This window comes from Streptomyces sp. NPDC052910, from assembly GCF_055585605.1.
On the sequence record NZ_JBVJJR010000004.1, the window covers coordinates 546,251 to 597,585 of the forward strand.

At 71.9% G+C, this 51,335-nt stretch carries 40 protein-coding genes and 3 pseudogenes (1 of these 43 cut by a window edge); 21 read left to right on the forward strand and 22 right to left on the reverse strand.

What is annotated here, in order from left to right; translation table 11 throughout:
- The 4 genes from ACZ6X9_RS18810 to ACZ6X9_RS18825 all read right to left on the reverse strand — a co-directional run.
- Nucleotides 1-22, reverse strand: the start of a protein-coding gene (locus ACZ6X9_RS18810) for an IS701 family transposase (RefSeq protein WP_469779197.1). 1,223 nt of this gene lie to the left of the window's left edge; the window shows 22 of its 1,245 coding nt (coding positions 1-22); it begins with the start codon at nucleotides 20-22; the stop codon falls past the left edge of the window.
- A gap of 523 nt (nucleotides 23-545) precedes the next feature.
- Nucleotides 546-2,069: an MFS transporter gene (locus tag ACZ6X9_RS18815; protein ID WP_469779092.1), complete on the reverse strand. Its 1,524-nt coding sequence runs from the start codon at nucleotides 2,067-2,069 to the stop codon at nucleotides 546-548.
- Nucleotides 2,070-2,128: 59 nt separating this feature from the next.
- On the reverse strand, nucleotides 2,129-2,935 hold the full coding sequence (locus tag ACZ6X9_RS18820) for a thioesterase II family protein (protein WP_469779093.1): 807 nt from the start codon (nucleotides 2,933-2,935) through the stop codon (nucleotides 2,129-2,131).
- Entirely contained in the window at nucleotides 2,932-10,416 is a 7,485-nt protein-coding gene (locus ACZ6X9_RS18825; protein WP_469779094.1) for an SDR family NAD(P)-dependent oxidoreductase, read from the reverse strand. Before ACZ6X9_RS18825 ends, ACZ6X9_RS18820 begins: the two co-directional genes overlap by 4 nt.
- A 1,657-nt stretch (nucleotides 10,417-12,073) precedes the next feature.
- On the opposite strand from ACZ6X9_RS18825, the gene ACZ6X9_RS18830 reads away from it, so the two are divergent.
- Nucleotides 12,074-12,664, forward strand: coding sequence for a hypothetical protein (locus ACZ6X9_RS18830; protein ID WP_469779095.1), 591 nt, complete (start codon nucleotides 12,074-12,076; stop codon nucleotides 12,662-12,664).
- Nucleotides 12,665-12,742: 78 nt separating this feature from the next.
- On the opposite strand, the gene ACZ6X9_RS18835 is transcribed toward ACZ6X9_RS18830, so the two are convergent.
- A complete protein-coding gene (locus ACZ6X9_RS18835; protein ID WP_469779096.1) occupies nucleotides 12,743-12,994 on the reverse strand; it encodes a hypothetical protein in 252 nt (83 codons plus the stop codon).
- Nucleotides 12,995-13,426: 432 nt separating this feature from the next.
- Here ACZ6X9_RS18835 and ACZ6X9_RS18840 point away from each other — a divergent pair, with 432 nt between their 5' ends.
- Nucleotides 13,427-13,819, forward strand: a complete 393-nt coding sequence (locus tag ACZ6X9_RS18840; RefSeq protein ID WP_469779097.1) for a hypothetical protein — start codon at nucleotides 13,427-13,429, stop codon at nucleotides 13,817-13,819.
- A gap of 433 nt (nucleotides 13,820-14,252) precedes the next feature.
- Here the strand turns inward: ACZ6X9_RS18840 and ACZ6X9_RS18845 are convergent.
- Nucleotides 14,253-14,919, reverse strand: a pseudogene (locus tag ACZ6X9_RS18845) (IS5/IS1182 family transposase).
- Nucleotides 14,920-15,142: 223 nt separating this feature from the next.
- Here ACZ6X9_RS18845 and ACZ6X9_RS18850 point away from each other — a divergent pair.
- The 4 genes and pseudogenes from ACZ6X9_RS18850 to ACZ6X9_RS18865 form a co-directional block, all read left to right on the forward strand.
- Nucleotides 15,143-15,322 (forward strand): annotated as a pseudogene (locus tag ACZ6X9_RS18850) (SPDY domain-containing protein); the annotation flags it as partial.
- Nucleotides 15,319-15,522 carry a DUF397 domain-containing protein gene (locus tag ACZ6X9_RS18855; protein ID WP_469779098.1) on the forward strand — a complete coding sequence of 68 codons (204 nt, stop codon included), beginning with the start codon at nucleotides 15,319-15,321 and terminating at the stop codon, nucleotides 15,520-15,522. The pseudogene ACZ6X9_RS18850 and the gene ACZ6X9_RS18855, both read left to right, overlap by 4 nt.
- A 1,062-nt stretch (nucleotides 15,523-16,584) precedes the next feature.
- On the forward strand, nucleotides 16,585-16,782 hold the full coding sequence (locus tag ACZ6X9_RS18860) for a helix-turn-helix transcriptional regulator (protein ID WP_469779099.1): 198 nt from the start codon (nucleotides 16,585-16,587) through the stop codon (nucleotides 16,780-16,782).
- Nucleotides 16,779-18,167, forward strand: coding sequence for a tyrosine-type recombinase/integrase (locus tag ACZ6X9_RS18865; RefSeq protein WP_469779100.1), 1,389 nt, complete (start codon nucleotides 16,779-16,781; stop codon nucleotides 18,165-18,167). The genes ACZ6X9_RS18860 and ACZ6X9_RS18865 overlap by 4 nt, the downstream gene beginning before the upstream one ends.
- Nucleotides 18,168-18,328: 161 nt before the next feature.
- Here the strand turns inward: ACZ6X9_RS18865 and exaC are convergent, their stop codons facing one another.
- Nucleotides 18,329-19,852, reverse strand: coding sequence for an acetaldehyde dehydrogenase ExaC (exaC, locus tag ACZ6X9_RS18870; RefSeq protein WP_469779101.1), 1,524 nt, complete (start codon nucleotides 19,850-19,852; stop codon nucleotides 18,329-18,331).
- Between the two features lie 209 nt (nucleotides 19,853-20,061).
- On the opposite strand from exaC, the gene ACZ6X9_RS18875 reads away from it, so the two are divergent.
- Nucleotides 20,062-20,442 carry a holin gene (locus ACZ6X9_RS18875; protein WP_469779102.1) on the forward strand — a complete coding sequence of 127 codons (381 nt, stop codon included), beginning with the start codon at nucleotides 20,062-20,064 and terminating at the stop codon, nucleotides 20,440-20,442.
- Between the two features lie 420 nt (nucleotides 20,443-20,862).
- Nucleotides 20,863-21,714, forward strand: a complete 852-nt coding sequence (locus tag ACZ6X9_RS18880) for a hypothetical protein (protein ID WP_469779103.1) — start codon at nucleotides 20,863-20,865, stop codon at nucleotides 21,712-21,714.
- Between the two features lie 288 nt (nucleotides 21,715-22,002).
- Here the strand turns inward: ACZ6X9_RS18880 and ACZ6X9_RS18885 are convergent, their stop codons facing one another.
- Nucleotides 22,003-22,179 carry a zf-HC2 domain-containing protein gene (locus tag ACZ6X9_RS18885; protein WP_469779104.1) on the reverse strand — a complete coding sequence of 59 codons (177 nt, stop codon included), beginning with the start codon at nucleotides 22,177-22,179 and terminating at the stop codon, nucleotides 22,003-22,005.
- Between the two features lie 61 nt (nucleotides 22,180-22,240).
- On the opposite strand from ACZ6X9_RS18885, the gene ACZ6X9_RS18890 reads away from it, so the two are divergent.
- Together ACZ6X9_RS18890 and ACZ6X9_RS18895 are read left to right on the forward strand one after the other, a co-directional pair.
- A complete protein-coding gene (locus tag ACZ6X9_RS18890) occupies nucleotides 22,241-22,837 on the forward strand; it encodes a sigma-70 family RNA polymerase sigma factor (RefSeq protein ID WP_469779105.1) in 597 nt (198 codons plus the stop codon).
- Between the two features lie 401 nt (nucleotides 22,838-23,238).
- Nucleotides 23,239-23,625 (forward strand): VOC family protein, encoded by a 387-nt coding sequence (locus ACZ6X9_RS18895; protein ID WP_469779106.1) that lies wholly within the window; start codon nucleotides 23,239-23,241, stop codon nucleotides 23,623-23,625.
- An 818-nt stretch (nucleotides 23,626-24,443) separates the two neighbouring features.
- Here the strand turns inward: ACZ6X9_RS18895 and ACZ6X9_RS18900 are convergent.
- From ACZ6X9_RS18900 to ACZ6X9_RS18910, 3 genes are read right to left on the reverse strand one after another with little or no spacing between them, the layout of a single operon-like run.
- Complete coding sequence (locus ACZ6X9_RS18900) at nucleotides 24,444-24,938, reverse strand: copper chaperone PCu(A)C (protein WP_469779107.1); 495 nt, start codon at nucleotides 24,936-24,938, stop codon at nucleotides 24,444-24,446.
- Nucleotides 24,935-27,232: a heavy metal translocating P-type ATPase gene (locus ACZ6X9_RS18905; protein ID WP_469779108.1), complete on the reverse strand. Its 2,298-nt coding sequence runs from the start codon at nucleotides 27,230-27,232 to the stop codon at nucleotides 24,935-24,937. Before ACZ6X9_RS18905 ends, ACZ6X9_RS18900 begins: the two co-directional genes overlap by 4 nt.
- Entirely contained in the window at nucleotides 27,232-27,465 is a 234-nt protein-coding gene (locus ACZ6X9_RS18910; RefSeq protein WP_469779109.1) for a hypothetical protein, read from the reverse strand. The genes ACZ6X9_RS18905 and ACZ6X9_RS18910 overlap by 1 nt, the downstream gene beginning before the upstream one ends.
- 339 nt (nucleotides 27,466-27,804) lie before the next feature.
- Between ACZ6X9_RS18910 and ACZ6X9_RS18915 the strand changes: the two genes are divergently transcribed.
- A complete protein-coding gene (locus tag ACZ6X9_RS18915; RefSeq protein ID WP_469779110.1) occupies nucleotides 27,805-29,076 on the forward strand; it encodes a cytochrome P450 family protein in 1,272 nt (423 codons plus the stop codon).
- Nucleotides 29,073-29,993 carry an L-tyrosine/L-tryptophan isonitrile synthase family protein gene (locus tag ACZ6X9_RS18920; protein ID WP_469779111.1) on the forward strand — a complete coding sequence of 307 codons (921 nt, stop codon included), beginning with the start codon at nucleotides 29,073-29,075 and terminating at the stop codon, nucleotides 29,991-29,993. The genes ACZ6X9_RS18915 and ACZ6X9_RS18920 overlap by 4 nt, the downstream gene beginning before the upstream one ends.
- A gap of 144 nt (nucleotides 29,994-30,137) precedes the next feature.
- On the opposite strand, the gene ACZ6X9_RS18925 is transcribed toward ACZ6X9_RS18920, so the two are convergent.
- The 3 genes from ACZ6X9_RS18925 to ACZ6X9_RS18935 are packed head-to-tail and all read right to left on the reverse strand — an operon-like array spanning nucleotide 30,138 to nucleotide 33,099.
- Nucleotides 30,138-30,953 carry an ABC transporter ATP-binding protein gene (locus tag ACZ6X9_RS18925; RefSeq protein ID WP_469779112.1) on the reverse strand — a complete coding sequence of 272 codons (816 nt, stop codon included), beginning with the start codon at nucleotides 30,951-30,953 and terminating at the stop codon, nucleotides 30,138-30,140.
- Between the two features lie 7 nt (nucleotides 30,954-30,960).
- The gene (locus tag ACZ6X9_RS18930; RefSeq protein WP_469779113.1) at nucleotides 30,961-32,025 is read right to left on the reverse strand and encodes a FecCD family ABC transporter permease; all 1,065 of its coding nucleotides are present in this window, start codon (nucleotides 32,023-32,025) and stop codon (nucleotides 30,961-30,963) included.
- On the reverse strand, nucleotides 32,026-33,099 hold the full coding sequence (locus ACZ6X9_RS18935; RefSeq protein ID WP_469779114.1) for an ABC transporter substrate-binding protein: 1,074 nt from the start codon (nucleotides 33,097-33,099) through the stop codon (nucleotides 32,026-32,028).
- A gap of 281 nt (nucleotides 33,100-33,380) precedes the next feature.
- Between ACZ6X9_RS18935 and ACZ6X9_RS18940 the strand changes: the two genes are divergently transcribed.
- On the forward strand, nucleotides 33,381-34,133 hold the full coding sequence (locus tag ACZ6X9_RS18940) for a PIG-L deacetylase family protein (protein WP_469779115.1): 753 nt from the start codon (nucleotides 33,381-33,383) through the stop codon (nucleotides 34,131-34,133).
- Nucleotides 34,134-34,146: 13 nt separating this feature from the next.
- On the opposite strand, the gene ACZ6X9_RS18945 is transcribed toward ACZ6X9_RS18940, so the two are convergent.
- The 5 genes and pseudogenes from ACZ6X9_RS18945 to ACZ6X9_RS18965 all read right to left on the reverse strand — a co-directional run bounded on the left by ACZ6X9_RS18945 (nucleotide 34,147) and on the right by ACZ6X9_RS18965 (nucleotide 37,817).
- A complete protein-coding gene (locus ACZ6X9_RS18945; RefSeq protein ID WP_469779198.1) occupies nucleotides 34,147-34,596 on the reverse strand; it encodes a PTS sugar transporter subunit IIA domain-containing protein in 450 nt (149 codons plus the stop codon).
- 129 nt (nucleotides 34,597-34,725) lie between these two features.
- Nucleotides 34,726-35,355 (reverse strand): annotated as a pseudogene (gene dhaL, locus ACZ6X9_RS18950) (dihydroxyacetone kinase subunit DhaL); the annotation flags it as partial.
- Nucleotides 35,356-35,427: 72 nt separating this feature from the next.
- On the reverse strand, nucleotides 35,428-36,000 hold the full coding sequence (locus ACZ6X9_RS18955; protein ID WP_469779116.1) for a dihydrofolate reductase family protein: 573 nt from the start codon (nucleotides 35,998-36,000) through the stop codon (nucleotides 35,428-35,430).
- A gap of 195 nt (nucleotides 36,001-36,195) precedes the next feature.
- Nucleotides 36,196-37,173, reverse strand: coding sequence for a DUF6114 domain-containing protein (locus ACZ6X9_RS18960; RefSeq protein ID WP_469779117.1), 978 nt, complete (start codon nucleotides 37,171-37,173; stop codon nucleotides 36,196-36,198).
- 29 nt (nucleotides 37,174-37,202) lie between these two features.
- On the reverse strand, nucleotides 37,203-37,817 hold the full coding sequence (locus ACZ6X9_RS18965; protein WP_469779118.1) for a DUF6230 family protein: 615 nt from the start codon (nucleotides 37,815-37,817) through the stop codon (nucleotides 37,203-37,205).
- 89 nt (nucleotides 37,818-37,906) lie between these two features.
- On the opposite strand from ACZ6X9_RS18965, the gene ACZ6X9_RS18970 reads away from it, so the two are divergent.
- Nucleotides 37,907-38,536: a TetR/AcrR family transcriptional regulator gene (locus ACZ6X9_RS18970; RefSeq protein WP_469779119.1), complete on the forward strand. Its 630-nt coding sequence runs from the start codon at nucleotides 37,907-37,909 to the stop codon at nucleotides 38,534-38,536.
- Nucleotides 38,537-38,840: 304 nt separating this feature from the next.
- The gene (locus ACZ6X9_RS18975; RefSeq protein WP_469779120.1) at nucleotides 38,841-40,013 is read left to right on the forward strand and encodes an acyl-CoA dehydrogenase family protein; all 1,173 of its coding nucleotides are present in this window, start codon (nucleotides 38,841-38,843) and stop codon (nucleotides 40,011-40,013) included.
- Nucleotides 40,014-40,212: 199 nt separating this feature from the next.
- Here the strand turns inward: ACZ6X9_RS18975 and ACZ6X9_RS18980 are convergent, their stop codons facing one another.
- Nucleotides 40,213-40,596, reverse strand: a complete 384-nt coding sequence (locus ACZ6X9_RS18980; RefSeq protein ID WP_469779121.1) for a hypothetical protein — start codon at nucleotides 40,594-40,596, stop codon at nucleotides 40,213-40,215.
- 198 nt (nucleotides 40,597-40,794) lie between these two features.
- Between ACZ6X9_RS18980 and ACZ6X9_RS18985 the strand changes: the two genes are divergently transcribed.
- The 5 genes from ACZ6X9_RS18985 (at nucleotide 40,795) to fxsA (ending at nucleotide 46,796) form a co-directional block, all read left to right on the forward strand.
- Nucleotides 40,795-41,238 (forward strand): Lrp/AsnC family transcriptional regulator, encoded by a 444-nt coding sequence (locus ACZ6X9_RS18985; RefSeq protein WP_004948875.1) that lies wholly within the window; start codon nucleotides 40,795-40,797, stop codon nucleotides 41,236-41,238.
- A gap of 247 nt (nucleotides 41,239-41,485) precedes the next feature.
- Nucleotides 41,486-43,099, forward strand: coding sequence for an amidohydrolase (locus ACZ6X9_RS18990; RefSeq protein WP_469779122.1), 1,614 nt, complete (start codon nucleotides 41,486-41,488; stop codon nucleotides 43,097-43,099).
- A 525-nt stretch (nucleotides 43,100-43,624) separates the two neighbouring features.
- Complete coding sequence (gene lnt / locus ACZ6X9_RS18995) at nucleotides 43,625-45,340, forward strand: apolipoprotein N-acyltransferase (protein WP_469779123.1); 1,716 nt, start codon at nucleotides 43,625-43,627, stop codon at nucleotides 45,338-45,340.
- Nucleotides 45,337-46,098: a polyprenol monophosphomannose synthase gene (locus ACZ6X9_RS19000; protein ID WP_469779124.1), complete on the forward strand. Its 762-nt coding sequence runs from the start codon at nucleotides 45,337-45,339 to the stop codon at nucleotides 46,096-46,098. Before lnt ends, ACZ6X9_RS19000 begins: the two co-directional genes overlap by 4 nt.
- A gap of 179 nt (nucleotides 46,099-46,277) precedes the next feature.
- Nucleotides 46,278-46,796, forward strand: a complete 519-nt coding sequence (gene fxsA / locus ACZ6X9_RS19005) for an FxsA family membrane protein (RefSeq protein WP_469779125.1) — start codon at nucleotides 46,278-46,280, stop codon at nucleotides 46,794-46,796.
- 91 nt (nucleotides 46,797-46,887) lie between these two features.
- Here the strand turns inward: fxsA and ACZ6X9_RS19010 are convergent, their stop codons facing one another.
- Together ACZ6X9_RS19010 and yczE are read right to left on the reverse strand one after the other, a co-directional pair.
- A complete protein-coding gene (locus ACZ6X9_RS19010; RefSeq protein WP_004948858.1) occupies nucleotides 46,888-47,262 on the reverse strand; it encodes an RNA polymerase-binding protein RbpA in 375 nt (124 codons plus the stop codon).
- A 220-nt stretch (nucleotides 47,263-47,482) separates the two neighbouring features.
- Nucleotides 47,483-48,241, reverse strand: a complete 759-nt coding sequence (gene yczE, locus ACZ6X9_RS19015; protein ID WP_469779126.1) for a membrane protein YczE — start codon at nucleotides 48,239-48,241, stop codon at nucleotides 47,483-47,485.
- A gap of 121 nt (nucleotides 48,242-48,362) precedes the next feature.
- On the opposite strand from yczE, the gene ACZ6X9_RS19020 reads away from it, so the two are divergent.
- A complete protein-coding gene (locus ACZ6X9_RS19020; protein WP_469779127.1) occupies nucleotides 48,363-49,877 on the forward strand; it encodes an SCO1417 family PLP biosynthesis transcription factor in 1,515 nt (504 codons plus the stop codon).
- The last annotated feature ends 1,458 nt before the right edge of the window (nucleotides 49,878-51,335 follow it).

Sequence of the window (51,335 nt, forward strand, 5' to 3'; positions counted from 1 at the left end):
CGGCCTCATCCACCCCCACCATGCCCTGGACAACGAAACCGGCCAGCTCAGGCAACGATTTCTAACTGGAGTACTAGCGGCGGACAGGGCCCACCGGCGTTCATGAACCGGACAAGAGCGCGCCCGGCCTTCCAGCCAGGCTGGATGACGCCGAAGTCCTGGCACCCTTGGGCACGGCAACCGTGTGCAGGTCGCGGGGAACGAGTCGACAGCATCCTCAGCCGTTGGGCGTGTGTAGAAGTCCCCGGTGACGGTCTAGCGATACGGGTGGTCGCGGCGACGATTATGTCGCGACTGGGAAGTCTTTCCCGAACTAGCATTCGGTGTTCGTCGCCCTGTGCAGCACCCTTGCTGGCGCGACCCCGCCGCGGTCGGCGGCATTGGCGCCAGGCCCAGCCGACGCTGTCCGGTGTAGGTACGGTCGGCGAAGACGTGGACGACCTGGGTGTGAGCCACCGCAAGCGTCGGAGCAGTACGCGGGCAGCGCTTAGGAGGTACAGCTCTCTGCTCGGCAGGCGATCTAGCACCCGATCGCTGTGATGCCGCTACCTCGCCGACGGTGTTGTCCCGCTGCCCCCAGCCGGTGCGGAGCAGGTGGGCTGCCCTCGGGGGTGCGCTCGGTTCCGTAGGCCGTAGGCGGTGGCGGCCGCGGTGAGGAGGATGACGAGGGCAGCCGTTGTGGCGGTGTGGTTCATACCGGCGACGAAGGCTTCGCGCGTAAGTTGCCGTGCGTGTGCGCGTTGAGGAGGTGTCAGGTGGGCGATGGCACTGTCGGCGGAGAGGAACCCATGGGCCGTGGTGTCACCGAGTTCCGTGGGGAGGTGCGTTCGGGCGAGGCCGGTGCGGAGATGGTCAATGAAGACGCTGGTCAGCAAGGAACCCTGGACGGCGACGCCGAGGGCGGAGCCCACTTGGCGGGTGGCGTCGTTGATCGCTGATCCCAGTGCGGCCCGGTCTGCCGGAACGGCGTCCATGACGGTGGCGGTGGCGGTTGCGGCGGTGAGGCCGGTGCCGCAGCCTGCGATGACCTGGTAGACGGCCAGGTGACCGTAGCCGGAGGAGGGACTGGTGTCGGCCAGGACGGCGAAGGCTGCGGCGACCAGGGCGAGGCCGGTCAGGATGGTGATCTTCTCACCGTAACGGGCGCACACGGGCAGGGAGCAGGCTGCTCCACCTGCCAGGGCGGCGGGTAGCGGAAGCATGCGTAGTCCGGCTTGCCATGAGCTGTAGCCGAGGATGCCCTGGAGGTAGAGAGTGTTGATGAAAATGGCGCCGAAGAGGGCGAAGGACAGCAGGGCCAGCGTGGTGGCACCGGTGACCAGGCGGGGCCGGCGCAGGAGTGCAGGGGGCAGCATCGGGGCGCGGGCGCGGAGCTGTCGGATGATGAAACCAGCCAGCAGGGCGGCGGCAGTGGTGTAGGCCGCGAGCACGAGCGGGCTCGTCCAGCCTCGGCCGGGGCTTTCGATGATGGCCCATACCAGGGTGAGCAGGGCTCCGGCAGACAACAGGGCGCCGAGGATGTCGACGGGACGGCCGGGGGCGGATGGTGCGGGGGAGGGAACCAGCCACAGGGCCGTGAGGATGGCGATGGCGGCGACGGGCACGTTGAGGAGGAATACAGCCTGCCAGGAGTAGTCCTCGACGAGCCAGCCACCGATGAGCGGTCCGGTGAGGCCCCCGAGGCTTCCGGTGGCGGCCCACAGGGCGATGGCCTGGCGACGCTGTGCCGGTTCGGGGAACAGTCCGGTGACCAGTGCCAGGGTGGCGGGCATCAGCAGGGCAGCGCCGGCGCCCATGCCAGCGCGTGCGGCGATGAGGACGGCCGGGATGCCGGTGGCGGCCCCGGCCAAGGAGGCGACAGCGCACGTGGCGAGGCCGGCAATGAAGGCACGGCGGTGGCCGAGACGGTCGGTGACACCTCCGACGGCGAGTACGGTGCCGCCGAGGAGCAGGGCGTAGGCGTCGAGGATCCACTGGAGTTGAGCCGTGGTGGCGTTGAGGTCGCGTTGGAGAGCGGGCACGGCCACGGTGAGGACGGTGAAGTCCAGGCCGAGGAGGAACAGCCCCAAGCAGACGACGGTAGCTGCTGCCCAACGGTGAGCATCGGACAGGCGATCCGTGGGAGGTGTCACGGGGATGTCTGGTGCAGGACTGCGCGCAGGTCGGTGGCCAGGTGGCCAATGAACGCACGCGGGTCTTCTGTGAGATGCATATGGCCTCCGGGTAGGAAGCGGGGAGTGGCCGGGGTACAGACGAGGTCATTCCACGCGAGGAGGAGGTTTGGGGGAACAAGGGTGTCATTACGGCCACCGTAGAGGGCCAGGGGTATGGGCAGGGGTGGTTCGGGGTGATGACGGTGGTGGAGTGAGAGCAGACAGTCGGCCAGCACGGGCGCCAGGAGCCGGTCCAGAGCGTCCGGGTTTTCGGTGAGGACTTCCGTTGGGATGCCGAACTGGGCAAGAAATTGTTCCAGCGTCGTCTTGCGGCGCAGGAGCAGCGGGTGGACGGTGGCCGCAGAGGAACCGAGGTGTGGGGCTGACACCGACGACAAGGCGATCAGGACCGGCGGCCGGCGGCCGGTGCGCTGCAGACGGCGTGCCGTTTCCCAGGCCAGCAGACCACCCACGCTGTGCCCGAACAGGGCTAACGGCCGACGGTCGCCACTCTGGTGGAGCAGATCGGACACGACAGCACCGATACGGCCTGGGTCGGTCCAGGACGGGTGACCGGACGTTGGCCCGCGCCCTGGGAGCTGCACCGCACACAGCTCGATCTCCGGTGGCAGGTGTGCGCTCCAGGGCAGGTAGAAGCTCGCGCTGTGGCCGCCCGGCGCGAAGCAGTACAGACGAAGATCGGCATCCGGCCGGGGATCGAGAACGAACACCCGTGGGGCGATTGCCAGGCTGTCGGCCGGGGACGACGGAGTGCCGGTCATGGAGCGGTGTCCGGGCTGTTCTGGTGCCTTCCCATGCGATTGAGGATGATGGTGGTCAGTGAGGTGAGGGTCGTCGCCCCGGAGAGTTCCACGGAGGAGATTTCGCAGCCGACGCGCTGGTGTAGCCGGAGGGCGAGTTCTGCGGCCATCAGGGAGTCGAGCCCCATCCGGTCCAGCCGACGGCCGGGGTCGATGCGGTCGGGTTCGGTCTGCAGGACCTGGGCCAGCAGATGGGTGAGCGCTTCGCGCACCAATGTGTCGGCTTCTTCGCGGGTGGCCTGGGACAGTGCCTGCCGTAGTTCGGCGGGCACTGGCGTGCCGGCGGTATCCGGCAGGAGCCCCGCCGTACGGGGCGCGGTCATGACGGGCACGAATTTGTAGCGGAGGCCGAGGTCAAAGATACCCGCCGCGACGACGTCCGCGTGGGGAAGGGTCAGTAGCTCGTCCAGCATGGTCAGTGCTTCCCGGGAGCTGATCGCCGTGTGTCCACGCGCGGTCATGCTCTTGATGAGACCGTTGCGGTGGGCGTACCCGGTGTCACCGATAACACCCCACTGTACGGCGAGGCCGGGCAGTCCAGCACTGCGTCGTTGCCGCACCATGGCTTCCATCGCGAGGTTGGCAGCCGCGTAGGGGGCCTGACGCACGCTTCCGAACAAGGCCGCCGCCGAGCTGTAGACGACGAAGAAGTCCAGGTCGCGGCCGCGAGTGAAGGCATCGAGCACGTGTCCGGCCGTCACCTTGGGGGTGAGGACGGCGTGTAGGACATCGTCGTCGCATTCCGGGAGCGGGGCATTGTGCAGGACCATGGCCGAGTGGATGACACCGGCCAGTCGCCGGCCACTCGCGTCGAGGGACTGGAAGACGGTGCGCATGGAGGCTTCGTCGGCGGCGTCCACGGCGTGCACGCTGACCTGGGTGCCGTGTTGTCCGAGGTTCTCGAGAAGAGCTGGTGCCCCTGGCGTGTCGTGACCGCGGCGGCCGAGCAGGGTGAGGTGGCGAGCGCCGCGGGCGGCCAGGTGCCGGGCGGTGGCCGCGCCCAGCCCGCTCAACCCACCGCTGATCAGATAGGTGGCGTGCGGGTCCGGCGCGGATGGGGTGCACGGTGGGGGCAGGGGGGGCGGCGTGTCGAAGGTGATTACGATCTTGCCGGTGTGGCGGGAGTGCTGGAGCTGGGTGAACGCCTCGGTGATGCGGTCGGCGGGGTAGATGCGGTGGGGCAGTGGGCGATACCGGCCGGAACGCACCGCGTCCCGGACCGCACCGAGGTGATCGGCGTGGATCCGTTCGGGATCCTTGGTGAGGTCGACGGCGAAGAAGGACACGCTCTTGGTGAGGGCCGCCGTGGGCAGGGCGTTGTCGGCCAGGAAGTCCCGCTTGCCCAGCTCCACGAACCGTCCGTGGAAGGCGAGTACGTCCATGCTGCGCACCAGGGCCTCGCCGGCAAGCGAGTTGAGGACGACGTCGACGCCTCGTCCGGCGGTCAGGTCCATCACCTGCTCGGCGAAGTCAAGGCTTCGTGAGTCGAGGACATGCTCGACGCCGAGCAGGTGCAGCAGGTCCCGTTTGAGCGGCGTGCCCGCGGTAGCGATGACGCGGGCGCCCACGGTGTGGGCGTACTGCAGCGCGGCCAGCCCCACTCCGCCGGCGGCTCCGTGAATCAAGATGGTCTCGCCCGGACCGAGACGGGCCAAGTGCTCGAGGCTGTAGTGGACGGTCAGGGACGCTACCGGCAGTGTGGCGGCTTCGGTGATGCTCATGTCGTCAGGCAACGGCGTCAGGCCGGCCGCCTGGGCGAGTACCTGGGAAGCCAGTGCCCCGCCAGGAACAAGGGCAGTCACTCGGTCGCCTACGGCCACATTCCGCACCTCGGGGCCGACAGCAAGGACGGTGCCGGCGCACTCCAGCCCCAAAGGCGGCCGGTGCGGATCCGGGATGGGGGTCAGTCCGCTGGCGGTGGCGATGTCGTAAAAGTTCAGCCCGGCAGCGCCCACGTCGATGACTACCTCGCCCGGCCCCGGAGCCAAGGTGCCGGTGTGCTGCCAGGACAGCCGATACTGAAGTCCTGGATCGTCCAGCCGCAGCGTGTAGGGGCGGCCAGCGTGATGGGTGCTGGGAGCCGACGTAAGGTGACGGGTCCTGGTGACGAACCGGCCACCGGGCGTGAGCAGGACTTCGTCGTCCTGCGGCCGCTGCAGCAGTTCCTCGGCGAGATGCCCGGCCAGAGCGTGGGCCGCCGACGCGCCGTCGACCGGGGGGAGGGTGATTTTGCGGATGGTCAGTGCGGGCTGCTCATTTGCCAGGGTTCGCAGCGCACCCCACACAGCCGCTTCGGGGCCGGCTGCGGGGGACGGCTGTGGCTGCGTGTCGTGGGCGTTGGCGAGCAGCCATACCGTGTGCTGACCTGTGCGCGCGGAGGCGTGGTGCGCTGCGGCCAAGGCCCGGACCACCGCCACCTGAGCGATGGCTTGTCCGGTGATCTCAACCGAGCTGGGCGGGCGCGTGGCCGGTGGGTGTGGCAGCAGCACGATGTCGGTGGGGCTGGTTTCGTCTTCCAGAACGCGGCGCCACCAGTGCGTGTCGTCGCTGGACGGTGCCGTGGTTACGGCTGTGGCTCCATAGTGGTCGCACAGCACGGTGCGCGTTTCCTCGAATACTGCTGTGAGGGGTCCCGTGCCACTGCTGCCGATGACCAGCCACCGCCGGGACGGGGTGTCTTCCTGCTTCTCAGGGGGATAGGGGGGACGGTCGATGCCGCAGGGACGGGGTGTTCGGGCTGTGAGGATGACCGAGGAATCGTCCGGGTGGTCCGGCTGGGCCACCATGACAGTGTCGTGGAACCCGCAACGCCCCAGCAGTCGGGACCACTGTTCCCGGGGCAGCAGCGGTCCGTCGGGGCGTAGTTCCCGGTCGGCTTGGTCCCAGAAACTCGGCAGCAAGCCGAAGACGAGTGCCAAGTCCTGCTGGTTGTGGGCTTCCAGAGCCAGCAGGTGGCCCTGGTCGGTGAGCAGGGTGGCAAGTCGGTTGAGCGTGGCCGTGACGTCGCGGGTGGCGTGCAGCACGTTGGCGGCGACGACGATGTCGAATGAGGCGGGCGTGAAACCCTGCGCAAGCGGGTCGGTGTCCAGGTCCAGGCGCTGGAAGCTGAGGAAGTCGAAGGCGGAGAAGCGGTCCTGTGCCTGGGGGAAGAAGACGGGGGAGACGTCGGTGTAGGTGTAGTGAGTCTGCGGGGGGAGATGCGGCAGCAACGAGGCGGTGAGTCCGCCGGTTCCCGCACCGACCTCTAGGATGCGCAGGGGCCGGTCCCGCGGCCAGTCATTGATCGCCTGGCGCAGCAGTTGCTGCGCGACCGCGTTGACGTACTGCGAGTCCAGGGAGGTGTCGTACGCCCGGGATGCCAGGGCGTCGGTGTCGCTGAACAGAAGTTCCAGCGGATCCTTGTCGCCGCGCAGTACGTCGGCGAGGTGATGCCCGCAGACACCGTACAGGTGGGCGAGAACGGCCGAGCCGGGGAAGTCGCGCAGGAGCGCCTGGAACATCTGCCGGGGGCGCGGGACAGCGGCATGGCGCCAGCGACCAGGGGCAGTCCGTTCCACAACCCCCGCCTGGGTTGCACCCTCCAGCAGGGTAGTCAACAGCCAGCGATAGTCCGTGCTCGCCCCGGCGGCGTACAGGTCCTCCAGACTGAAGGACGTCAACCCGGGGCACAGGGTACGCGCCGCGGCGGCAGTGGAGTGGGCGATGACTTCTCGTCCCCGCAGACGCGGCGACTCCGGCCGTTCGGTCAGGCGATGGCCCTGCGGCAGGCTGCACAAGATGTCGGTGCAGGCCGCAAGCACCGAGCTCGGGCCAGGCAGGACCGACGGCAACGTACGGGTGCCGGGCAACGGTGCTGCTCGTACGACGTCGCTCAGGAAAGAGGGGCGCGACCGGTGGCCGGTCTCGTACCGGCGAGCCCGGCAGCCGAGCAATTCGAGCACCACCTCGCCCGCCTCGTCCGTCACGGTCACGTCCCATAGGGCCTCCTGCTCGGTCAGCGACCGAGCGCGGGCGTGCATCCATCCGTCGGTGGGCAGCCGGTGCCAGGAGCGGACGGTTTCGATGCCCGATGGGAGCATCAGCGTCGGCTCGCCCATCGACCGTGCCAACGAGATGAGGAGCTGCAGGGCGCCGTCGAGCACCGCCGGGTGAGCGAGGCAACCGTCCTGCGCGGCGCGGGCGGTGTAGGAGGCCAGTACCTCGCCGCGTCCCAGGTACTGGTGGCGCACCGTACGGAAAGCCGGTCCGTACGGGAGCCCGAGAGCCGCGCAGGCCTCGTAATGTTCCGTAGCACTGCGCTGTTCGGGCATCCGAGCGCGCAGACTGTCCAGACCGAGGCCGGCGGGCCGGCCGCGCTCCAGGCGGCGGATGCGGCCCCGGGCGTGCTCGATCCACGGCTCTGGCTCACCACCGGCCCGGCTGGAGACAGTGATCCGACCGGCCTCGCCGACGGCCGTCTGCACCAGCAGGTCCATGGCAGGGTCGTCGAACGGCACGGTCAAGGCCCGGTGCACGGACAGCCGGGTCACCTCCACGGGTGCGCCGAACAGCTCATGTCCGGCTGCCAGAGCCATCTCGACGAAAGCGGCAGCGGGCCACACCACGGCCGGCCCGACCTTGTGATCGGCCAGCCACTCCAGCCGGTGCTTCTCGACTTCCTGCTGCCACAGCGGGTCTGCCGTCGCCAGACGGGCCCCCAGCAGCGGATGCCGATCACGACCGGCTTCGAGCCACCAGTCGGGCCCCCCGTGGAAGTGCCGCTCGCGCTGCCATGCATACGAGGGCAGGTCCACTACCCGTCCGGGCTCGGAGAAGTGGACGCTCCAGTCCGTGCACGCGCCGGCCGCCAGCAGATGTGCCTCAGCCGCGTCCAAGGCGCCGGTCCCCGCCATCGCGCGGCTCATGGTGGACACCACCGCGACTCCCTCACCAGCCGTCGCGCGGCGCAGGTAGGCGGACAGCACCGGATGTGGACCGATCTCGACCAGTACGTCACAGCCCAATTCGTCGGGTGAAGCCAGCACGCCGACTGCGTCGGCGAACCGCACCGGTCGACGAACGTTGCCCCACCAGTGCTCCGCATCAAGCGCCTTGGGCGAGACGATCATCCCGGTTACCGTGGAGACCAGTGGCACCCTGCCCTCCGCCGGCATGAGTCCGGCCAGGGCCTCCTTCAGCGGCTGCTCGCACTCGTCCATGGCCGGGCCGTGGAAGGCATAGTCCACGCCGAGGTCGCGGAAGAACACCCCCCTACCCACCAGGTCTTCGCCCACCTGACGCAGCGACTCCGTATCACCCGCCAGCGTCACATCCCGCGCCCCGTTGACGGCGGCGATCACTACTTGGCCGACCAACCCCCTCTGCTCCAACAACTTCCCCGCCTCGTCAGGGCTCAGTCCGATCGCTGCCATCCGGCCCGCCCCAGCGGTCGGCGCCTGCACATGCCCGCGAGCGGCGATTACCCTGCATGCCGCCGCCCGGTCCAGGGCCCCCGCGGCGTAGGCGGCTGCCACCTCTCCCACACTGTGGCCGCACACCGCCGCCGGGCGGATGCCACGCGCCTCCAGCGCCGCTACCAGTCCGGCCTGCACCGTGAACAGCAGCGGATGCGCCACCCGTGTCGACTCCCGCTCCGGCCCACTGACCGGGTTCACGAGCTCCTCCACCACCGAGAAGCCCGTCAGCGGTGCCAGTTCCGCGTCCAAGGCCGTCACCTCGGCCCTGAAGGCCGCATCCTCAGCGAAGAGCTCGCGGCCCATGCCCTTCCAGGAGGCACCACTGCCGCAGAACACGAAACCTACCCGGCCCCGGGCCACGGCCCGGGCCTGCGCGCCACCGGACACCGCCTCGCCCCGGGCGAAGGCCCGCAACAGTTCCGCCGCCTGCCCCCCACCGTCGGCGAGCAGCGCGAACCGCTCTTCATACCGTGCCCGGCGCCGACAGGCCGTGTAGGCCACGTCGTACCAGGCGTCAGGGCCGGCACCATCGCTCAGACCGGCGGCTTCCAGGTGAGCGGCCCACTGCTCCGCCGCTTCCGCCAGTGCCGTGCGGTGACGGGCACTGATGATCAATGGCAGACGCCGCGTCCCGAGACCAGAAGCCCCTGTGATGGGTGCTCCCGTGGCCGCGTGGCTTCGGCCCGGGACGGCCGCAAGGGCCACGTGGGCATTGGCACCTCCGAACCCGAAGCTGTTCACCCCCACCACACCGCGCTCCACCTCGCGCAACGGGCGCGCGCTCAGGACCGGTTCCAGCCCCAGCCCGGCGAAGTCGATCGCCTCGTTCACCGGCTCGCCGTGCAGCGTCCTGGGGATCCGGCCCTCACGCAGCACCAGCAACGCCTTGAACAGACCGGGCATGCCGGACGCCGCTTCCAGGTGTCCCAGGTTCGACTTCACGGACCCCACCGGCAGCGGCTGACCGCCCTTACGGCGCCGGCCCAGCGCCTCGCCCAGGGCCTGGCACTCCGCAGGATCTCCCGCCTGGGTACCCGTTCCATGAGCTTCGACGTACAGCACGTCGTCGGGGTCGATGTCGGCGTTGTCGTAGACCTGTCGTAGCAGGGCGGCCTGAGCGCGCGGGTTGGGCAGCGCGATGCCCTGGGTACGGCCGTCGGTGTTCACAGCACTCGCGAGGATCACTCCGTGCACTCGGTCCCCGGCAGCCAGCGCCTCTTGCAGCGGCTTCAGCAGTACCACCCCAGCTCCCTCGGCACGGACAAAGCCGTCCGCTGCCGCGGCGAACGGGCGGCACCGGCCAGTGGGCGAAAGCATCGCCGCCGTCGAGAACCCCGCGAACCCGCCAGGGTTAAGCAGCACGTTCACTCCGCCGGCCACCGCCAGGGAGCTCCGCCCGGAGCGCAGAACCTCGCACGCCTGGTGCACAGCGTTCAAGGCCGAGGAACATGCGGTGTCCACCGCGAACGACGGCCCATGCAAATCGAAGGCATAGGAAACCCGGTTGGCGGCGTTACAGCCGGCCGCACCGCTCATCGTGTAGGCGTTGACCGAGCGGCGCCGCTGCTGCTGAAGGTCGGCAAAGTCGTGCGAGGACACCCCGATCACCACGGCCGTGTCCCCGCCGGCCAGGCGACCCGGGTCGATCCCCGCGTCGTCGAAGGCCTCCACCACGCATTCCAAAACCAATCGCTGCTGTGGATCCACGCGCGCGGCCTCCCGCGGCGCCATGCCGAAGAACTCGGCATCGAAGCCGGTCACGTCTTCGAGGAATCCTCCGGCCGCCGTGTATGACCGTCCCGGCCGAGGTTCCCCGGCCGTGCAGAAGCGGCGGGCATCGAACCGGTCTGCCGGAACCTCACCCACCACGTCCCGACCGTCGACCAGAACTGCCCACAGGTCTGCCAATGAGTTGATGCCTCCGGGCATCCGCAGCCCCGCCCCTACTACCGCGATCACATCGCGCGTGCCGTCCTCCGCCGCCACGGCCCGGGTCCTGTCCCCAGCCACTCCGCTCGCGCCTGACAACGAACCCATGCCCACCCCGCCATCCGATGAAGGATCCCACCCCTGCACATAAGGTCATGTCCACCTCACCTCGCGCCAAAATGCCCCACCGGCACAATCACTCGATATCGGGACATGGCGAATAAATTTTCTAGTCGCCCACTGCCTCCATGCCGAGCAGACACGAAGGCGGAACACGCCCTTGGGACACTCGACAGATGCACTTGTTGGGAATGGTGCGGGAGCGCGGAGGGTTCGCACGCCGGACGTGGTGGAATCGGACAGGAACATGCCGAACTCTGCCTTGGTTGCCACGCCGTCTGGCCACGATGGCTCGCCCGGCCCGACAGTCCCACGAGCACCGGCTTTGTGCACCTGCAAGGATCCGCGACAGTGCCCTGGTGACCAGAGCACGAATAAGCTCGACCTAGGGACGAACGTCCGGTGATCGGGCCCTCTTACTGCTCGACGCCGGCCGCGGTGGGAGCCCAGTTTCTCGGGAAGTGCAACTCCCTTCGCGCCAGTGCTCGTTCCAGTGAAGACGCTTACGCAGTGACCCCGTAGCGCTGTAAGCCCGTCCTCTGTCCAGGTATCGGCGCACTCCGGCCAAAGCGGTGCCCCCACCAGCGAGTCAGCCTTGTGGATGATCAAAGCACCCTCGGGGTCGCGGGCTGCTCGACCACGGATCCCTGCGGGTAAGCACGAACCTTTTCCGCCCCGCAGGGCTCGGTCCAGCAGGTGCTTCAGGCCCGCCGGTGCGTTGTGGCCAGCACACGCGGGCGGCTACCAGCCGTTCTTCCGGCGGAGAGGACCGAGCAGCCTGTGCGCGTAGTCCAGCCTGCGCTGCTGCAGAGGCGGAAGGAGGGCCGCAGAAACGGTCCCGGCACCCCCGTAGTCCTCATCAAGGAAGAGACCAGCCAAAATAGCGAACTCCGGCTGGAGTGCTAGAGCCGGCCCTGACAGCCAGAACATACGAGGGTCCCGTGCATGACAAAGTGGTCCTGCGGGAGGGGCCCGTGCTCACAAGCGGCTGGATGGCACGGGCCCAGCCCTACACCAGGAGAATTACCAGCCGGACCAGTGGTCGGTCAAACAAGCTGATGGGCCCCGGTCGGAGCGCGCCGTTGCCGGTGAACATGCACTGTTTGCCTGCGCTAATGACGTCGCAAACAAACGAACGGCCGTCCTAGCGTTGAGGATTACCGCTCTTCTGGGCGACGCCACGCTCGTGATCGGCGTGATCGCCCACCCGACTGCCCATCACCTGCAAGCGAACGAACCATAGTCGTCACCCCGAGGCCGGTTGACGAACCCTATGGGTGGGCCGCTACATGCCCTTGACGCTGGTCTGGTAAATGGGGTGCCGAGGACAGTGCGGGCGGCGGACGCACGCTCTGCGCTGTCGGCTGGGGTCCCGTTCTTCCCGCCAAGTCGCGGGTTCGGTGGACACCGCTTGTAGTGGGCCGGACACGCATGCCAGGGAAGGCTCGACGGCACACCTCTCACCACACCCGGACATATGATCCGGCGATCCCCTTTTCGGATGCCATTGTCGAGATGAGTGTTTCCTGGAGAAATATGAGCGCAAGATATCAGCGTTGCACACTACGTCCTTCGCTCGATGAAAGGTGGGCAATTGCTTTCCCAATCCATCGGCCGGCTCCGGCTGGTTGCTGTCGCCGTGGCCGTTTGCGGTGTGGCTGCCATCGGTTCACTGGCCCACGCTGCGGAAGACACCGAGACAAAAAAGCGTAACGACCTCGGAGGTGTCTCCTTCAGCGACATCACTCCTCTCGATTCCGACGAGAAGCAGGATTTCGCCCTCCGTGTACTCGAGGGCTACTGCAAGACAGAAAAGCCGATCGACAACGACGCATGGGACAAGGTGGCCGCCCGGTCCGTTTACGAGGACCGCTCGGAAAACGGGGTTTACTACGAGGTGCAGAAGTACCTCAGCAACAAAGCGGCCCAGGGGCAATACGGCGACGAAGTGAAAGGCAAGTACGAGAAGAACCCCAAGGAGGGTGTGCGGCTGGCCAAGTGCACCAATCCGGATGCACGGAGCGACAATCGAAAAGCTGAACAGAAGTACCAGGAGGAGTACGCGAAGCGCGTCAAGGACGTCTACACCCAAGGGAACGGAGAAGAGCACATTCTCAAGTTCGAGACGAAGAAGCTCCAGGACCTGGCCGCCGTGCTGAAGAAGGCCGGCATCGAGGTGAGCTGAGTGCGGCTGCGGCCCCCGTGAAAGTCCACGGGGGCCGCAGCCGTTTGTCGCTGCAAAAAGTCTTGCAGTCCCGGTTTTCTACTCGTCCGGGGACTTGGGTGCGATCGTCTTGGCGACCGACTCGTAAAGGCAATTCACCACTCCGCTCGGGACAAGCCCCTTGACGGTATTGGTCGCTCCCTTGACGGGGTTGTCGCTGGGCGCGGGCGTCGTACCCGCGCACAGCGGCTTGTCGTCTGCCGCTGCGGTGCCGACAGAGCCGGTTGCCATGCCCACGGTCAGAACACCGCACGTCGCGAGCATAGCCAGGGAACGCCTGAAGTTCACCATCTCATCAGCTTCTTTCCGATTTGCAGCCGGTCGCTATCCCGGCAGCATGCGGTTAGGAAAGTCCCATACGGAACTCCGAAAAACTTACTTAACCCATTCGCGGCCCGCAAGGGGGGAGTGCCCCCTCGTTCGTGTGACTTCACGCCATGGCGGTAATACGAGGAACACACGAACGGGTGGTTTGTATCTCGAACTGTGACCGTCATACCGTCGAACTGTCAAAGTGGCGGTTCCGGCACCACTGGCTGTCGTCACGGGAGAACAATGTCTTTCCTGAGAAACGCCGCTGGACCAGCGGCACTCCTGGCAGCCTGCCTCACTCTGGCAGGTACCTATGGCGCTCACGCCGATGACGGCGACGGGCTCATCTACCCTCTGCGGCACGGGGAGTACCTCGTCGCGAGCGGCGTCTCGGTATACCCCATCGCCGACTTGACCGACGCACGCACCCTTCGGGTCTCGGGGCGTTACGCCTGTGGCGACGCGGGGGACAACGCGACGATCTCCGTCTCGGTTCGCCAGGAACACCGCAACGACCCCAGCTACCCCTACACCCGGTCCGCCACCAAAAAGGTCACCGTCAAGTGCCCCGCCGTAGGCAGCACTTGGAAAGCCGACGTCCAGCTCAGCGACAAGAACGCCCAGTGGTACCGCGTTCCGTCCATGCGCACCCTCGTGCGCGTCAGGTTCCAGCAGGACAACACACCCCCCCTGCTCCCGCCCCTGCCCCGGCACGAGCACGAACTGCGCATCGTCAAGCCGGTGAAGCCGATCGTGCAGCCTCAAAGCGGCGGCAACGAAACCAGCGACACGAACATCACCTGACCGTCCACGGCGACTTGCCGACTCGACTGCGCGAAAAGGAGCTCCACATGCGCCACTTCGCTCGACGCCTGCATCTGGCAGGTATCGCTGTTGTAGCGGCTGCTTTTCTCTCTCCCACCGCCGCAAGCGCTGCACCAGCACCTCTTCAGGGCCACCACGCCACCTACGCGGCGCCCGTACCGGGACCGTGCCGGGACAACCTGTACCCGGGCGGTTGGGACCTCTACGGCTCATACGGCTACGGCAACGGCTACCCGTGGGCCGTTACATACGGCTCGTGCCACACTCGTCTCATGGACTGCGGCTGCCGACCGCCCGTGCGCACCCTCTGATCTGCCGGTGCCTGGTCTGACAGGACATCCAGTCAGACCAGGCCCATTCGCTTCGTCCCTCGCCTTGCCCGAGCGTGCAGTGGAATCCTTTGGCGTTGCCGTTACAGAGCGAGGACGGACGCGGCGGTGGACGACATGCGATTCGGGCCGCACCGGGACGGTTGGAAGACGCGCCAGGATTTCAGGCGGTCACGCCCAGTTCCACTGGCGCTCGGGATGCGGAGTGTGGTTCACCGTGCGCCGGGTCGGCGACAGGTCGGTGGAGGGAGGGCGCCGCAGGGGTGTCGTCACCCACGAACCGCCCCCCCCGGGGGGGCAGGGGCGGTGATCAGGTCATGCACGCGTTCAAGCAGTGTGGGTTAAATGCACCGCAGACGTCCGGCCGGCCCAATCACGACCTGGACGTTCACTCCATGTCGGCGGCGCTTGCGGAAGTAGTCGGACCGGTTGCCACCCGCTCGGTCGCATTCCGCCAGGGTGCCGTCGAGCATCACGTGGTCGAGGCCAGCTTCATGCAGCGCAAGCAGGGTCCTGGGTGCCCGGTCGGCGAGCAGGACGACGACGGCTGCGCGGTGCGGTGGCCGTGGAGACGCTGTGGCCAGCGGCGATCTGCGCGAAGGCGTCGTGACGGCGCCGATGGACCAGACTGACCAGGGCACGCTGGTGCAGCGCGAACTCGCAGCGGTAGCCACCTTCGCGGGTGACAGCAGCGGTCGCCCCGTGGATGACAACAAGCTTGGGCACCCACTTGACCACGGCACGCGGCAGGGCGAGAGCGGCAAGATAGTCCTCATCCCACTCGCCGTGGCGGAGATCCGGCGACTCCTGAACACTCTCCTGCTCCGCCCCCGAGCCGACCACGACTGCGTAACCGACGCACTGAAGTGGTCAGCCTGGAGAAGACACCGCCAAGCCGCCGCCAGCCAGTGCCACTACCAGTAACGCAGCTCAGGGCACGAACCGCTGCTGGAGTGTCGGCAGCAAGGACGGCCGCTTCTACCTCGGCTGGTTCCCCGCTGGCCGACCCGAAAGCGACGGCGAGGGCTGGAGGCTGTCCGTCACCGGGACTGCGCAGATGCCCGGCCACCACGTCTCCTTCGACACCGGAGACCCCGTCGAGGTCGTCGCCGCCACCGGGGCCTGCATCCTGGCCACGTCCCGTCTGTCGTGAGGGCTACCGCGCCAGGCAACGGAGCATGCGTCGAAGCTGCCACGGTCGCCGGTAGCATCGCTGTTCGGGACTCCACGCTCCCCGATGGCCCCGTTCTGCGAATCCGCCCCAATGAGTGGCTCTCCTTCCTCGGCTGCACCGCCGGGGAAGGGAACCCCCCAAATGATCAGCAAATACCTGCTGGTAGCAGTGAGAAATGACCGGTCCGAACGAGACACAGTCGCTCGGACCGGTCTTCGACCATTAACCCTGCCCCGTAGCGGCAACGGACAACCTGCCGTTCGCGCCGCAGTGGAGACATCGCCAGGCCCTGTCACCGGAGGGCCGGCACCGGCCGGGGTGGCGGGTTCCGCCCGGCCGGGGTCGGTGCCGCACCGGGCTGCGGGTCTGACCGGGCCCAGCTTGTAGGTGATCCGCCGCGCGCTGGCCGTGGTGCCGCGCTGGGAGTCCTCCGGCACCTCCCACGCCAGGCGTCTCGCTCGACTGCCCGTCGGCTGACGAGCCTGCCTTCGGCGCGCGAGGACCGCTCAGAGAGGGGCACGGAGATTCGGGTGACTCGTGGCTCGCGTCGGCGAGGTGCGGGTCGCGGTGGCGGACAGGGCCCGCGATGCCGGGCGTCAGCCGTGGCACGAACTCCGGTGCTCCGGCAAAGCTATTTCACCGAGTGATTTATATAGGACGCGTAATGTCGTGTCCCTCGATCACTGCCGAAAAGTCTTCGCGGAACATCCTCGGGAGGCGGGTTCGCTCACGGCAGAGGAGAAAGGGCTCCCGCAGGACTGGAACATCGACCTGGCTCATGTCAACGTACAACGCCACCGGAAAACCAGACACGGTGGCACCGGTATGTTGCCGCGCCAAGTCCACGCCAGGAGGAGTTCCGCTGTCCAGAGGAGAGAAGCAAGTCGCGTGCCTGACCACCCGGTCTCTGTCCGCGAGCGTTACATAGCCGACGATCCCCGGTTGGGGAAATCGGGACTCCTCCGGACCATTGATGTTGTTCGCGTGTGGCTGTGCTTGGCGGTGGAGTCGCGCGGACAGCAGGCCGAGCCGCCACAGCCGCTAAGGAGGTCAAAGGGCGGCGGTCTGCGCTGATAGTCGATGGTGGTGGTTCCCTCTTCCGGCGAAGCCTGGCGGGCGTCTTCCGTGCCTTCGCCTCCGCGGCATGCAAGCCATGGGCCGAAGGTCGCAAGAGATCTGCCTGACCGGCATTCGGCTGCCTCCCATGTCCTGCGACAGCTCCAACCGAAAGATGAAAGTCAATGGCGCGTCCGCCTGCCCTGAAACTTGCAGAAGTGCTTGCGGAAATCCGCATGAGTCCGTCCGCGTTCTACCGGCTACGCGCCCGTGGGTTGGCGCCACGCATGGTCAAGCTGCCGAACGGTGAACTGCGATGCCGCAGAAGTGACCTGGACGCCTGGTGGGATATGTGCGAGAAAGATTCTGACGCTTGGCGATGAGTTACAACGTCCGCTTCTGGGACATACGCGAGCGCCTTGATCGACGCAAGCCGTACATGGTCCGGTGGACGGTTAATGGGCGTGAAAAATCCGAATCATTCATAACCTTCGGGCTCGCCGACAGCAGACGATCAAAGCTTATGACGGCGGCGCGTGACGGTGAGCCTTTCGACGAGCATACGGGTCTACCGGCGTCCGAGCTGCGAGCCATCAAACAACGGACGACGTGGTATGACCTAGTCCACGAATACCTTGACCAGCGGTGGGACCGCACGCCGGGAAACACCCGCCGCACGCTGGCTGACGCATTCGCCACGATCACGCCTGCCTTGGTGCGCCCCGGCGCAGGCTATCCGGAGCCGCGGGTGCTGCGTCGTGCCTTGTACTCGTGGGCATTCAACAAGAACGCGTGGGCCCAAGAGCCGCCCGAGGAGTGGCGTAAGGCCCTCGACTGGATGCAGCGAAACTCCCTGCCTGTCAGCGCTCTTGCGGAAGCCGATGTAGTGCGGCGCGCGCTCGATGCTCTGTGCCGCAAGTTGGACGGCAAAGCGGCTGCGGCCAAGACGGCGCGGCGCAAGAGGGCTGCGTTGAGTGAAGTACTCAACACCGCGGTAGAGAAGGGTTACTTCGCAGAGAACCCTCTCAACGGTCTCAGGTGGAACGCTCCGGCGGTCAGCGACGAAGTGGACCCGTCTGCCGTTCCCAACCCGCTCCAAGTGGCACGCCTGCTGGCGGCCGTTGCGCAGCAGCGTGGGCGAGGCCCCCACCTAGAGGCGTTCTTCGGATGCATGTACTACGCGGCGATGCGACCGGCGGAGGTCATCCACCTTCGCGTCGACCAGTGCCATCTGCCTGAGGCTGGGTGGGGGATGCTCAACCTGTCGCGCGGCGTCGTCATCGCGGGCAAGGAGTGGACGGACGACGGTTCCGTGCACGAGGTGCACTCGCTGAAGCGCCGCGCGGAGACCGCAACCAGGCCCGTACCCATCCCGCCGCAATTCGTGCGCATGCTCCGAGCTCACATCGAACGGTTCGGCGTAGCGCCGGACGGTCGGTTGTTCCGAAACCAGGCGGGCAATTACGTGGACGCGGCTGCGTACGGCACGACGTGGTCGCGAGCGCGGAAGCACGTACTGACGCGGACGGAGCTTGCCTCCAAATTGGCCAAGCGCCCCTACGATCTCCGGCATGCCGGGATCTCGTTTTGGCTGCACTCCGGTGTGGATCCGGCCGAATGCGCTCGCCGCGCGGGTCAGAACATCGAGGTCCTCTTCCGTCACTACGCCAAGTTCCTGGACGGCGTCCGGGAGCAGGCCAACCGCCTCATCGAGCAGTCCCTGGAGGAGTGGGACCGTGTCAGCCAGGGCTCGTCGCCTGCGAGGTGAACGGGGTTTTGGTCCGTGACTGGTCCGGAAGCGCTGGTCAGGAACGGGATAGCAGTGGGAGGAACTGGGAGTTGCAACGCAAACCGGGCCTTGCCCCGAGCGGGGTTAACGGAAGGCGCCTGGCGGACAAAAGTCCAGGTCAGGCGCCTTTTCTTGTGCCCCTAGAAGAAGCCGAGCTTCTTCGGCGAGTACGAGACGAGAAGGTTTTTGGTCTGTTGGTAGTGGTCCAGCGCCATGCGGTGGCCCTCGCGGCCGATGCCCGATTGTTTGTAGCCGCCGAAGGCGGCCGCGGCCGGGTACTGGTGGTAGCAGTTGGTCCAGACGCGGCCTGCCCGGAGGGCGCGGCCGGCGCGGTAGGCGGTGGTGCCGTCGCGGGTCCAGACGCCGGCGCCGAGGCCGTAGAGGGTGTCGTTGGCGAGGGTCATGGCGTCGTCGAAGTCGGTGAAGGGGGTGACGGCGACGACGGGGCCGAAGATCTCCTCCTGGAAGATGCGCATGCGGTTGGTGCCCTCGAAGATGGTGGGCTCGACGTAGTAGCCGCCCTTGAGTTCGCCGCCGGGCTCGGCGCGCCGGCCGCCGGTGAGGACGCGGGCGCCTTCCTGTCTGCCGATGTCGAAGTAGGAGAGGATCTTTTCCAGTTGGTCGTTGGAGGCCTGGGCGCCGATCATGGTGGCGGTGTCCAGTGGGTGGCCGGGGACGATCGCCTCGGTGCGGGCGATGCCGGCGGCGAGGAAGTCCGCGTAGTGGCCGCGCTGGATGAGGGCGCGGGACGGGCAGGTGCAGACCTCGCCCTGGTTGAGGGCGAACATGGTGAAGCCCTCGAGGGCCTTGTCGCGGAAGTCGTCGTCGGCGGCGGAGACGTCGTCGAAGAAGATGTTGGGGCTTTTGCCGCCCAGTTCGAGAGTGACCGGGCGCAGGTTCTCGGAGGCGTACTGCATGATCAGGCGGCCGGTCGTGGTCTCGCCGGTGAACGCGATCTTGGCGACGCGCGGGCTGCACGCCAGCGGCTTGCCGGCCTCCACCCCGAAGCCGTTGACGATGTTGAGTACGCCCGGCGGCAGGAGGTCGGCGATCAGGTCCAGCCAGACGTGGATCGACGCCGGCGTCTGTTCGGCCGGCTTGAGGACGACCGCGTTGCCGGCGGCGAGGGCAGGGGCCAGCTTCCAGGCGGCCATCAGGAGGGGGAAGTTCCACGGGATGATCTGGGCGACGACGCCGAGCGGCTCGTGGAAGTGGTACGCGACGGTGTCCTCGTCCAGCTCGGACAGCGTGCCCTCCTGGGCGCGTAACGCGCCCGCGAAGTAACGGAAGTGGTCCACGGCCAGCGGTATGTCGGCGGCCAGCGTCTCGCGGACGGGTTTGCCGTTCTCCCAGGACTCGGCGACGGCCAGCGCCTCCAGGTGTTCCTCCATGCGGTCGGCGATCCGCAGCAGCACCGCCGCGCGTTCGGCCGGGGCGGTCCGGCCCCAGGCGGGGGCCGCCGCGTGGGCGGCGTCCAGGGCGCGCTCGACGTCCTCGGCGGTGCCCCGCGCGATCTCGGTGAAGGGCTCGCCGTTCACCGGCGTCGGGTTCTCGAAGTAGTCGCCCCGGGCGGGCGGACGGTACTCGCCGCCGATCCAGTGGTCGTAGCGCGGGCGGTACGAGACGAGGGCGTCGGGCGAGCCGGGGGACGCGTAACGGGCCATGCGGCCGACCTCCTTGGCGTGGGCCGCCCATGCCGTCACGGGCGGCGTCGCCGGATCGCTACCCACCCGCCGCTTGCGGTAGGCCCCGTTGGTGTGGTGTACACATCATCAGAGCGGTGGGCGGGGTGGTGCTTCCGGCTCCGCCTCGCCCCTTCTCCTTCTCTCTCCCCCCACGTCTGCGCGCGGACCCGAACGGAACGGACGGACCCATGAACAAGAAGGTGCTCGCCGACATAGCCGAACGCACCATCGCCGCCTACCTGACCACCTTCCTCGGCCTGCTCATCGCCGACGGGTTCGACCTGACCGACGTCTCCGCACTGAAGGCCGCCGCCATCGCGGCCCTGCCCGCCGCCCTCTCGGTGATCAAGGGGGCGCTCGGACGGTTCGTCGGCGACGACGACAGCGTGGCGTGGCTGCCGAGCCGGCGCCGCCACAAGCGGTCCGCCGCCGGTGGGGGCGCGGCGGGGCGCCCGGCGGGTCGCACGCGGACGGAGAAGCGCGGCACCGCGACGGAGAAGGACGGCAAGGCCGCGAAGGCCGGTGCGGCGGACGCGGGTGCGGAGGCGGAGCGGCCCGCGCAGCCGTGACGGGCCGGCCGGTAGGCAGGCGGTGTGCAGTGGGCGGCCCCTAGGCGGGGTTCCGCCCGGTGAGCCCGCGGCACACCCACCCCGCCCATCAACCGGAACCCTGGCTTCCACACGGGGTGTGATCCGCGCACCCCAAACCGACCCCCGCACACGTTCCGAGCCGTCCGCCCGCCGTACGACACTGACCGTGCGAGTCCCACTAGGCGCGACGGGACAGGACTGCCGGTCGTCCCCCCGAGCCGGCGGCCCGCCGCCCCGTACCGCCGGGCGGACGGTACGGGGCGGAGCCGCGCCCGGACGGGGACAGGGGGACACGCGCGACGGGGGAGCGGCCCGGGGCGGCGGACGAGGGAACCGGACGCGCGAACATGCGCACCCCGCCGTCGCGTCGCGCGGCGCGGGTGCAACGATGTGCACGTCATGAGTGCAGCACAGCAGGCGGGGCAGGCACCGCGCGCACTGCGGGCCGCGACGTTCGCGGCGGTCTGCGTGCTGCTCGCCGCGCTCGGCCACGCGCTCATGTCCGGGACCGACGTCCCGTGGTGGGCGATCGCCGCCGCGCTGTCCGGTACGGGCGGCTGCGCCTGGTTCCTCGCCGGACGCGAACGCGGGCCGCTGCTGATCACCCTCGCCACCGTCGGCGCGCAGACGGCGCTGCACTTCTTCTTCACCCTGGCCCAGCAGGTCTCCGAGGCGGGGGCCCACCCGGGGAGCGCCGTGGGCCACGGCTCCGGCGCGCTGCCGTCGCCCGGCTTCCTGTCCCGGCTGACCTGCGGGGCCGTCCCGTCGGGGGCCTCCGGCGGAAGCGCCGGCGAGGCGGGCGGCCCGGCGATGGGCGGCATGTTCACGGGCGGCCCGGGGACGAGCGGCACGCCGTCGTCCGGTGGCCTGTCCACGGGCGCCGGCATGGACGGTGTGGACGGCACGGCCGCCATGCAGGGCATGCCCGGCATGCACGGCATGCACATGGACATGATGGGCATCCATGGGCTCCACGGCCCCCTCGGCATGTGGTCCGCGCACCTGCTCGTCGCCCTGATCTGCGGCCTCTGGCTGTCCGGCGGCGAACAGGCCGCCTTCCGGCTCGGACGGGCCGTGGGCGCCCGCCTCGTCGCCCCCCTGCTCCTCCTCTTCGGGGGCCCGGTCCCCGGCCCGCGGCCCCCGCGCGTCCGCGCCGGCCTGGGCCGTCCGGCGCAGCGGCTGCGCCGCCTGCTGTACGCGTACGCGCTGATCACCCGGGGACCCCCGGCCGTACTCGCCGTCGGCCGCTGAACCCCCGGTCACCCGAGTCCGCCCGGTCCCCCCGCGCGGACTCCTCGGGGTGCTTCCGCCGACGGCCGCCGGACAGGCCGTGAAACGTTCCCGGGCCGTCCGCCGCCGCGCGGCCGGACGCCCGGATTCCAGGAAGGACCCCGGGCAATGACCCCTGCCCGCAACCAGGACGCGCCGCCCCGGCACGTCCCCCCTTCGGCCACCGCGCCGAACGGGACCCGCCCAGCCACCACCGAGCCGTGCCGCCGGCACCGTTCAGTCGACCGGGAGCCGCATGGCCGGCACCTTTCAGCCGACCCCCAGCCGTGCGGCCAGCATTTTCAGCCGACGGGCCCGCTCGTCCCACCGGTGACAGTCCGCACAACCGCGCACATGCGCCTCCAGCACCACGCCGCTGACGCCCGGCGGGGGTGCCTCGCCGTCGATGCGCGCGGACAGGGCGGTACGTACGTCGCTGCAATGCACCCGGCCATCGTCCCCGGCGCCGCGGAGCGCCGGTCCACCGCCCCCCGCGCGGGAGGCCGCCGTGCGTGACGACGAGACGGTGACCGCCTGGGCGCTGGCCGCCAGGGGCGGCGACGCCGACGCGGTGGAACGGTTCATCCGTGCCACGCAGACCGACGTCCGCCGGTACGTGGCCCGGCTGAGCAACGACCCGCAGGGCGCCGACGACCTGGTACAGGAGACGTACCTGCGCGCCCTGCGCTCGCTGCCGCGCTTCGAAGGGCGGTCCTCCGCCCGCACCTGGCTGCTCTCCATCGCCCGGCGCACGGTCGTGGACCGGCTCCGCTTCCTCGCGGCCCGGCCGCGGCTGTCGGACACGGACGACTGGCAGTCGGCGGCGGAGCGCACCCAGTCCGCGGTCCTGCCCGGCTTCGACGAGGGCGTCGCGCTGTCGCAGCTCCTCGACCGGCTGCCGTACGAGCGCCGCGAGGCCTTCGTACTGACGCAGCTCCTCGGCCTGCCGTACGCCGAGGCGGCTCTGGTCGCCGGCTGCCCGATCGGAACGGTCCGCTCACGGGTGGCGCGGGCGCGCGAGGCGCTGATCGACCAGTTGGAGACGGCGGAACGGGAGGGGAACGCGAGGGTGCCGGTCCTGGCCGGGGCGGGGGCCGGCTGCTGACCCGCCCTCGCGGGCTCCGCCCGGCCCGGCGGCCCATGGCCCCGGCCCGGCGGCCCCGCCGTCTCGGAGGTGTTCCGGGGCGGCGGGGCCGGTGCGCCGCCGCTGTGAGTGCGGTGCGACGCCGCCGCGGCTCCGACCGGCCACCGCCGTGACGTCGGCCCGCCACCGCCGTGGGCGTCCGGCGACGCGGGGCGCCGCCTGCCCGGGCCGCTCGCCTGATCGGCTGCCACGGGCGGGCGGCGGGAACCGTGCCCGCTAGCCTGGAAGCCGCCGTGCCGGAAGCCGTGGACCTGCCGGAACGCGGTGCCACGGCCCCCTGCCGGAGGCACGATTCCGATGAGCACCGAACCCGCCGGGCGCGTCGGGCCGGCGGCCGGATTCCGACGCGCCGGGGAGCACCCGTGAAGATCCACCTCACCAGCGTCTTCGTCGACGACCAGGAGAAGGCCATGCGTTTCTACCGGGACGTGCTGGGCTTCGTGACGAAACACGACGTTCCGGCGGGCCCCGACCGGTGGCTGACCGTCGTCTCGCCGGAGGACCCCGACGGGCCGGAACTGCTGCTCGAGCCCTCCGGCCATCCGGCGGTGGGGCCCTACAAGACGGCGTTGTTCCAGGACGGCATCCCGGCCGCCTCCTTCGCCGTGGACGACGTGCGGGCGGAGTTCGAGCGGCTGCGCGCGCTCGGGGTGCGCTTCACCCAGGAACCGGTGGAGATGGACTCCGTCACGGTCGCGGTCCTGGACGACACCTGCGGCAACCTGATCCAGCTCATGCAGGGCGAGTAGAGGCGCCCGGCTCAGCCCGGCTCAGCCCGGCTCAGCCTGGGGCGGCAGGCAGAAAGGCAGAGGGGGCAGAGGCGGAAAGGCGGGAGGGACGGAGAGGCCGAAGAGGCGGCAGAGGTGGAAGGGGCGGACTGACAGGCCGCCCCCTTCCGGAACGGCTAGAACGACGAGCCGCCCGACCCGTCTCCCGAGTAACCGCCGCCCTCGCCGGAGTCCCTACCCCCGCCGAGGCCACCCCCGGTCAGACCGCCGCCGCAGTCTCCTCCGCCTCCGCCGAACCAACCGCCACCACCGACGTCAGCGTGCCCACCGTGCCCGCCGCCTCCATACCCGTGGCCACCTTCATCCCCATGACCGCCCGCATCCCACGCCCCTCCCACGCCCCACCCCGGAGCGCAGGAGGGACCCGCGCCGGCCCCGGCACCGCCTCCGTCACTCCCGTAGGCGTCGGTCCCCCCGGCCCGTCGGCCACCGGACGGCCCGGACGGACCGGGCCAACCGGACGGCCCGGACCAACCGGACGGATCAGACCGGCCGGACGGCCCGGACCGACTGCTCAGACCGGAAGTCGTTCCTCCCCTTCCCGACCCCCGGGCCAGCAGCATCAGGAAGGCCGCGAGGAGGAAGAGGGGGAGGAACCACAGCGCACCGCTCGCGAACCGCATGTCCATCACATCCCCCTCGGCGCCCTTGCCCGCTCTCGTCGGAGCGCGGCGCCTTGGAGGCGTTGTTCCCGCGCGCCACGCGGCCCAAGCCGGTGGCGGCGGTCCTGTCGCACGGTTCGTACATTCCGCCGGGGCGGCTGCCCGGTGACCGCCGGGTCACCTCCGGGGCACGGCCCCGCTCCCCGCCCGGACGACCTCCGCGTCCACCCGCACGGTGCCGCTCTCGCGGAACCGCAGGACGAGGGGCAGCCGGTCGCCGACGGAGAGCCTGGGCGGGCGGCTGACCATGATGTCGGTGCCGTGCGGGGACATCGCGACGACGTCGCGGGCGGGCACGGTCACCGAGCGGAGCATCCGCATGCTCCCCGCCCCGTCCTTGACGACGGTCCGGGCGAGCATGGCGCCGCCCGCCGACGGGGCCGTGACGGAGAGGAGTTCGTCGTCCTCGTCGCCCTTGTTGGTGAGCCGTACGAACGCGGCCGTGTCGTCGCTGCCGAAGGGCAGGAGCACGCGGGCGTCCTCCGCGACGACCTCGGCGGGCCGGCCGGCCGCGCCGGACGCCGTCCAGGCGCCGAGGCCGCCGAGGGTCACCACGCAGGCGGCGACGGGGACGAGCGCGGCCTTGGCGGCCTGGGCCACGGGGTTGTTCATGCGACGGCCTTCCGGGGACGGGGAGTGCCCTTGCGGGCGGAAGCGGTCGTACGGGCGGACGCCGGCTGCCAGCCGCGCAGCCGCAGGCTGTTGCCGACGACGAGGAGGGAGCTGACCGACATCGCCGCCGCCGCGACCATCGGGCTGAGCAGCCCCACGGCGGCGAGCGGCACGGTCACCAGGTTGTAGCCGAAGGCCCAGGCGAGGTTGGCGCGCACGGTCAGGGAGGTGCGGCGGGCGAGCCGTACGGCGTCGGCCAGGGCGCCCATGTCCTCGCGGACCAGCGTCACGTCGGCCGCGCCGATGGCCGCGTCGGTGCCGCTGCCCATGGCGATGCCGAGGTCGGCGCCGGCCAGGGCGGCGGTGTCGTTGACGCCGTCGCCGATGACGGCGACCCGGTGGCCCTTCTCGCGCAGCGCGCGGACGAGCTCCGCCTTGCCCTCCGGCGTGACCTTGGCGTGCACCTCGGCGATGCCCAGTTCGGCGGCGACGGACCGGGCGGCGGCCTCGCCGTCGCCGGTGGCCAGCACCGGCCGCAGGCCGAGCCGCTTGAGGTGGTCGACGGCCCGGTAGCTGCCGGCGCGGACCGTGTCGCCGAGGGCGATCACCGCCTCGACGGCGCCCTCGACCCGGACGGCCACGGCCGTCCGGCCGTCCCGCCCGGCGCGCCGCACGGCCTCGGCGAGCGCGTCGGGCAGCCCGTCGGCTTCCGCCCGTACGACCTCGACGCGCTTGCCGTCCACCACGGCCCGGACGCCCACACCGGCCGTGGCGGTGAACTCCTCGGCGGCAGGCAGCGGACCGTTCGCCTCCGCCAGCCCGTGGGCGTGCACGGCCCGGCCCACCGGGTGTTCGGATCCCGCCTCGGTCGCCGCCGCGTACCGCAGCGCGGCCTCGGGACCGCAACCGCCCTCGCGGGCCGTCACCTCGGTCACCGTCATCGAACCGGTGGTCAGGGTGCCGGTCTTGTCGAGCACGACCGTGTCCACCCGCCGCAGTCCCTCCAGCGCCTGTGGGCCGCTGACCAGGATGCCGAGGCCGGCACCCCGGCCGGTCGCCGCGAGCAGGGCGGTCGGGGTGGCCAGGCCCAGGGCGCACGGGCAGGCGACGACGAGCACGGCGACGGCCGCGGTGATCGCCGCCTGCGGGGACGCGCCGGCGCCCAGCCAGAACCCGAGGACCGTGACCGCGACCGCCAGCACGGCCGGCACGAAGACGCCCGCGATGGCGTCGGCGAGGCGCTGCACCCGGGCCTTGCCCGCCTGCGCGTCCTCCACCAGCCGGGTGATGCGGGCCAGTTGGGTGTCCGCGCCGACGGCCTCGGCCCGTACCTCCAGCAGCCCGCCGGAGTTGACGGCGCCGCCGATCACGGCCGTGCCGGGCGTGACGTCCACGGGCGCGCTCTCGCCCGTCACCAGGGACAGGTCCAGGGCCGAAGCACCCGACACGACCGTCCCGTCGGTCGCGACGCGCTCGCCGGGACGGACGAGGAAGCGGTCGCCGACGCGCAGTTCGGCGACAGGGATGCGGCGTTCCGCGCCGTCCGCCGTCCGCACGGCGACGTCCTTGGCGGCAAGGGAGGCGAGGGCCCGCAGCGCCGAGCCGGTGCCGGCCCGGGCCCGGGACTCCAGCAGCCGCCCGGTCAGCACGAACAGCGGGACGGCGACGACCGCTTCGAGGTAGACGTCCGCCGTGCCCGGCATGGTCTCGGGCCACAGCGTGAAGGGCATCCGCATGTCCGGATCCCCGGCACCGCCGAAGAACAAGGCGTAGACGGACCAGGCGTAGGAGGCGAGGACACCGAGGGAGACCAGGGTGTCCATGGTCGCCGCGGCCCCCCGCAGCCCGCGCAGCGCCTTGGAGTGGAACGGCCAGGCGCCCCACGCGGCGACGGGCGTGGCGAGCGCGAAGCACAGCCACTGCCAGTTGCGGAACTGCAGACCCGGGGCCATCGACAGGACCAGCACCGGCACGGACAGCACGGCGGTGACCAGCAGCCGGACGAGGGGCGACGACCCGGCGCCGGGCTCCTCCTCCGGGGCTTCCTCCGTCTTCGGCCGGGGCAGCGCGGCGGTGAAGCCGAGGCCCTCCACCACCGCCATGAGCTCCTCGGCGGTGACGGCGTCCGGGTGGCTGACGCGGGCCCGGCCCGTCGCGAGGTTGACGCTGGCGGTCACGCCGTCCAGCTTGCCGAGCTTCTTCTCGACGCGGTTGACGCACGCGGCGCAGGTCATGCCGCCGACGATGATCTCGGTCTCGGCGGCGGTGGACGCGGTGGCGGTCGGCGCGCTCATCAGTGCCCCATCCCGGGCATGCCGTCCATGCCGCCGCCCCCGTTGCCTCCGCCGCCCTCGCCGTTCTGGCCGGACCCTGGATCGGACGCGCTCCCGCCGCCGGTGCGGTGCATGCCGGGGGAGACGGGACCGGCTGCCGAACCGACGGCGTAGGCGACCCCGAACAGGGCCGCGAGCAGCAGGACGAAGCCGGACAGGAGACTGTACGGACTGAGGGAATGACGTGCGGTCATCGCCGCATCGTGACATGCCGGAGGCCGCTCACCGCAGCGGAAGGCGCCGACGCGGCACGTGAGGATTGTCCCTTCCGCTTCGGGGAACTTCCCCGGCCGGTCGGCCGACTACCTGGAGATAGACAGCCCGTCCGGCGGTCGAGGACCGGGGGCACCTCCTCTGGGGGAGCCCGCAGGGCGCTTCGGGGGGTGCGGGGACGGCAGCCCCTGGGAGAGACGGGAAGGGGCGGGTCCGGGGCACTGTCCCGCGGGAACGGAAACCCGTACGAACGTACGGGAACTCACCACCCCTCACACCCGACTTCCTCAGCGTTCAAGATTCGCGAGGAGCCCAAGCACGTGCCCACCCCCGCCCCCATACCCCTCTCCGGCCCCGCCTACAAGCGCGACCCCTACCCCCTCTACGCGCGGATGCGCGAAGCCGGCCCGATCCACCGTGTCGTCTTCCCCAGCGGTGTGACGGCCTGGCTAATCACCGGATACGCCGCCGCCCAGCGCACCCTCGCCGACCCCCGGCTGGGCAAGAACCACGCCCTGGGCAACGAGAGCTGGCGCGCCCGCGCCTCGATCATGCCGGAGCCCCAGCACTCCCGCCTCCAGGTGCACCTCCTCCACCAGGACCCCCCGAAGCACACCGTCATGCGACGGCTGATCACGGACGCCTTCGCCCCCCGTCGCGTCGAGGCGCTGCGCCCGCGTTTCCAGGAACTGGCGGACGCGCTCGTGGACGGCCTCCCGACGCCCACCGGCCCGCACGACGACGCGGTCGACCTGGTCGGGACGTTCGCCGCCCGCTTCCCCTTCCTGGTCCTGGCCGAGGTCATCGGCCTGCCACCGCACCTCGCCGCCCGCTTCCGGCGCGAGTGGGGCGGCGTCGTGGCCCCCGTGGGCCCCGCCGACCCCGGCCGCCCCGCCTACGAGGCGCTGCTGCGCGGCCTGGAGGACTACATCGCCGAGGTGGTCGCCGACCGGCGGGACACCCCCGACGACGGGCTGCTGAGCCGGCTGGTCGCCGCCCGCGACGCCGGCGAACTGACGCCCGAGGAGCTGGACTCCATGATCTTCCAGCTCCTGGTGGCCGGCCAGGAGCCGGTGACCAATCAGATCACCACCGCCCTCGTCAGCCTCTTCCGCCACCCCGAGGCCCTGGAACGGCTGCGCGCCGAACCGGACCTGATGCCCGCCGCGGTCGAGGAACTGCTGCGCCTGGACGGCGCGTTCGAGCTCACCACCTGGCGCTTCCTCGCCGAGGACGCCGAGTTGCACGGCGTACGCGTCCCGGCCGGCGACTCCGTGATCGTCTCCCTCTGCGCGGCCGGCCGCGATCCGGAACGCTTCCCGGACCCCGACGTCCTCGACCTCGACCGCGCCCAGGGCTCACACCTCGCCTTCGGACACGGAATCCACTTCTGCCCCGGCGCGGCCCTCGCCCGGATCGAACTCCAGGTGGCCCTCGGCACCTTGCTTGCCCGCCTGCCCGGCCTGCGGCTCGCCGTCCCCGACGAGGAGCTGCGCTGGATCCCCGCCGTCCTCGGCCGCGGCACGGCCACGCTCCCGGTGGCGTACGACGCACCGCGCTGCCCGTACGGGCGGGGGGTGACGGCACCGTGACGACCGACATCGCGCCGGTGATCACCGACACCGCCACCGAGGTGCTGCGCCTCCTCCTGCCGTACCACCGGACGACCGGACCGGGGTCACAGGACCCCGCCGACCACCCCGGGACACTCCGGCAGATCCGCCGGTTCACGGACACCGGCGACCCCGTCGTCCTCACCCTCCCCGGTTTCCCCTGCAAGTCGCCCAACCCCGCCAAGGTGCTGGGCCCCCTCCCCGACGAGGGGGAACGGCTCTCGCTGACCTTCCTCGACCGGCTCTGCGCGCGCGTCGGCGAGGTCTACGAGCCCGGGGCCCGGATCGTCATCTGCTCGGACGGGCACATCTTCGGCGACGTCATCCGCGTCCCGGACGAGCACATCGACGCGTACGGCGACGCCCTGCGCGCCATGATCGACGCCGAAGGGCTGCGGCACCTGGACACCTTCGACCTGCGGGCGGTGCACGGGGACGCCTCCCACGACACCAAGCGGCGCCTGGTGACCGAGGCGTACGCGCCGCCCATGGACGACCTGCGCGCTCTGGTCCGCGCCGACGAGGAGACCGCCCGGCTCTACCGGGGCATCACCCGCTTCCTCTTCGAGGACACGGCGGACTTCGACGGCAGCCGGTCGGCTCTGCAACGGGACTGCCGCGCTCGGGCGTACGAAGTGATCGCCCGGAGCCGGGCCTGGGGCGAGCTGATCGCGGAGCACTTTCCGCGGCAGGTGCGGCTGTCCATTCATCCGCAGGCGGTGGGGGCGGAGAAGTTCGGGATCCGGCTGCTGGAGACGTCCGATGCGTGGGCCACGCCGTGGCATACGGTGCTTCTGCTCCAGGGAAGCGTTGCTCGGCTTGTGCGGCGGGAGGAAGCCGAGCGGGTGGGGCGGCTGGTGGTGCGGGACGGCAGGCCGAGCCACTTCGTGGGGTGAGCCCCGGACCCTCCCCCAGAGGGGGCACCCCCATTCACCGTTTCCTGGGGACAAGCCCCCGGACCCCAACCGCGCGGAGCGCGGTTTCGGGGGTGCGGGGGCGCAGCCCACGCAAGAAACGGGAAGGGGCGGGTCAGGGGCAACTCACCCGGCGGAAGCGGCGATCACCGGTACGTCACCGCCGCTCCCCGCCACCTCCCGGTGATCGAAAGCGATCAACGGATCCCCCGTCAACGGATGCTCGACCACCGCGGCCCGCACCCCGAAAACCTCCGCCAAAAGCTCCGGCGTCAACACCTCCCGCGGCGCCCCCGAAGCCACCACAGCCCCCTCGTGCAGCACGTGCAACCGGTCGCACAGCGAAGCCGCCGCATTCAGATCGTGAAGGGAAAGCAGCGTCGTCCGCCGCTGAGCCCGCAGCAGGGCGAGCAGTTCGACCTGATGACGGACGTCCAGATGATTCGTCGGCTCGTCCAGGACGAGCACCTGCGGATCCTGGGCGAGCGCCCGCGCCAGCAGCACGCGCTGCCGCTCCCCGCCGGAGAGGGCGGAGAAGGAGCGGCCGCCGGCCCCGGCCAGCCCGACCCGTTCCAGCGCGGCGGCGACCGCCTCCGCGTCCGTCCTGTCCTCGCCCGCGAAGGCGCGTTTGTAGGGGGTGCGGCCCATGGCCACGACCGCGCGGACGGACAGTTCGAAGTCGCTGCCGCGCTCCTGCGGGAGGGCCGCCACGCGTCGCGCGGCCTCGGGGGCGGACAGGGAGCGGATGTCCGTACCGCCGACCAGCACCCGCCCGGCGTGCGGCTTGAGGTAGCGGTAGACCGTGCGCAGGACGGTGGACTTGCCGCTGCCGTTGGGGCCGACCAGGCCCGCGATCTCGCCGTCCTCGGCGAGCAGGTGGACGCCGGAGACGATGGTCCGCCCGGAGAGGACGACCTCCAGCTCCTCTATGGCGATGCGCATGCGCGGGTCATCCCCTCTCCAGGCGGCGGTCCAGCAGGTAGAGCAGGGTCGGGGCGCCGACCAGGGCGGTGACGACGCCCACCGGCAGCTCCTGGTCCGGCAGGGCCGTCCGGGCCACCAGGTCGACCACCACCAGCAGCACGGCCCCGAACAGGGCGGCGATCGGCAGCAGCCTGCGGTGGGCGCCGCCGACGACCATCCGGCACACGTGCGGCACCATCAGGCCCACGAAGCCGATCGCCCCCGACACCGACACCAGTACACCGGTCAGCACACTCGTCACCACGAACAACTCGCGGCGCAGCCGGCCCACGTCGACGCCCAGGCCGGCCGCCGTCTCGTCGCCCATCAGCAACGCGTCCAGCGCCCTGGCCCGGGCCAGCAGCGCGGCCAGCCCCAGCCCGACGGCCACCAGCGGCGCCGTCAGCGTCGACCACTGGGCGCCGCCCAGCGATCCCATCAGCCAGAACAGCACCCCGTGCGTCTGCTGGTCGTCCCCGGCCTGGAGCACCAGGTAGTGGGTGAACCCGGACAGGAACTGTCCGATGCCCACCCCTGCCAGCACCAGCCGCAACGGCGAGAAGCCGCCGCCGCGCCGGGCCATCGCCCACACGAGGGCGAAGGACGCCAGGGCCCCCGCGAACGCGGCGGCCGACAGGCCCAGGCCGAACGCGCCGCCGGCCCCGGCGCCCAGGACGATCGCGGCGACCGCCCCCAGCGACGCGCCGCTGGAGATGCCCAGCAGGTACGGGTCGGCGAGCGGGTTGCGGACCAGCGCCTGGGTGGCCGTGCCGACCAGTCCCAGGCCCGCCCCGACCAACGCGGCCAGGAGCGCCCGCGGCACCCGCAGCCGCCACACGATCAGGTCGTGGGTGCCGGGCGCCAGGTCGTCGCCCGTCACCCCGCGCACCACCGCCGACCAGACGTCACCCACCGGCACCCGGGTCGACCCCAGACACACCGAGGCCACCAGTGCCGCGACCAGCACGACCGTCAGGACCCCGGCCACCAGGAACGTGCGCGGCTCGCGCTCGGTCTCCCGGTCCTCCGCGGCCACCGCGAGCGTCGCCATCTACTTGACCCGGTCCGGGTGGAGTACGTGCGCGATCTCCCGCACGGTGTCCGCGCTGCGCACGCCGGCGATCGTCGTCCGCTCGGAGCCGATGCGCAGGAAACGGCCCTCCTTGACGGCCTTGAGGTCCTTCGTCGCGGAGAAGGACTTGAGGAAGCCCTCCGCCTCGTCGAACGCCTTGCGGTTCGCCTCGTCACCGCCCCGGTTGCGCACGGCCAGTTGGATGAAGTCCGGATTCTTCGCCACCACGTCCTCCCAGCCGACGGGCTTGAAGTCGCCGTCGCAGTCGGCGAAGACGTTGCGGCCCCCGCCCTGGGTGATGACGGCGTTGGCGACCTGCCGGTTGCACACCGCCATGGGCTGCTTGGTGCCGGCGTCGTAGTCGAAGAGGAAGTACGAGGGCCGCTTGTCCTCGGGCACGTCCTTCAGCGCGTCCCGGACGCCGTCCGTCTTCTTCCGCATGTCCGCCACCAGTTCGGCGGCGCGCGCCGAGGTGCCGGTGACCCGGCCCAGCTCCTCGATGTCCGCCTCGATGCCCGACAGGTCGGTGCGCGGCTCCTTGTTCATGGACGCGCAGGCCGTGGACTTGAGGAAGATGTGCTTGATGCCGGCCGCCTTGAACTCCTCCGGCTTCGGCGCGTCGGCCGCGCCGCCCATGTTCTTCATGGAGGAGAAGGAGTCGATGTAGACGTCCGCCCCCGAGGCCAGCAGCTTCTCCTTGGGGATCACGGTCCTGCCGAGCACCGGTACCTTCGCCGCCTGGTCCGCGAACCGCGGCGGCACGGCACCCTTCCCGGGCGGGAAGCCCGTACCGGCGATCCGGTCGCCCGCGCCCAGCCACAGCAGCAGCTCCAGGGCCGCGGCGTTGCTCGTCACGATCTTCTTCGGCGCCGACCCGAACGTGGTCTTCGACCCCGCGCAGTCGGTGACGGTCACGGGGAAGCCCTTGCCTCCCGAGCCGCCCGCCGCCCCCTCCTTCCCGGCCTCCTCGCCGTTACCGCCGCCGCCACCGCCACAGGCCGTCGCCGTCAGGGCCACCGCGGCCAGCACACCGCACCACGCACGAGGGCGCATGAGAAACACTCCAGGAGGTCGTTCGGGCGGGGACCGCTGGTGCGGGCCCTGACCAGTAGTCGGCCCGCGTGCCGGTGGGGTTCCCGGCGGGGACGGAGATGTGCGGCATAGGGTGCGGATGATCATCGGCCGCCCGATGCCGACCCGGCCCGGGCCGTCCGACACCGACCTGCCGCCGGCCGCCCGCTGCCGACGTACCACCGGCCTCCGGCACGGACGTGTCACCGGCCCCGGTACGGACGCGTCACCGGCCGCCCGACCCCGACCCGTGAGGACCACCGATGCCCGACCGCGCCACCATCACCCCCGACCGGCTCCAGCCCATGCCCACCGACTGGCGACGCGCCCTCGCGGTCGTCGCCCACCCCGACGACCTCGAGTACGGGGCCTCCGCCGCCATCGCCACCTGGCTCGACGAGGGACGCACCTGCGCCTACCTCCTCGCGACGCGCGGCGAGGCGGGCATCGACACCCTCGGCCCCGCCGAGGCCGGGCCGCTGCGCGAACGCGAACAACGGGAGAGCGCCGCCGCCGTGGGCGTGGACACCGTCGAGTTCCTCGACCACACGGACGGCGTCATCGAGTACGGCATCCCGCTGCGCCGCGACATCGCCGCCGCCGTCCGCCGTCACCGCCCCGAGCTCGTCCTCACCCTCAACCACCACGACACCTGGGGCGGTGTCGCCTGGAACACCCCCGACCACCGGGCCGTCGGCCGCGCCACCCTCGACGCCGTCGCCGACGCGGGGAACCGCTGGATCTTCCCCGAGCTCGTCGACGAGGGCCTGACCCCGTGGAACGGGGTGCGCTACGTGGCCGTCGCCGGCTCGCCGCGGCCCACCCACGCGGTGGACGCGAGCGCCGGGCTCGACCGCGCGGTGGCGTCGCTGCTCTGCCACCGCACGTACATCGAGGCGCTGACGGACGAGGAGCCGGAGCGCTACTGCCGGACCTTCCTGGAGGGCAACATGGCGGCGGTCGCGGAGCGCTTCGGCGGCCGGCCGGCGGTCGCGTTCGAACTCTTCAGCCGGTGAGAACCGACGCTTCCTAGAGCTTGCGGTAGGTACGGGCGTCCTCGGCCGCCGCCAGCACGGCGGCGAGGTCGCCGCCCGCCGAGGCCGTCACCGCGGCGGCGACGGCGCCCTCCACGAACGGGGCGTCCACCAGTCGGGCATCCGCCAGTTCACCCCCGCCCAGCAGGGACTTCACCGTGAGGACCGCGCTGCCCATGTCGCAGAGCACCACCACACCGGCCCCTTCGCCGGCCTCCGCGACCGCCGCCCGGACCAGCTCGGCGCTCGTCCCGACGCCCCCGTCGGGCAGCCCGCCGGCGACCGCGACGGGCGCCGGGTCGCCGGTCCCCACCAGGGCCGTGGCCAGTCCGGCCGTGGCGGCGGCCAGCTCCCGGCTGTGGGAGACGAGGACGACGCCGACCCGGCCGGAAGCCGTGCCGGGCGAGGCGTTCCGGGAACCTTCCGAGTCCACGTCCGGGGACACCGCTCCGGCAGGGGCGCTGGCATCGGCATCGGTATCGGCGCCGGCATCGGTATCGGCACCGGTATCAGCGCCGGCCGGCCGCCCGGCCAGTTCCTCCCGCCGCCGCGGGGCGAGCTCCGGGTCGGTGGCCTCGTACAGCGCCGTGACCAACAGCGCGGAGGAGGCGGCTCCGGGATCCTGGTGGCCGACGCTCCGCTCGCCCAGGTAGCTGGCCCGGCCCCGCCGCGCGCGGAGCGGAACGGTCGCCTCCGCGCCGTCGACGGCGGCCCGGGCGGCGGCCCGCAGGGCGGCCGTCACGTCACGGCCTTCGGCGAGGGCCGCGGCGAGGGCGTCGGCGGCGGGCTGGAGGGCGTCCACCATCGTGGCGTCCCCGGGCGCCGAGTCGCCCAGCCGGCGCACACTCCGCACGGCGGCGGCCAGCCCCTGCCCCAACGCCTCCGGAGCCACCACGGCGTCCTCGCCCAGCACCTTCCCCATCCGCCGGAACACCGTGCCGAACAGCGGACCCGACGCCCCGCCCACCGTATTCGTCAGGTGCGCGCCCACGGCCGTGAGCAGCGCCCCGGGGGTCTCCGCCGCCGCCACCGCCTCCGCTTCGGCGGCGGAGGTGAAGCCCCGCCTGAGGTTGGCGCCGTGGTCCGCGTCCCCGATGGCGGCGTCCAGATCGGTCAGCCGGTCGGCGGAGGCGACGACCACCTCGACGGCGCGGTCGAGAAAGCGGCGGAAGAAGGCGAGGTCAAGCGGAACGGTGGTGGTCATGCGCGGCTCCCTGCTCCTGGTGCTCCTGACGAACGGCTGCGTTCCGGCCAGCGTAGGCGCGGGCGGGCCGGGTCAGTGGACGACGTCGAAGACGTTCTTCTGCAGGCCGTTGGCGTACGCCTCGTGCTCGACCAGCCGCAGCTTCTGCGTGTCCTTGTCCGTGGCGCTGAAGAGGCGTTTGCCCGCGCCCAGCAGGAGCGGGAAGACGAGCAGGTGGTAACGGTCGATCAGCCCGGCGTCCGATAGACCGTGGTTCAGGGTGGCGCTGCCGTGGACGATGATCGGGCCGCCCTCGGTCTCCTTGAGGGCGGCGACCTCGTCGAGGGAGCGCAGGATCGTGGTCTCGCCCCAGCCCGGCACCAGGGCGTCCTCGGTGAGGGTGGTGGAGACGACGTACTTCGGCATCGGCTTGTAACCGGCGAAGTCCGCCATGTCCGGCCACACCGCGCCGAACGCCTCGTAGCTCGTCCGGCCCAGCAGCATCGCGGTGGCCTCCTGCTGCTCCCGGCCCTTGATGTCGAACGCCTCGGGAAGGAACTCCACGTCCTTGAAGGTCCACCCCGCGTTCCGGTAACCGGGCTCGCCGCCCGGGGCTTCCACGACGCCGTCGAGGGAGACGAAGGCGGTGCTGATAAGGGTGCGCATGCGGGGTTCCTCGGTAGTCGTCGGAAGGGGTGCGGCGACGGCGGCGGTCCGGCCGCCGCCGAAGGCCTCGGCCGCGCTCGCAGTGTGCACCACGCATGATCACTTACGGAAGGCACCGGCGGAGGTACCGCACGGCGGCGCCCGCACGGCGGCGGCGCCCGCGCGGGCGCCGCCCGAGAACCTCCGCCGACCGCCTCAGACCCCCGGCAGCGCCCGCAGCTCCAGCCCGTCCGCCGTGATCGTGTCCGCCGTGACGAGGGCCTGTTCCGCCGTGACGTCCGTCATGAAGACGAAGGGCGGGATCACCGGGGGAGCGGGGAGGGTGTCGGGGGAGAAGGTGAGGCAGACGAGGCCCTCCAGGCAGCCGTGGAACCGGGTGAGGTGGAGCGTGACCTCGCCGCGTAACTCCAAGGAACGTGCTCCCAAGGCGAGTTGACCGTCGGCGCCCCGCCCGTCGCGCGTCCGCAGGCGGTAGTCGGTCAGGGACGCGGCCCGCATCCGCAGGACGATCACCTTCAGACGGCCCTCGGCCGTCGGGAGCCGCTCCACCCCGGCGAGGGTGAAGCCGTGCGGTGCGAAACGGGAGGCGGTGACGGCCGGGGGAGTGGCGGCCGCGGGAGGGGTGGCCGCCCCGACCGGCCGCCCCGGCCCGAGGGGCGTGTCCGCCGCCTCCGCCCGATCCGCCACGCCTGCCCGATCCGCCACGCCTGCCCGATCCGCCACGCCTGCCCGATCCGCCGCCTCCGCCCGACTCGTCGCCGGCCCGGCCAGGACCGCCGTCAGCAGTACGGCCGGCAGCGCGACGGCGAGCGTGCGGTCACCCCGTGGCGTCCAGCCGAAACCCATCGCGCTGCCCGCGATGCCGAGCGCCATGCCCACCAGGAACCCGCCCAGGTTGGTGGCGGCGAACGACAGCACCGACAGGATCAGGGCGTTGACGCTGACGTAGTGCCGTGCCGACGGCACGAACCACAGGAACAGCCCCGCCGCGATCAGCGCCAGCCCGATGCCCAGCGCGGCCAGCCCGCCCAGTCCGAGGCTGACGAGCACGGTCACCGGCGACAACGGGATCACCAGCAGCTCGGTCCCGCCGAGGACGAGCAGGGTGCCGGCCCAGAAGGGCCGGGTCCGCCGCCAGGCCCGGAAGCGGCGCCGGACCGGACCGTCCGGCACCCTCGGGATCCGTGGCAGCGCCGGGTGCCTCAGAAGCACTGGTCGCCGTCCAGGTTCACCTGGAGCTTGAGGCCCTTCAGCCGGAAGTTCCCGCCGGTGGCCGACCAGGCGTGCGACCGGACCCCCGCCACCGTGACCTTGCCCGCCTGGAGCCCGAACGCCCCGGCGTCCCCCTTGACACCCGGCACCCGGTCGAGCGTCGACGCGTCCCGGCCGATCTGCGCCGTCCCGAACTCCGCGTCCCCGACGAGGTCCTCACCGTCGATGACCAGGTCACTGGCCGTCACCTCGCCGGCCCGCCCGCCGGCCGTGAGCTTGAAAGTGACCTTGCCGAGCGGCGTCGGCACGGACGCGGCCTGGCAGATGTCGCTCAGCCGGGCGTTCCCGATGCCGAGCAGGGCCACCGGATGCCCCTTGCCGTCGACGGACCGGTCGGTGCCCACGTACGACGCGAGCCCGTCGCTGGTCAGCTTGCCGGACGACACCTGGAAGTGCGTGCCGGAGACGGCGAACGAGGCCGCGAGTACTCCCTGCGCCATTCCCGTGGCCATCACGCCCACCGCGATCACCGCCGGCAGGGCGATCAGGGCGGTCCGTCTCCAGGCGGTACGGCCCTCCGGCAGGTTTCGGTCTGATCCGCTCACTGCTTCCTCCCGCGACTCAGGGAAGTGCGTGGTGTGCAGGTGGTGCCATACTGCGGATGTTCCCGTGGAGTTGGAGACTAGGGCCGGTTTTGAACGATAGTCAACAGCGCGGAAGCGAGCGGGCACAGGCGCGACGTGCCGAACTCATCGCCGTGGGACGGAAACTGTTCGCCGACACGTCCTACGACGCCCTGTCCATGGACGACATCGCCCGGCACGCGGGCGTCGCCAAGGGCCTGATCTACTACTACTTCAGCAGCAAGCGCGGCTACTACCTCGCCGTCATCGAGGACGCGGTCGCCGAACTGGTCCGGCGCGCCCGGTCCACCCATGCCCTGCCGCCCGTCGAGCGCGTCCACCACACCGTCGACGGCTACCTGCGCTACGCCCAGCACCACCAGGCCGCCTACCGGACCATCGCCACCGGCGGTGTCGGCTTCGACGCCGACGTCCTCGCGATCCGCGACCGCGTCCGCGAGGAACTCCTGACCGCGATGGCCCGGGCCGCCTGGGGGCGCGCCGACCTCCCGCCCGTGGCGCGTACGGTCCTCGTCGGCTGGCTGTCGGCGGTCGAAGGCGTGACACTCGACTGGCTCACGCGCCGCGAGCTGCCCCGCGAGGTGGTGTGCGGGCTGCTGGTACGGGCGTTGGGGGACGCTCTGCGGGTGATCGAGGAACACGAGCCGGGGTGTCCGGCGCCGGAGCGAACCCGACTGTGACGCGAGGCCGTCACCAGGGGCGGGAGGCGGCGCCCCGGGCGGGCCATTCGGCCCACCCCGGGTGAAGTTTCCGGCGCTCCGGGGTATATGGGGTGCAACGCCGTTAATGCCACGGCCGCACAGCCCGATTGGTTCTGTCAACCCGTGACGGAGTCCCCCCGATCAGGCATACTCCAAGCGCCACAGCCGCAGGTCACCCCCATTCCGCGACCCGGCACGGGACTGTCGACTGGGCATTACCGGCGGTACGGCCGACACCCAGGCCCCCGCCGCAGCAGCGCCCGACAGGGAGGAGAGCCGTCGCATGACCGACCACGGCCCGCAGCCGGTGGAGCGCCAGTGGCCCACCGAGGAAGCCAAGGACCTGCTCGCGCTCGTGCGCGACCTGATGCAGCGGGAGATCACCCCGCGGGCGGCGGCCGAAGAGGAGGCCGGGCACTTCCCCAGGGACCTCTTCCGGCTCCTGTCCTCGTCCGGACTGCTCGGTCTGGCCTACCCGGAGGAGTTCGGGGGCGGCGGCCAGCCGTACGAGGTCTACCTCCAGGTCCTGGAGGAACTGGCCGCCGCGCGGCTGACGGTGGGGCTCGGGGTGAGCGTCCACTCCCTCGCCTGCCACGCGCTCGCCGGCTACGGCTCCAAGGAGCAGCGCGCGGAGCACCTGCCCGCGATGCTCGGCGGCGGGCTGCTCGGCGCCTACTGCCTCTCCGAGCCGCAGTCCGGCTCCGACGCCGCGTCCCTGCGCACCCGTGCCGTCCGGGACGGCGACGACTGGGTGCTCACCGGTACCAAGGCGTGGATCACGCACGGCGGGATCGCCGATTTCTACACCGTCCTGGCCCGGACGGGCGGCGAGGGCGCGCACGGCATCACCGCGTTCCTCGTGCCGGGCGACGCCCCGGGGCTGACGGCCGCCCCGCCCGAGCGCAAGATGGGCATGAAGGGGTCGCCGACCGCGCAACTCCATCTCGACGGCGTACGGATCGCGGACGCGCGGCGCATCGGTGAGGAGGGCCAGGGCTTCACCGTCGCCCTGTCGGCCCTCGACTCCGGCCGGCTGGGCATCGCGGCCTGCGCCGTCGGCGTCGCCCAGGCGGCCCTGGACGAGGCGCTGACCTTTGTCGCCGGGCGGCGGCAGTTCGGCCGCCCGCTCGTGGACTTCCAGGGGCTGCGCTTCCTGCTGGCCGACATGGCCACGCAGATCGAGGCCGGCCGGGCCCTCTACCTCGCCGCCGCCCGACTGCGCGACCAGGGCCTGCCGTTCTCCCGGCAGGCGGCCATGGCCAAGCTCTTCTGCACCGACGCGGCGATGCGCGTCACCACCGACGCCGTACAGCTCATGGGCGGCTACGGCTACACCGCGGACTTCCCCGCGGAGCGGTACATGCGCGAGGCGAAGGTCCTCCAGATCGTGGAGGGCACGAACCAGATCCAGCGGATGGTGATCGCCCGGCACCTCGCCGGACCCGAGTCGCGCTAGCCGGCCCCGAGCGAGAGCGACGCCGGCGGCGGGATGCGACGGGGTGAGCGGGACGGCCTTCCGCCCGCCCCGTCACCCCGGCGCGTACGCGGTTGCCCCTTGCCCCCCCGGACGGCGACGGGCGGCCCCCGGCGCCCGGGCGGTCCCGTGCCGTGCCAGGAGCGGGACGGCACGGGACCCGACAGCGCGGGGCCTCGTCTCAGCCCCGCCCGCGCGTCTCCGGCACCCGCACCGGCCGCGAGCCGGGCCCGCCGATGTGCGAGAACGGCTGCCTCCGCCAGTCCAGGCTCTCCGGCAGGGTGAGCAACAGGGCCGTGTCCAGTTCCAGCGCGCCCTCGTCCTCCCCGGTCGGCTCCGCGTCCTCCACGGCGCGCCCCGAACCCGGGCAGACCGTGAGGCCGAACGGATTCCACGGGGACGGGCAGAGAGCGTGCTCCGGAAGTTCGTCCTCGTCCGCCAGCAGGGCGATCGGGCGGGCGCAGTCCGGGCAGGTCACCCGGAACATCGTGGTGAGCTCCGTCGGCTCGTCGGGGCCGTACGGGCTGCTGTCGCCGTCGTTTTCGAGGCGTTCCAGGCTCGGCATGATCTTCGTTTCCCCCTCGGCTGGGCCTGGCGGGGGCGTCTCGGCCCCGGCCACAGCAAGCACTTCCCGTCGAGGGTCCGGGGTAATCACCCCCGCCGGGGGGACACGGGCGCGGACTGTGGCGTTCGTCACGCGTTCCGCGCGCCCGCGGGGGCGCCGACTGTGCCGGGGCCCACGCGACGCAGTAGGTTGACCGGTGTGGAGGAGCTCGACAAAGAGATCGTGGAACTGCTCGTCAAGGACGGGCGGATGAGCTACACCGACCTGGGCAAGGCCACCGGCCTGTCCACCTCGGCGGTGCACCAGCGGGTGCGCCGGCTCGAACAGCGCGGGGTCATCCGCGGTTACGCGGCGGTGGTCGACCCGGAGGCGGTGGGACTGCCGCTCACCGCCTTCATCTCGGTGAAGCCGTTCGACCCGAGCGCCCCGGACGACATCGCGGACCGGCTGGCCGAGATCCCCGAGATCGAGGCGTGCCACAGCGTCGCGGGGGACGAGAACTACATCCTGAAAGTGCGGGTGGCCACGCCGCTGGAGCTTGAGCATCTGCTGGCGCGGATCCGGTCGTTGGCGGGGGTGTCGACGCGGACGACGATCGTGCTCTCGACGCCTTACGAGGCGCGGCCGCCGCGGGTGGGGTGAGCCCCGGACCCTCCCCCAGAGGGGGCACCCCCACTTCGCCGTTTCCTGGGGCTGCGCCCCAGACCCCGCTGATCGCGGCTTCGCCTCTCGTCCTCAAGCGCCGGACGGGCTGCAATCAGCCCGCCCCGGGGGCGCGGCGGCTCGCCCCGCAAGAAACGGTGAATGGGGGTGCCCCCTCTGGGGGAGGGACCGGGGCACCACCCACCCCCGCGCACTCCCCGCCCCCGCCCCACGCCACACTGTTCCCATGAGCGAGCGCCCCCGAACCACCCTCCTCCGCAACGGCGAGGTGCACAGCCCCGCCGACCCCTTCGCGACCGCGATGGTCGTGGAAGGCAGCCACATCGCCTGGGTCGGCTCCGAAGGAGCCGCCGACTCCTTCGCCGACGGCGTGGACGAGGTGATCGACCTCCAGGGCGCCCTCGTCACCCCCGCGTTCACGGACGCACATGTGCACACCACCGCCACCGGTCTCGCCCTCACCGGCCTCGACCTCACGGGGACGGCGACGCTCGCCGGGGCCCTGGACCGCGTGCGGGCGTACGCCACCGCCCGCCCCGGCGACCGGATCCTGCTCGGGCACGGCTGGGACGCCTCCCGCTGGCCCGAGGGCCGGCCGCCGTCGCGGGCCGAGCTCGACGCCGCCACCGGCGGCCGGCCGCTCTACCTCACCCGGGTCGACGTGCACTCGGCGGTGGTCACCACCGCCCTCCTCGACCTTGTCCCCAACGCGGGCGACCTGCGCGGCTTCACCCCCGACGGGCCTTTGACGGACGACGCCCACCACGCCGTGCGCGCCACGGCGCACGCCGCCGTCACGCCCGCCCAGCGCACCGAGGCGCAGCGCGCCGCGCTGGCCCGGGCGGCCTCGCTCGGCATCGGTTCGGTGCACGAGTGCGCGGGGCCGCGGATCTCGTCCGAGGAGGACCTGACCGGGCTGCTGCGCCTCGCCGCCGAGGAGCCAGGTCCCCGGGTCGTCGGCTACTGGGCCGAGGCGTTCACCTCCGCGAACCAGTTGGCGAAGGTCAGGGAGCTGGGCGCGCTCGGCGCGGCCGGGGACCTCTTCGTCGACGGCTCGCTCGGCTCCCACACGGCCTGCCTGCACGAGCCGTACGCCGACGGCCGGGGCACCGGCACCGCGCACCTCGACGCCGACACCGTCGCCGCGCACGTCGCCGCCTGCACCGAGGCCGGCGTCCAGGCCGGTTTCCACGCCATCGGCGACGCCGCGCTCACCGCCGTCGTCACCGGTGTCCGGGCGGCGGCCGAGAAGGTCGGCCTGGACCGTGTCCGGGCCGCCCGGCACCGGATCGAGCACGCCGAGATGCTCACGCCGGAGCACATCGCCGCCTTCGCGGAGTTCGCCCTCACCGCCTCCGTCCAGCCCGCCTTCGACGCCGCCTGGGGTGGTGACGAGGGCATGTACGCCGCGCGGCTCGGCCGGGAGCGGGCGCGCACCCTCAACCCGTACGCCGCGATGCTGCGCGCCGGCGTGCCGCTGGCGCTCGGCTCGGACAGCCCGGTCACCCCGCTCGACCCCTGGGGGACGATCCGGGCCGCCGCCTTCCACCACACCCCCGGGCACCGGATCTCGGTGCGTGCCGCGTTCACCGCGCACACCCGCGGCGGCTGGCGGGCGATCGGCCGGGACGACGCGGGCGTGCTGGTACCGGGGGCGCCCGCCGACTACGCGGTGTGGGAGGCCGGCGACCTGGTGGTGCAGGTGCCGGACGCCCGGGTGGCCAACTGGTCGACCGACCCCCGGTCCGGCACCCCGGGTCTGCCGGAGCTGACGCCAGGCGGTCAACTGCCCCGCTGCGTCCGCACGGTGGTGGCCGGCCGGACCGTGTACGCCGCCTGAGAACGGCCGAACGGGTGACGTCCGCGCCGCGCGTACCGCCGAACGACGTGCGGTCGGCCTGTCGCACTGCGTCACCCCCTCCGCACTGACCTGCTGATTTGGCACAACGACGCAGGTCAAGCCGCTGTTGACAGGGTCCGGTCCGGGGCAGGTAGGTTCGGCCGGGTCCACCACAGGACGCCCGACCGGAGAACTCCACGCAGTCGTCGAACGCCGCTGGGCCACGGGGTGGCGCGCCACACGGGCGCGCCGCCACTGGGAGCCAGGTCCAGCGCACGGGGGCGGGGGACGTTCCGCCGGGTCGGCAGGTGTGACCCGGGTGGGGCCCGGACGTTCAGTAGACAACGGTTCCAGGGCGACCCGCAGCCAGCGGTTCCCCGGCCGGCCCGAAGGACACCGAGCCCCACCCGCCGTCCCCGCCCGCCCGCCGTGTCGCGGCCGGGCCTTTCGCCTCTCGGCCTCCGCGCCGCTTTCCCGCACCCTGGACACGGGCCGTACCCGCCACGAGGTACGGTCACGTGACCCTTGAACGAGCTGCAGGAAGGCGCGACCGTGCCCTCGGGTTCCGACACCACCGCCGAGACCTCCGGCGACCCGGCCGCGAGCCGGCCGGACACCGGTCCGGCGCCCGCCGCGCCCCGCCCGGGCCGGGCCGCCCGGCTGGCCGCGTCGGCCCGCCGCGAGGCCGCCCGCACCGGTCTGGCCGCCGCGACCGGAATCGTGCTGGCCTTCGCCTTCCCGCCGTACGACGTGTGGCCGCTGTCGGTCCTCGGCGTCGCCGCGCTGACCCTGATGACCCACGGCCGCACCGCCCGCCAGGGCGCGTGGACGGGCTTCGTCCTCGCCCTGCCGTTCTTCGTCCTGCTGCTGCGCTGGCTGGACGTCGTCGGGTACGACGCCGTCGTCGGCCTGTCCGTGGCGGAGTCGCTGTTCGTCGCCGCGCTCGGTGCCGGGCTCGCCCGGACCTCGCGGCTGCGCGGGTGGCCGGTGTGGGGCGCCTGCCTGTGGGTGGCCCAGGAATGGGCGCGCGACCGGGTGCCGTTCGGCGGCTTCCCCTGGGGCCGGCTGGCCTTCGCCAACACCCACTCGCCGTTCACCCCGCTCGCCGCGCTCGGCGGCGCCCCGCTGGTGAGCTTCGCGGTGGCCCTCGCCGGCGGCCTGCTCGCCTTCGCGGGGCTCACCGTGTGGCGCCGGCGCGGCGTCGGCGGCCCGCTCGCGGTGAAGGCCCTGCTCCCGGCGGTGGAGGCGACGGCCCTGGCCGGGGCCGTGGCGCTGGCCGGGTACGCGGTGCCGGTGCCCACCAAGGCGGACGACACGGTGAACATCGCCGTCGTCCAGGGCGACGTGCAGAAGCCCGGCATGGACTTCCTCGGCCGCCCGATGCTGATCCTCAACAACCACGTCAACGCCACCCTGCGACTGGCGAAGGACGTGAAGGAGGGACGGGCGAAGAAGCCCGACCTCGTCATCTGGCCGGAGAACTCGTCCGACCTCGACCCGTTCCGGGTCAAGGAGGCGTACGACCGCATCGACCAGGCGGCCAAGGCGATCGGGGTGCCGGTGCTCGTCGGCGCGCTCGTCGACCACCCCAGCAAGCCGGGCTACGTCTTCAACCAGGGCATCGTCTGGGACCCGAAGACCGGCCCCGGCGCCTCGTACACCAAGCAGCACCCGGTGCCGTTCGGCGAGTACGTGCCGTTCCGCGAGCAGCTCAGCAAGGTCATCACCCGGCTCCAGCGGGTGCCCCGGGACTTCTACCCGGGCGACCACACCGGCGTCATGAAGGTCGGCCCGGCCCGGCTCGGCGACGTCATCTGCTTCGAGGTGGCCTACGACGAGATCGTCCGGGAGACCGTGAACGCCGGGGCCCGGGCACTGGTCGTGCAGACGAACAACGCCACCTTCGGCCACTCCGACCAGCCCGAGCAGCAGCTCGCCATGAGCCGGCTGCGCGCCGTCGAGCACGGCCGGGCCGTGGTCACCGCCGCCACCAGCGGCATCAGCGCGGTCGTCGGCCCGGACGGCACGGTGCTGCGGCGCGCGCCCGAGTTCACGCGTGAGGTCATCACCACGTCGATCCCGCTGCGGGACGGCAGGACGCTCGCGGACCGTGCGGGTGCGGCGCCCGAATGGGCGCTCGCTATGGTGGGCCTTCTCTCCTGGGCGGCCGCGCTGCTGATCGGCCGTCGGGGACGAGTGGTGGAGTCCTCGGACAAGTCGGACAAGAAGGGCCAGCAGTGAACGACGGCGGTCAGCGGAGATTCGGTCCGCTCGGCACGACCTTGGTGATCATCCCGACCTACAACGAGGCGGAGAACATCAAGCCCATCGTCGGCCGAGTGCGGGCCGCCGTCCCGGAGGCGCACGTACTCGTCGCCGACGACAACAGCCCGGACGGCACCGGCAAGCTCGCCGACGAGCTGGCGGAGGACGACGACCACGTCCACGTGCTGCACCGCAAGGGCAAGGAGGGGCTGGGCGCGGCCTACCTGGCGGGCTTCCGCTGGGGCCTGGACCAGGGCTACGGCGTCCTGGTGGAGATGGACGCGGACGGCTCCCACCAGCCCGAGGAACTTCCCCGGCTGCTCACCGCCCTCAAGAACGCCGACCTGGCGCTCGGCTCCCGCTGGGTGGCCGGCGGCCGGGTCGTGAACTGGCCCAAGTCCCGCGAGTTCCTCTCCCGCGGCGGCTCCACCTACTCCCGGCTGATGCTCGACGTCCCGCTGCGGGACGTCACCGGCGGTTACCGCGCCTTCCGGCGGGAGACGCTGGAGGGGCTGGGGATGGAGGAGGTGGCCTCCCAGGGCTACTGCTTCCAGGTCGACCTGGCGTGGCGGGCGGTGAAGGCGGGCTTCCATGTGGTGGAGGTGCCGATCACGTTCGTGGAGCGGGCTCTCGGTGACAGCAAGATGAGCCGGGACATCGTGGCCGAGGCGTTGTGGCGGGTGACGTCGTGGGGCGTCGGCTCCCGGGTGAGCAAGGCACTCGGACGGGGCTAGCGCCCCGCGCCCGCGGCGGTCCCCCCGGACGGGCCGATACAGCCCGTCCGGGGGTGCCCCCTCTGGGGGAGTTCGAGGACGAGCGGCGGAGCCGCGACAAGGGGGTCCGGGGCGCAGCCCCGGGAATCGGTGAAGGGGCGGGTCAGGGGCAACCCCCACCACCCAGGCACACTGGACGCATGACGCGAAAACTCCTCCCGCTCGCCATCGCCGCCTGGGCCGTCCTGGAGATCTGGCTCCTGATCCTGGTCGCCGACGCCGCCGGCGGCCTCGCCGTCTTCGGGCTGCTGGCCGGAGGAATCGTGCTCGGCGGGTACGTGATCAAGCGGGCCGGCCGCCGCGCCTGGCAGCGGCTGACGCGGTCGATGCAGCCCGGGGGAGCGCAGGGCGCCCCGTCGGCGGAGGGTGAGGGCAACGGCCTCACCATGCTGGGCGGCCTGCTGCTGATGGTCCCCGGCCTGCTCTCGGACGCGGCCGGGCTGCTGTGCCTGTTCCCGCCCACCCGGGCACTCATCCGGAAGACGGCGGCCCGCCGCATCGAGCGCGCGAGCGCGGCCGGCCCGCTGGGCGACGCCATGCGGCAGGCGCGCATGCACCGGCGGCAGCACGCGCCGGACGGCAAGGTCGTCCAGGGCGAGGTCATACGGGAGGACGAGCCCGCCACCCGGCGCGCGGACGACCCGCAGCTCCCGCGCTGAGCGGAGCGCGGGCCCGGCACCCGGACGCACAAGGGCCCGGCCACCGCTTCTTCGCGGTGGCCGGGCCCTTGTGGCGTGCGGGTGCGGCCGGTCAGGCCGACTTGCGGGTGTCCCGCGGGTGCACGGCGATGTTCATGGCGCCGGAGCGCAGGACCGCCAGCCTCTCGGCCAGCACTTCCTCCAACTCCTCGCGGGTGCGCCGCTCCATGAGCATGTCCCAGTGCGTGCGTGCGGGCTTGCCCTTCTTCTCCTCGGGTCCGTCGCCGTCCACCAGGAGTGCCACGGCGCCGCACGCCTTGCACTCCCACTCCGGCGGAATCTCCGCCTCTACAGAGAACGGCATCTCGAATCGATGGCCGTTCGGGCATGCGTACTCCACCGCCTGGCGCGGGGCCAGATCGATGCCGCGGTCGGTCTCGTAGCTGGTCACCACAAGTCGCGTGCCGCGGAGAGCTCGCTCACTCATGAATTCGTGCCTCCCGGGCTTGTCGCCCACAGGACAGGTGTCGCTGTCGTCGTCATCCGGTCAACGTCCGGTCGGCGGTGAAGATTCCCGTTGAGGGACATGCGTCGCCCGTCGTGCCGCCCCTTGTTGTACCCACCAGCGCCCGGTTTGTCACATCTGACAACAGATGTCACCCAGTGTTCCCGGCACTTAAACGCGCAGTAACGGTTCATCCGGTGGGTCAAAGGCGTACACTACCGGCTCGCGGCTTTCCCTGGCGCACCGGGTCCGCCGCGAGGCGGTGTGCCGGGTCCCGGACCGGGCCCCCGGCGGTGCCCGCCACCGCGCCGGCGGTCTCCACCGCCGGGACGGTTCCGGTCATCACGGGTGCCGTACGGGCCGGCTCGAAGAGGCGCAGGAAGAACTGGGCGAGCGGGCCGATCGTCACCGCGAACAGTACCGTCCCGGCGCCCACCGAGCCGCCGAGCGCGAAACCCGTCACCAGCACCACCACCTCGATGCAGGTGCGCACCAGCCGCACCGAGCGGCCGGTCCTGCGGTGCAGGCCGGTCATCAGGCCGTCGCGCGGGCCGGGGCCGAAGCGGGCCGAGATGTAGAGCCCGGTCGCCGCGCCGCACAGCACCACGGCGAAGACCAGCAGCGGGATCCGCGTCCAGAACGAGTGCTGCGCGGGGACCAGTCCCAGCGTCGCGTCCAGCGCCAGACCGACCACCAGGACGTTCGACACCGTGCCCGGCCCGGGACGCTGCCGCAGCGGGATCCACAGCAGCAGCACCAGCGCGCCGATGAGGATCGACGCCGCGCCGATCGAGATCCCGGCGTGCCGGGCGACGCCCTGGTTGAGGACGTCCCAGGGCGACAGGCCGAGCCCCGCCCGCAGTTGCAGCCCCGCGCTCGCGCCGTACAGCGCCAGGCCCGAGTAGAGCCGGACGAGACGGCCGGCGACGGCCGTCGCCGTGGCCCGTGTCGGTGTGGGCACAGCCCCTCCCCAAAGAATCGCGGCCGGACCCGGCGGTGGTGCGGGTGGCCTGTCACATGGCAGTCTGTGGACTGTAAGCGATGATGATCCATGGCCAATTCCGGAAAGGTGGACCGCAAACGTGAGCCAGTGGACCGCCTCAGTGGGGGCGCAGCAACTAGCCCGCCTCCTGGACGCCCAGAGCGGGGCCGAGACGCGGAGCGGGGTCACCTCCCTCAGCGGCCGCCGCACGCCCGCCTACCGCTCGCTCGCCGACCGCGTCCGGCTGCTCGTCCTGGAGGGCCGGATTCCGGTGGCGGCCCGGCTGCCCGCCGAACGGGAGCTCGCCACCGCCCTCTCCGTGAGCCGGACCACCGTCGCCGCGGCCTACGAGGCGCTGCGCGGCGAGGGGTTCCTCGAATCCCGGCGCGGGGCCGGAAGCTGGACCGCCGTGCCCGCCGGGAGCCCACTGCCCACCCGGGCGCTGGACCCTCTGCCGCCGGAGACCTCCGGCTCGATGATCGACCTCGGCTGTGCCGCGCTGACCGCGCCCGAGCCCTGGCTGACCCGGGCCTTCCGGGAAGCGCTGGAGGAACTGCCGCCCTACGCGCACACCCACGGCGACTACCCCGCCGGCCTCCCCGACCTGCGCCGGGCCCTCGCCGACCGCTACACCGCGCGCGGCATCCCCACCATGCCCGAGCAGATCATGGTGACCACCGGGGCCATGGGCGCCGTCGCCGCCATCGGCCGGCTGCTCGCGGGGCGCGGCGAGCGGGTCGCGGTCGAGTCACCGTCGTACGCCAATGTCCTTCAGCTCCTGCGTGAGGCCGGTGCCCGGCTCGTACCCGTCGCCATGGCCGACCGGCTCGGCGGCTGGGACCTGCCCGCCTGGCGGCAGGTCCTGCGGGACGCCGCCCCCCGGCTGGCCTACGTGATCGCCGACTTCCACAACCCCACCGGCGCCCTCGCCCCCGAGGCCCAGCGGCGCGAACTCGTCGAGGCGGCACGGTCCGCCGGCACCGTACTGGTCGCCGACGAGACCATGACCGACCTCGCCCTGGAACCCGGGCTCGACATGCCCCGCCCGGTCTGCGCCTTCGACCCGGCCGGCAGCACGGTGGTCACCGTGGGCTCCGCCAGCAAGTCGTTCTGGGCCGGACTGCGGATCGGCTGGGTACGCGCCGCCCCCGAAGTGATCCGCAGCCTCGTCGCGGCCCGCGCCTATGCCGACCTCGGCACGCCCGTACTGGAACAGCTCGCCGTCGCCGGGCTGCTGGACACCGGCGGCTGGGACGAAGCCGTCGCCGCCCGCCGCGCCGAAGTGCTCGACAGCCGGAACGCGGTCGTCGCGGCCCTCGAAGCGCGGCTCCCCGACTGGGAGTTCACCGTCCCGAGGGGCGGGCTCACCCTGTGGGTACGCACCGGCGGCCTCTCCGGCTCGCGGATCGCCCAGGTCGGCGAACGGCTGGGGGTACGCGTGCCGTCCGGTCCGCGATTCGGCGTGGACGGTGCCTTCGAAGGGTACGTACGGCTGCCGTTCACCGTCACCGGACCGGTCGCCGACGAGGCCGTGTCCCGGCTCGCCGAGGCCGCCCGGCTGGTGGCCAGCGGGGCTCCCGTGGCGGCCGACGCGCCGCGCACCTTCGTGGCCTGAGGGGTCGGCAGGGCCTGAGGGGCCGGCGGTGTCGGTGGGGAAGTGGCCCTGAGCGCCTGCCCGGTAAGGGTCCTGACGGCTGACCGGGTAGACGTGCACCGGCGGGTCGCCCGCGGGGCTCGCGTGGCGGCCGGTGCCCGCGCGGACCGAGGGGTCCGCGGTGTGGTGACCGAAGCCGTCGGCCGGGCCCGCGGTCTCCCGCCGGCGCCCGGCGTGCCGGGAGCTCTCGTGCAGCGAGGGGTCCACCGGGAAGGGCCCGGAGCGGTCCGGCCGCGGCCGGCCCGGGGCGTCCGGCCGGTGGCCGGCGTCCCACGCGCCGTCGTATCCCGGACCGGCCGGCGGGAACCCGGCGGAGGCGTCCGCGGGCGACCGGCCCGGGGCGTCCGCCGGGTGGCGCCCGAAGGCGTCCGCCGGCCGGTGGCCGGTGGCGCCCGCGTGCCCGTCGGCGCGCGGGGCGCCGTCGGGGGCCGGGTGACCCGCGGCGTAGCGGCCGGAGCCGTCGGCCGGCAGCCCGCCCGAGGCGTACGCCTGCGGGTGGCCGGTGTACCTGGCACCTTCGCGGAGCGACGGTTCCGCCGCGTGGCCGCCGGAGCCGTCGGCCGGACGGCGGCCCGACGCGTCCGGCGGCGCGGGACGGGCACCGTTCGCCGGGGCGCGGCCCCGACCGTCCGGGCCGTCCGGCGGCGGGCAGGCCCCGGTCGGCGGGTGCGTACCGGTGCCGGGCGCCGGACCGCCGGCGAACCACGCGCCTTCGGCACCCGGGCCGCCCGCCTGGCGGCGACCTGACGCCTCCGGCGGCGCGCCGGCGGACGCGGGCGCGTGGTGGCGGCCGTCCGGGTGCGGTGCCATGCCGTCCGGCGGGAGATAGGCCCCGCTCGGCGGGTGCGTCCCCGTGCCGGGGGCCGGGTCGTCGGCGAACCCTCGGCCCGGGTCGTTCGCCGGTCGGTGCCCCGATGGTTCGGCCGGCGCGTAGGAGGGTGCTCCGCTCCAGCCGCCCGGCCGCGCTTCCATGCCGTCCGTCGGGAGGTAGGCCCCGCTCGGCGCGGGCGCTGCCGCGCCGGACGCAGGGGCGTCGGTGAACCCTGGCCCTTGGGCGTTCGCCGGGTGGCTTCCCGACGCGTCAGGCGGTGTGGAGGCGGGCGCTCCGCCCCAGCCGCCGGGGTGTGGTGCCGTGCCGTCCGAGGGGAGGTAGGCGCCGTTCGGCGCGGGGGTTTCCGTGGTGGGTGCCGGGTGGTCGGTGAATCCCGGGCCCGGGTTGTTCGCGGGTTGACCTGTCGGTGCCTCGGTCGGTGTGGAGGTGGGCGCTCCGCCCCAGCCGCCGGGGCGCGCTTCCATGCCGTCCGGCGGGGGGTAGGCCCCGCTTGGCGCGGGGGTTTCCGTGGTGGGTGCCGGGTGGTCGGTGAATCCCGGGCCCGGGTTGTTCGCGGGTTGACCTGTCGGTGCCTCGGTCGGTGTGGA

What these genes read in the sequence shown, in the direction of transcription:
- ACZ6X9_RS18820 (WP_469779093.1), bottom strand. Translation starts at nt 2,935, where the DNA reads ATGACCGGCACTCCGTCGTCCCCGGCCGACAGCCTGGCAATCGCCCCA.
- ACZ6X9_RS18835 (WP_469779096.1), bottom strand. Translation starts at nt 12,994, where the DNA reads ATGGTGAACTTCAGGCGTTCCCTGGCTATGCTCGCGACGTGCGGTGTT.
- ACZ6X9_RS18860 (WP_469779099.1), top strand. Translation starts at nt 16,585, where the DNA reads ATGGCGCGTCCGCCTGCCCTGAAACTTGCAGAAGTGCTTGCGGAAATC.
- ACZ6X9_RS18865 (WP_469779100.1), top strand. Translation starts at nt 16,779, where the DNA reads ATGAGTTACAACGTCCGCTTCTGGGACATACGCGAGCGCCTTGATCGA.
- exaC (WP_469779101.1), bottom strand. Translation starts at nt 19,852, where the DNA reads ATGGCCCGTTACGCGTCCCCCGGCTCGCCCGACGCCCTCGTCTCGTAC.
- ACZ6X9_RS18875 (WP_469779102.1), top strand. Translation starts at nt 20,062, where the DNA reads ATGAACAAGAAGGTGCTCGCCGACATAGCCGAACGCACCATCGCCGCC.
- ACZ6X9_RS18880 (WP_469779103.1), top strand. Translation starts at nt 20,863, where the DNA reads ATGAGTGCAGCACAGCAGGCGGGGCAGGCACCGCGCGCACTGCGGGCC.
- ACZ6X9_RS18900 (WP_469779107.1), bottom strand. Translation starts at nt 24,938, where the DNA reads ATGAACAACCCCGTGGCCCAGGCCGCCAAGGCCGCGCTCGTCCCCGTC.
- ACZ6X9_RS18905 (WP_469779108.1), bottom strand. Translation starts at nt 27,232, where the DNA reads ATGAGCGCGCCGACCGCCACCGCGTCCACCGCCGCCGAGACCGAGATC.
- ACZ6X9_RS18910 (WP_469779109.1), bottom strand. Translation starts at nt 27,465, where the DNA reads ATGACCGCACGTCATTCCCTCAGTCCGTACAGTCTCCTGTCCGGCTTC.
- ACZ6X9_RS18925 (WP_469779112.1), bottom strand. Translation starts at nt 30,953, where the DNA reads ATGCGCATCGCCATAGAGGAGCTGGAGGTCGTCCTCTCCGGGCGGACC.
- ACZ6X9_RS18930 (WP_469779113.1), bottom strand. Translation starts at nt 32,025, where the DNA reads ATGGCGACGCTCGCGGTGGCCGCGGAGGACCGGGAGACCGAGCGCGAG.
- ACZ6X9_RS18935 (WP_469779114.1), bottom strand. Translation starts at nt 33,099, where the DNA reads ATGCGCCCTCGTGCGTGGTGCGGTGTGCTGGCCGCGGTGGCCCTGACG.
- ACZ6X9_RS18940 (WP_469779115.1), top strand. Translation starts at nt 33,381, where the DNA reads ATGCCCGACCGCGCCACCATCACCCCCGACCGGCTCCAGCCCATGCCC.
- ACZ6X9_RS18955 (WP_469779116.1), bottom strand. Translation starts at nt 36,000, where the DNA reads ATGCGCACCCTTATCAGCACCGCCTTCGTCTCCCTCGACGGCGTCGTG.
- ACZ6X9_RS18975 (WP_469779120.1), top strand. Translation starts at nt 38,841, where the DNA reads ATGACCGACCACGGCCCGCAGCCGGTGGAGCGCCAGTGGCCCACCGAG.
- ACZ6X9_RS18980 (WP_469779121.1), bottom strand. Translation starts at nt 40,596, where the DNA reads ATGCCGAGCCTGGAACGCCTCGAAAACGACGGCGACAGCAGCCCGTAC.
- ACZ6X9_RS18990 (WP_469779122.1), top strand. Translation starts at nt 41,486, where the DNA reads ATGAGCGAGCGCCCCCGAACCACCCTCCTCCGCAACGGCGAGGTGCAC.
- fxsA (WP_469779125.1), top strand. Translation starts at nt 46,278, where the DNA reads ATGACGCGAAAACTCCTCCCGCTCGCCATCGCCGCCTGGGCCGTCCTG.
- ACZ6X9_RS19010 (WP_004948858.1), bottom strand. Translation starts at nt 47,262, where the DNA reads ATGAGTGAGCGAGCTCTCCGCGGCACGCGACTTGTGGTGACCAGCTAC.